Raw genomic sequence first — 57,671 nt, forward strand, 5'->3', positions numbered from 1 at the left:
CGAAAGAGCTCACCACTCGGTTGACTGATAACTTCCAGATTTTAAAACCCGCCTCTTCAAGTTAATTGCGTATAATAGTCCTTGTGTCGTTTCTTGTTCTATCTGGAAATGTTTTCATTTTTCTTTGACAAGAACATCTTAAACTCCTTATTTTTATGAAGGAGGAAAACACATAAATGTTCCCAAAATGTATTTATACAGAAAATGAAGTATTAGATAATATATTTTTAATCTATTACTTTTTTAATATAGGGAAATAGAATATCTATATTTTAGATGCACAATATTCAATGAATATTTCTTGGTGTGAAAAATAAGATAGGACTTTAGTCTTTAAATGAAAATATTTTTAATTATAATGAGCAGTCATGGCCATAAATATAATATTAAAATCATTAACATTCATACTAACATATTATTGTTATTCGTCGTCATATACTTTTTTTATTTATGTATCAAAAAACAATTAAATAAAAATATTTTTATTAATACCCTCAGATATAATCTATTACCCTTTTATTTTATGAAACATCATCTTATGTCATGGTAATAAAAAAAGAGCTTCATGTATCATGTAATAACACGAAGCTCTTGGTGATTAAGATGATGCTATTCGTTATAAGGCTCGAAGGATTGGGTCTACGCTATCTTGCTGAATAAAAATATAACCTGAACATAAAGGATTTAATAAGTGTAAAAACCCCGGCCGGATTTTCGTCCCAAATAACCCGCATCAACCATTGTCCGCATCAGCGGACAAACCCGATATTTTGAATCCTGAAACATCTGGTAGAGCACATCAAGGGAATTGACCACCGTGTCAATACCAATCAGATCCGCTGTTTCGAGCGGCCCCATTTTATGACCGAAGCATTGTTTAAAGATAGTGTCCACATCCGCAGGTTGGGCAATCCCGTCCTGTATGGTGAAAGCGGCTTCATTCATAAATAAATGAGAAATCCGATTAGAGACGAAGCCGGGGCCATCTTTCACTACCACGGCGTTTTTACCTAACACCCTCAAGATTTCCAGACATCGTTCTTTAGTTTGTTCGGAAGTATTCAGACCGACAATTACTTCGACAGTATGCTTCAGATAAACCGGATTCATAAAATGCACACCAATCACTTGAGAAGACGTTTTATGAAACGAACCCAGTTTCGTGATGGGAATGCAGGAAGTGTTCGCCGCCAGCACCGCGTGAGGGGCCACAAACTCAGACATACGGGCATATAACGCCTGTTTAAGCTCGATATTTTCCGTGATATTTTCCACTATAAACGCACAATCCGACACGGCTTGCAAATCCTGCGACCAGACGATGTTGAGCAGCATCTCCTCAGGGGTTTTTCCTTTGGCGAGCGGACTGAACAAAGGCGCGTAACCCGCCGTTTCCATGATGCGTTCCCTGCTCTGTTCGCAAGAAAGAGCGTCTTTTTCGATAACAACAACATCATGCCCCTGCAACGCACAATCGAAAGCAAGGCTAGAACCAATATTTCCGCCACCAACCACAGCTATTTTAAGTTTTGACATAGTGACTACTTTCTTGTTGGGTTTTAAAAGGTTGCTATTTCAGGTTCACTTCTTGGAGCACAGGCACTGTTCATTCAGTCGAATCAGGAGAAATCACTTCCCATTTACCAAACAGCGTCAATCCTGCCGCTTTAGCCAATGACGTAGACGCATAGTTATCGAGCTGGCAGCGATACTGGGGTTCATAGCCCTGATGACAGGCATATTTACTGATTGAACGCACCACTTTGCTGGCGTGGCCTTTTCCTCTAAAGGATGCCAGCGTTAATACGCCAAGATCCGCAATTTGCGCATTCTCCCACGGATACATACTGGCCGCGCTGACCAGACGATGCTGTTCAAAAGAGCCGAACACCGCCCAGTGATCTAATTCCACATAAGCGTCATCCAAATCTTGTTCTGAGGCGGAAGATTCGAATTCGGAGAAAACCGCCTTATCTTGCTCTGTTAACTGACGCAAAACACCTGCCAGATTCTCTTGCAGCAAGGCGTTCTTATCCGCTTCTGAAAAATAAAAGATATAATCTGCGCCATGCAGCGTGACGCCGGCTTCATTCAATTTCTGGCGGAAAACCGGCTCAGACAGATCTTGTTGCTGATAAAGACCGGCCTTATCAGCCAGCGCGGGTGTCAGAACCGCCATCACTCGACCGTCGGAGGTTTCCAGCACCATGACCCGGCGATCTTCGTTCAGATCAGGGTTGACGGTAACAGTAAAGACTGCATCGCTATAGAGAACGTCTCCGTTCAAAAATGGAGCCTGCCAAAAATCAGTTATTGTTTGTGAAAATAAAGGCATACTTCTTACTCGCTTTGGTTGGAATCAGCGAGCGCACGATGGCGCTCAGTCAAATAACCCTAGGAAAGACAAGCGGAAGTTTGAGCTACCCACTCCCTTGCTCGCTCTTCAATCTATGGTATCACTTCATCACGTGTAAATAGGCTTGGCAACTTAACACGGGCTTGGTCAATCTGGACAGAGCCGCCAGCAACAGTCAAAACTAAAGCCTTTGGTTACGTTGGTGAATAAGGGCGAATTCTGGAACAGCCGCAATCGGTGCATTCGCTATCCAGCCGTGGCCGCGCTCGCGTTTGAAATTGAAGTAATCACGATATTCCGAATTAGTGACAAAGTTATAAGTCAAAGAAATACTCGGCGATAAGGTATGCACTTCATGGGCTAACCCTTTGGGGATCAGCATAATCTCACCCGGTAGCAAATCGAATTGCCATATACGATCTTTGCTGTGTGGTGAATTTGCCTCACTTTTTCCATTAGCGGCGGGTGATGCGACGGATGATAAAGCAGCACGACCCTCAGCCGTATCTCTGACCACATCTTCAAGCGAAGCGGAAAAGATCCAGCCCGCTTTTCTGCCCGCGACCTGACACAACACCGCATTGGTGCGCATACCATCAACATGTAAACGGGTACAAGCGCCCGGCGCAGAAAAATAGAGTCCCCAATCCTGACACATCCGCTTGTTGGGATGCAGAGACCCTACCTGAACCCAAGGGATCTTATAACCGCCATCCGGCAGAAAATAAGGTCTGCGCCAATGCTCCTGAATGCGTTGAAACGCCAGAAAACTGAACGAGTTGGTTTTCACCCTGTGACCAAATCCCCAAGTGAACAGCAGGTGTTTAAAAAATGAATCGTAGGTGTATCGCAGATAGCTAAGGTTATCCCCCATTTCGCCCAGTTCAACGGCAGGCAATGACGCGATTTCCCGCAGGTAGGTGCGCAGCTCAACATGGTCTTTCGGCTTGAATCCCGCATCCTGCAATTGCACGGACATATCCCCGAACTCCTGACAAAAGTAATCAAAGTTCCATATTTGCTTCGCTCGCCAGCCTCTCAGACCATCAGCGATAATAACCGGCTCTTTTTTCATTAAGTAGCGTTCACTGAACTCAGCGATTGAAATGTCCGAAACTTTCTCCACCTTGCGATATTCAGCCGCCTCAAGGCGTGCCAGTGCATCGTTATCGTTATTGCCAACTTCTCGCTGCGTGCCCTGCCGGCACCGATAAATGCTCATTTCTTCGAACGCCCACATCGCGACATCCCCGAATGCATTCCATGTATTACTGAAAAGACTCATCTTTCGACCTCCCCTAAAAATTAAACTCTGAATCCACATTCTGGTCGCTCGTCTGAGCGAACGTTTCCGGCGTAGGCTCACCGCTAAGGTTCTTGAGTAATTCCTGTATTTCTACATCAGGATCGGTGAGCACTTCCTCTATCAAAGCGAAAAAGTACTCAAACAGCGCCATAATGGTGGCTTCGTTAAACATGCGTGCACGAAATTGTATCGTGCAGTCAAATGTCTCTTGGGTTTCGGATATTTCCATCACCAAATCAAATTTGGCCGTATCTGACGTCAGTTCCAGTCGGGAAAATCCGGGGCGCCACGCGGCTTCATCAGCACCGTTCAGACTCAGTGGCAGATACCCGAAAACCACGTCGAACAACGGATGTTTGCCTTGACGGCTTTGGAAGTCATGCTCAGTACTCAAATCGTCCAGCAGCGCGCTCATCGGATAAGTCTGATAAGGGACGCTTTCAGACCACTGTGCATTCAGCTCCAGAAGATAGTCCGTCATGGCAAAGTCCGCATCCGGCTCAATTTTCAGAGCCAGCATATTGACAAGATAGCCCACCAGCGCCAGTTCTTCCGGCTGTGTGCGTCCGGTGACGGGAACACCGAGAAGAAAGGATTCGGCGCGGGCGATTTTCGTCATCAGCACCCCGAACGCCCCAAGGAAAAAGGTAAATACAGGGAGCCCCAGATCACTGCAAAAACACCTGATTTCTTCACTGGTTTGCGCAGAAAAACTTTTAACTCGCGTTACCCCCCGATGGCTGTCGGCATCGATATGTCCGTCATAATCATCTACCACAGGTAATGCCAGCGGTGCCGGCAAAGGTAATAGATTGGCGAGCCAATAAGCTTTATTTTTCCGTATCTGATCTTCACTCTCAAACTCCAGCCTATAGCGCCGATAGGCAGCGAAACTGTACTCCGGCGCAGGTAACGGGCGCTCCTTAAGCCTATTCTGAAAATCATGGGCGAGTATGCCCAGAGAAACAGCATCGCATACGATGTGATGGACGACGATCAACACCTGATGAAACTGGCCGGCATCCGTACCTTTTATCATCATGGCGCGCATTGGCAGTTCGGTATGCAGGTCAAAAGGCGCCTTAGCAAACTGTTCGAGGCGAGCCAGATTTCCCTCCTGTGCGGGTTCAGCCTCAAATATGGCTAAGCTGACTTTAGCGTCAAGCTGAGGCAGCATCATCAAATTAGCCCCCTGCCTTTTAAACAGACATTTCAAGACCGGATGTCGGTCTGCAACCTGTTCTATCGCTGTAGCGATGGCGATCGCACTGATCGCCGCCGGGCATTGAAAAGCCATTGGCATGTTATAACTGGCGTCGGTAAACGTGGTTTGATGTATATACAACAATTCTTGATCGGCGCTGGCAACGATTGGCTCAGATGGGTCGATGGCCGGCAAGATCGGATGGAGCGCGTTCTGGTCGTTGAGCAACTGCCGTTCAATCTCCCGTAAGGTGGGTTGCGCAAAAAAGTCCTGAATGGAAACTCGCTTACCGAGTTTTTTATACACTTTTTCCGCCATCACAATAGTCTTCAGACTGTCGCCACCCAGTTCCATAAATCGGTCATCAATGCCGATACCGTCAATACCGAGAATACTGCTCCATATAGCGGCGATTTCCTTCTGCATCTCATTGGCAGGCGATTGATAAACGGAAGTCAGCGTTTTCGGTCTGGACTTCAATTTGACGTTCCCCTCGGCCTGCGGTCTGTGATCGCCATTGGCAGCACGTCTTCCTCCCCAGGCATACAACCTATCCATAAACTGGCCAGCAGAGAAAATTTTCTGGTTTTCGTGATCGTATTCACGCAAACTGCGTTCAAACAGAGCAGGAAACTCAGCGCCAGAGAGAGCAACTTCATTAGCACCCCAGACAAGTGCATCAGCCCGACGATCTTCGTCAAAATGTACCGTTTCCCAGTTCACGGCAACCCAACGCGTCCCTGTCAACCGTCTGTTTTGCATCTGCCCCCAACCATCCAGAAACAGATTGGCCGCAGCGTATGGCGCATGGGCAATGCCCCCGAAAAACGCCGACATAGAAGACATCACGAAGCAATACTCAACAGGAATGCTTTCGAATACGTTGGCGAGTACTGCCGCCACCTTAGCTTTTGGCGCGAGTTGCGCGCAATAATGATCAGCATTGAGTTGAACCAGAGGAGAAAAAGAATTGCCATCAGTAACGCCGGCCGCGTGAAGAACCACACTGATCTCTCCCAAACGATGGCGAATGGACTCAAACAACGCCAATGCGTCGGCTTCCGATTCCAGAGCATACGGAAAAATCTCCACCGTTTCAGCGCCCGCGTCCTTCAACTCTTCCTGTAAGCGCTTCATCGCGGGAGAGTCCGCAGGCTGGCGACTGATTAGTGCCAACCGCCCTTGAAAACGTCGTGCTATCACCCCTGCCATCGCCTTGGCCATCCTGCCGCCAGCGCCCGTGATGACGTAAGTTTTCCCGGTGAAATACGACGCATCCAACACATCATTTTCTTCCGCATCCGGACAACGAAAATCTTCAACAAACAGCCCCTCGTCATTAAGTTTCAGAGGCCCATGCAACGGAGTCTGCAGCAGTCTGGTCAGCGCGGCAGGCGTCCAATCTGCACTGGGATTCTGAATGCCCAGAAACGCACAATTGACACCGGGAATTTCCTGAGGCATCACTAACGCTAACGCTTTAAGAGCCGCAGCCGTCAATACAGATTCAGCCAGAGATCCGCTATCGCCGGTCATGGAGCAAGCGGGCGCGATCAAATAAATATGCACGGAAGTAAACGCGGAGAAATCAGTCTCCGCGAGCGACCGGCCTAATTCAGATAAGATTTGGAGCGACGCTGGCGCAAAAGAAAAACCCTCTGTCGGGAACGCCAGCGACAACACCAGAGAAGGATTCTTTTGCAAACCTGTTAATTGCGAACCAATAGACAGTTTTGCCAGAGCACTTCGCACCTGTACTGGACACAGCATATCCAGACTGACAACCTCAATCTGACTTTTGTCTGCCAACCCGCTCGCAAGAGACGCTAACGTCTGGTCAACCAGCAGCACGGCATCCGGCTTCACCTCCGACATCGGTTGTGCCGGCAAGCGTAGAGGTTTCCAGAATGGCAATAACAGCCCCGCCGCATTTTTAGACAGATTTTTGCCATCAGGTGCCGCGATAACACTGGCGATTTGCGACCAGATTTTATCTGTAATATGTTCTGTTCCGTGTTCCTCACGAATAAAAGCGTATCCGGGAACATCCATCAACAGTTGTCCGTCACAGGAGCGGAAAAGACATTTCTCAAGCTCTTTCGTCTTACCAGATACCCAGTCGGTGATAGCAGCAAAATGTTCTGAGAGGTTATCCGGCGATGTCGTTTCCAGAACTTGCCGAACCAGCGCCAGACTCTCCATCTGTTCATCAGGTGCCAGATAGCGTTCAATTTGCCGCATCAGAGCAAACTTCGAATCTGCTGCAAACACAGCTCGATACGGAAAACTGTGCCGCTTGCCCAAGGTACGGGACAGCGCAGATAAATTCGGATCAGTTTGCGATACCAACCACTGGGACACTGATTCTAATTGCAGCACCAGAGAAGCACTGTTTTTCGCTGAAAACGGAAAAAAACAGACTTCGGGTACTTTATCGACGCCGCTTGTCTTCATGGCCTGCGGAGGGAGCACATATTGCTGTAACACCATATGCGCATTGGTTCCGCCAATACCAAAACTGCTGACGCCACCGGTTCTCAATTTCCCTTGTTTTGACGGCCACGGTTCAGCACGGGTATTAACATAAAACGGGGAGTGTTCAAATTCCAATTGAGGATTCGGCCGTTGGAAATGCAGCGTAGGCGGGATCATGCCGTGTCTGAGAGCCAACACCATCTTAATGAAACCCGCGATACCGGCGGCGGAATCCAGATGACCGATGTTGGTTTTAACGGCACCCAGTGCACATTGATTGAGTGTCTCCTCTGCACTGGCAGAAGATCCTCTTTCGTTGAAAACTTCACGCAACGCCATAAATTCGATGCTGTCACCCAAAGAAGTTGCCGTGCCATGACACTCAATGAAATCCAGATCCGCCGCGTCGATCTCTGCCATCTGCAAAGCAGAGCGAATCACTTCCGTCTGCCCTTTAACGCTAGGCGCGGTGTAGCCGACCTTGCGGGCACCATCGTTATTAATGGCAGAGCCTTTGAGGATCGCCCAGATAGGATCGTTATCAGCAATAGCATCTCCCGCCCGCCGCAATACTACCGCACCGAGTCCGCTACCGAACACGCTACCGGTAGCCTCCGCATCAAACGCTCTGGTTTTGCCGTCTTTTGAAAATAACATTCCGTCTTGATAGGTATGCCCGTTTTGCTGCGGCAACAACAGACTGATTCCGCCGGCAACGGCGAAATCACACTCACCACTCAACAAGCTCTGCACAGCCTGATGCACACTGACCAAACTGGTTGAGCAGGCGGTCTGCAAGGTAAAACTGGGGCCTTCCAGTCCTAACTTCCAGGAGATTAGCGTACTCATCGCATCTTTATTGGACAATTGGGAGGCAAGAAAACCGCCTACATTCTCAACCTGTTCAGACAACATCGCCTGCATCGTCCACTGCACCGAACTGCGCGCCCCCAGAAACAGTCCGATATTGCGACTCCGTTTGTCAGGATCGACGCCAGCGTTCTCCAAGGCATGCCAAACGCACTCCATCATCAAACGGGTTTGCGGATCCAAAAGCGCCGCTTCTGCCTGACTGTAGCCGAAAAACTCCGCATCGAAATACTGTGCGCCTTCCAGTACTCCGTTAACCGGCACGAAATCTTTATTGCGTATCTTGCCGGCATCATGCCCTGCCTTAAGCAATTCTTCTGCCGTAAAGCAGGAAATCCCGTCCACGCCCATCAACAAATTTCGCCAAAACTCACTGCAATTCCCCGCTCCCGGAAATCGACCTGACAAACCGATGACAGCGATATCTAAATCTTCTCTTATTTCTGTACGCATAATGTCTTACCCTGTTCCAGATCGATAAAGTCATCGGAAGTTAATTGCTTAACGAATTCAACGTGATCACCGCTTTTACGCCGGACGGTGCAGCACCCTTTCATTTTTTGCGTAAGTCCATCAATACCTGCTTCGTCTGCGTCGTCGGAAAAGAACATCGTGACGGGGAGGTTTTCTGATGGCAGAGCCAAGATCCGCTCATGGAATGTCTTGTTTTCAAGGATCTGATGCTGTAATTGGTAATAGCGCCACTCCTGATGGAGCGAAGGAAATTGCCGCCGCAATGTTTCAACATCCATATCGGCATCAATACCTGCACAATCAAAAGCCAACCGATTAACGTCGCGAAAGAACGCAACGAACTCTGCATACAGCTCATCTCCCTCAAAAACGTTGGTACGCAGGTTAGGATCGAGAAACACTAGTTTGTCTATATATTGAGAAAAATGCGGCGATGACTCCGATTGTTGTGCCAGCAATGCCACCAGCATCTCAGCCCCAAGGGAATAGCCGCCCAGCCACAGTGATCGTGACGGGTGTATGTCCTGCGCTTTAATGTGCAATGTCAGAGCATTTAGCAACGCCTGTTTAAATTCCTGCACTGACAGGTTTTCAACCGCGCGGGGCTCCGTTGTTAAAACAGACACGGTGACGCGACCGGCTAATTTGTCCGCCAGCGTCTGCAATTCAATCAATCCTCCTAACGCCGGCGGCAGCAGTATCAGTTTGGCAATGTTAGGATCATCGGAGTTCAGGAAACGCTCTTGTAACAACTTCACTGGCATTGTGTCATGTGCTCCCTGCCGTGCGTTGATCAGCGACCATTGCTCACCAAGCGTGGCATTGCGAAACACATCAACGGGGCTGAATGTCACGCCGAACCGCGTTTCCAATTGGTTAGCCAAGCGCACGGCATTCAGGGACGAGCCGGATACCAGAAAGAAGTCAGAATCCTGTGTCAACGCCCCTTTATATCCCAGGCATTCCCTCCAGCAGGTGATTAGCTTTTGCAATCCTTCACCCATTGTCGCTGCCTGCTCCTCCTGTGTTTGATACGTGTATTCACGCCATTCCAGAAACAGCGCCACGATCCGCTGCCGATCCAGCTTGCCTGTTTCGGTTCGGGGCAAAGACGCTACCGGAAATATTGCCGACGGCAGGTGGGAGCGGGGATAATGTCGCGCCAAATGCTGTTGCAGATCCGACTGCATATTCTCTTTTCCTTCAACCGCCAGTACCAGACAGGCCTCCGGTGTGCCGGCGAACGCCACTGCCGCACCCGCCGCAATGACATCAGGATGCTGCCCGGCACGATTTTCTAATTCACCCAAACCGATGAAATTGCCCCGCACTTTACAGCTATCATCCATTCGCCCTTTGAGGTAAAACAGACCGTTTTTGCCCGCCATCGCTAAATCGCCAGTGCGGAAAAACGTTCCCTGAGCGTCCCGACCAAATTTACGCGCAGTCAGCGCCGGATCATTCAGATAACCGTGACGCTCAAAATCCCCATAAATGACCAGTTCTCCCCATTGGCCTACCCGGAGCCGGCCGCCATCCTGATTGATCACAGCAAAAGCGGCATGATCGAAGGGTTCTCCGATGGAAAGTGCCGCACCTGATGCCAACTGCGCGCAGTTCACCATAGATACAGCGATGCAGGTTTCCGTGGGGCCATAACTGTTCCAGATCTGTGTACGTTCGAGTAATTGGCTGATATCTCCGGCAGCGAGGAAGTCACCGCCACTAATACAGATCTTGGGCAAGGGTGCCAACGCCGGCATACGGTTCCAAGCGGAAAAAAGAGCCGGAGCCGCAGAAATGACATCAGGGCGATAGTGAAGTAAAAACGCTCTCGCTTTGCGTTCATCCAGTAAACTGTAACGGTCAACGACCACACTCGTTCCTTGCAATGCCCAAGAGAGCAGAACTTCTTCGAGATAACCGTCAAAACTGGGCGAGAATTGCTGCACGATCCGCAATCCCTGCTGCGTTGCCTGCAATTGTTGCTTTAATCCCAGTTTATTGACGAGTGAATCCACATACTGCGCCGCTGTATGCGCGGCAACGCAGATGCCTTTGGGTTTGCCGGTAGTCCCGGAGCTGTACAGTACCCATCCGATAGGATTATCGTCAGCGGATTTCATGCTGTGAAAGCCGCGCCAATTAATGGAAACAGGTTCAATCAAACTATCGTCCTGCAATTGTGCGCCAATTTCCGAACCGCACTTGATCACGAGATCCGGCTCTGCATGGCGGATCACCTCGTTAATACGCTCCTCCGGTGTCCCCGTTTCCAGTGCCAGATAGGTCGTGTGCGTCAGGAAACACGCCGCCAGAAATGCCTGTAGTTGACGCCCCTGACGTCCCAAAATGAGCGCCCGCCGAATCGTCCCCTTGTTTAGAACCTGCGTATACGCAGCGGTTAACGCGGCGAATTCTTCCCAAGTCACGACGTCTTCTTCATCAATCACCGCGGGACGATCGGTCAATGTCAGAAACCCATTAATCAGCATGGCATCAATTTGGCGATACGACGCACGTCGTTGAACTGGTCGAAAGGCCTTTTTAACTGCGTCGGCAGACACTATCAGTTCATCAATCGGTAAGGCGGAGGGAGCATGACTCAATATCTGCCGCAAAATTTCCTGATAGCCGGTTACGATGGCTTCTATCTGTGAATCTGTGAAAGCCGCGATCTGATATTCCAGCGTCAATCGGCAACTTTGTGTATTTTGTATACCTTGCGTACGATGGCTGACAGTAAGACTGAGCGGCCCATGCGCTTCCAGCAATAAATCCTCTGCATCCAGTGCCTCATTCTCCCCTGCGTCAAGATAGGAATAGGCGACATTAAGCAGTGGATTACGGCCAAACATCCTAGGGTCACGACTGAGCAATGCGAAGGCCTCTTCAACCGGGAAAAAGAGCTGATCAACCGCGCGCCACTGCTCATCCGCCAATTTCTTAATAAATCGGTCAAAGGTTTCTGCCGGCTGATCAAAACGAAACGCGCAAGGGGATAACGAGACGAACATGCCCACTGTCTCCAGCGCATTTTTTGGGCGAAATGCATTCGCCACTGAAATGGAAAAAGCATTGCTACTTCCTTCACGTGCCACGGTAAGCCCCCACACCGACAGGAAAAGCATGGCCGGAGTCACGTTTACTGCTCCGCAAAGACGTTTCACTGCTGCCATATCCGCAGCCGATAGATGCCAGGATAGGGTTTTTACCTTGCTGCCTGCATCCACCGCGCCATGCCCAAACGGATTGAACTCAAGCCCTTCAAGATAGTTTGCCCAGAATGTTTCAGCCTGTGTCCAGACCAGATGCTGACGGGCATCTGCCAATGCCAGCGCGTAGCACCTGTAACTCAGCGCAACGGGAGCCAACGATTCATGCGCCAGCAATTGTTGAAACTCACGCTGTAGGATCTCCAACGAAGGTTTGTCCACTAAAATATGGTGGATCTGCAACTGCAAGCAGGCGTGCTCCGTGTTTATTTCCTGTAGACAGCCTCTCAACAGAGGAGCCTCTCCTAACTCGAAAGCCTGCGCCCGCATCTGCAACCACTGATTTCGATCATCGATCAGTACCCTGTCAACCGGGAGCGACGGCAATATCTCAGCATAGGGAATGCCTTCGCTATCAATGCGATATCGGGTACGCAAAATATCGTGGCGGTCGATTAGAGCCTGTAGTGCTTGTTTCACTGCATCAGGGAACAGGTCATGGGATAACGGGATCTCCAGCGCCAAAATATAAGCCTGTGATTCTGGATGCAGACGATATTGTGCATAGAGCCGAACTTCTTGTGCCGATAACGGCCCACGCCCGCCAACCGCAAACTGAGGTGCGGTTTCCAGCAGACTTGAGAAACTCTCCGTCACCATGCTGTCACCGCCAGTCCGTCGGGCGTCGATTGTTTTCGCAAGCGCCTCAATCGTATCGTTTTGAAAGAATTCCAACAAAGAGACAACCTGCCCGAATTCATGTTGAATTTCCGCCAGAACTCTTGCCGCCCGTAACGAGTGACCGCCAAGGGAGAAAAAGCTTTTGTCCACCGACAACGCGTCAACCTCCAACTCCAAATAGCGAGCCCAACAGGCTGCCAGCCATTCTTGAGTTGCACTGTCAGGCCGGACAATTTTACCGCTCATCGCCTTGCCAAACGCCTGTTTTAGCCCTTGTCGATCCAGTTTGCCGTTGCGTGTCAGCGATAATTCCGCAACCAAAATAACCTGACTCGGCACCATATAAGCGGGCATCCGGCTTAATAACGCCTCTCTAATGTTTTGCTCCGTGACCCCACTGTCCGTCGTAACGATAAAGGTGCCCAGATGAGCGTGTCCCCGCTGGTCTTCTATGCCAATCACTGCCGCTTGAGCCACTGTTGGCAGATCCAGAATGTTTTTTTCAATGGCATCTAATTCGACGCGGAAACCGTTCACTTTCAGTTGGCGATCACGCCTTCCCTCAATTTCAATCTCACCCTGAACATTCCAGCAACAGAGATCGCCGCTGCGATAATATTTCCCCTTCAACCATTCCGTATCCAGGTCTACGAACACCTTTTCAGTGAGATCAGGGCGATTTATGTAGCCCATCCCAACGCCTATTCCTCCTATCAACAATTCACCCGCTACGCCGATAGGACAGGGTTCTAAGCTATCGGGAAATACCACGACACACTGGCAGCCGCCTAACGGCTTACCGATAGTGATTTTCTGGTCATTGCGTACTAAGGATAAATAGGTTGTGATAACGCCGGTTTCGCTGGGGCCGTATACATTAAACAGCTCGTAATTATTCTTTTGAAACGTTCTCAGGCTTTCGCCGCCAAAATACAGTTGCCGCAAGTTCGGAATATCCCCCTGCTCCATGATGTATTCCGCCAGCACAGTCGTGGTAAACAATAAATCGATGCAGCTTTCCCGCAGAAATCTGACGCACTTTTCAGCGTCTGTACGCGTCTCTTCCGGCGGCATGACCAACACGATGTCCTGAGTCAGACACTGCACACATTCCAGTACGAAATAGTCAAAAGTATGGTTCGCTACAGAGGCAACTCTGGAGCCTGCCGCCCGATGTAGGGTTTGTTTTTCAGCACTGAGATTAAGTAATGCTTGATGAGTATTGATACAACCTTTCGGTTTGCCCTCACTGCCGGAGGTCATCACCACACACAATGGGTCGTCGGGATTGACTGCCTCACCTTTGCGCAACAACGCCGCCAGAGCAGACATCTCCGTTCGATGCGTCAGCTTGGCCGGTACATAATAAGGCAGCATGACGACCTGACAGCCCTGAGTGCGGAAGAATCCGACCATCTCACCATAACTTTCCTGTAGCAGAACCACCTTGGTGCTATGTAATTCGATGATGTCCAATAACTGCCTTTCAGGCGCGCTATAGGATTGCAGGCAGAACGGCTTACCGATGCGTATACATGCCATCGCGGCGAGTGTGGTTTCTACTCCCTTGGCGCCGACAATAAGTACACAGTCGCCTAGCGATTCCCATTGTGGCAAATCAGGATCAGTCAACAAATTATCCGTGTACCGCTCCAACTGTTTAAAGTTAACGGTCTGATCACCGGCCTCCAGAAACCGGGTTTCAGCTCTGTCGCGCATGGAGGCGGTCATGGCCTGCGCCACATTTTTATACCTCAGCGGCTGCGCGGGTACGGGGGCAGAAAGTGCAGCAACACGCTCCCGCTCTTGATCCGGCATCCAGGGCATTGACGCGAGCGGGGAGTTTGGTTCGAATACCATGCTGTTCAACAACAAGGTCAAGCGATCTATCAGAAGTGATGTCAATTCTGCATCCACCCTCTGCGAATCGAACCGCATATGCAGACAGGTCTTTTCGGGACTGGCCTGGAGCCAGAGACTCAGTGAATAACACGCCGTCTCTGTCCCCTCAAAAGGTGGCTGAGTTTCAGAGTAACCCGCCAGAATTTGCGGCGATTGAGACATCACGGAAGATGCCGATTGCAGAGGTATGCCAGATGTCAACGCAGCAACTTGCTTCCATTGCGCAAGCTCCTCACCGAACAGCCGTTTTACGGGTTGTGTCAGTTCCGTTTCCGCCAGATGCCATTTAGCGGGGACAAGATAAACACCTGCGGAACGGTCATCGGATAAAACCGCCGGTGTTCCGTTCCCCGCTATATCTTGCGCCCCGATCGCCCAATTCAGGCTCCCTTCCGGCTCCCGGCAGTGCAAAAAAGCGAGATACTTGATGCAGGCGGAAAACAGCGATAGACGATGCAGCGGAGACGCCGCCATAGTGAAAATTCTGCTGTTCAGTGGTTCGGCAAACGTGAATGACGTCGTGACCACCTCCGTGTCTGTCCCCGATGTCGCCAGCCGTGTCACAAAAAAGGGACATCCCTGATAGTCGGTATCCAGTTGTTGGCGAACATAATCTTTGAATGCCTGTTTCCTTGCATTCATCACAATGGGATCATTAGTGTGCATTTCCGCAACTTCCTGTTTTATTTTCATATCACTCAACACTCAGCGCACTTTGCAAAATCGACTTAAACAGCGCTTCCCAATTCCCTACGTCGCTTCTCGTTCTGAACGAGAGCGCTTCCAGATGAACGTCAAAGCCCGTGGTATGCTCGGCAATTTCGCAGGTCAGATTCCAGTGCAATTGCCCACCTGCAACATTGGGCGTTTCCAATTGCCGACAGAGACTGCCTGCGATGCGGCCGTCAAAGCCCTCTTTCTGGAAGTAACCGAAAAAGGACGTGGGTGACAACGCCTGTTTAGCCAGCGCCGGATACCTTACTGTCAATTCTTCGACATCAAACAGGTAATGACGACAGGCCGCGCGCACGGCTGTGCTCACTTCATGGATCATCTCCGGTTCCATCGTCTCGCCCCGCAACCTTACCCGCACGGGCAGAACCGACATCAATGGCGCGATGACTGCCTGCTGATCCAACCTGTCCCGACCATGAAAGATCATGGACGTCAGTTGATCGTGCGGGTTGAATTGAGCGGGCTGATAATCCAGACGGGCTTTAAACAGCAAAAATGCGGCCATGAAGAATTCAGGAACACTGATTTTCAATCGTGACGTGAGCGTTTCAATCTGCCCTTTAAGCCCGTCGTCGAGCGTAATCAGGCAAGTGTGCGTGACTGACTCGGTGTCCTGCGCATGCACAAGGGGCGACCACTCCTGTAACTGCGTTCGCCAAAAGTCCGCATGTTCTTGTCGCAGAGCCGCAAATTCACGGCTGTAGAAAAGCTCAGAATAAGTCGCCAGACGGGTTCCCGAAGGAGCGGGGTCATTTTCAGCGGCTAACTCGCTGAGTATTTGCATCAGACCTGAACCATCAATACAGGCATGGGAAAAATCCAACAGCAAAAGCGGATGCCGCCCATCAACAACCCACCGACCACGAACATTCATGCCATCTTCCAGCGAAAACGGGCGGATAAAATCGCGCAGATCCTCTTCCAGAGAGCCAAGAGTTTGACGTTTCTCCAGCCGGAATAAAAAACGCCGGGCGGGACGCAAATAAAGTTCATCGCCTGCAAGAGTGAATTGCGCCCTGAGGCTTTCATGACGGGAAAATACCGACTGCAATAGATTACGCAGTTGTTTAAGATCCGGCTCCACATCGTCATCGAACGACAGAGCCATAAAGCTGTTGTTACTTAAATTTTGAGAATTAAGTTTTACTGCCTTGTAGATGGCTTTTTGCGTTGGCAACGCCCGAATCTGCTCGACAGGCGTCGGTTCGATCGGCTCTGTTAAGTTCGCTCGATCCCCGTTTTCCCTTGCTGCGTTTCCTTTTTCTATTTCAGTCTCGATAAGCTCAGCCTGCGAAGCCAAATCCAAGTGTTCCACTATCGCACTCAGCAGCAATGACACACTGAACGCTTGCTGTATCCGCGCCATGAGTGCAACAGCCAGTAATGAATGCCCTCCGGCTTCAAAAAAGTGAGATTGACGTCCGATCGCATTAGTATTGAGATTGAGTAACTCGGCCCACAATTGAGCCAATCGGGTTTCCGTTCCTTCCTGCGGAGGTTGTACCGTTATTGTTTGTCCCATCGGTGCATCAGCAGGAGATGGCAACGCTTTGCGATCCAATTTTCCATTCGCGGTGAGAGGAAACATATCCAGCCAAAGCAAGTTGGACGGCATCATAAATGGAGGCAGATTCGTCTGTAAGTGCGCTCTCAGCGTCTGATTCCGCTCCTCTGGAACCTGATCGGCGTAGCCGGAAGCAGGGGTGACATAAGCAACCAGACGAGCATCGCCCGGCATATCCTCACGCACTAGCACCACACACTCTTTCACGCTGTCGTGCGATAACAACGCCGCTTCCACTTCACCCAACTCAATACGGAAGCCACGTAACTTGACCTGAAAGTCATTACGTCCCAGATATTCAATGTCGCCGCCGGGTAAATACCGAGCCAGATCCCCCGTTCGGTACATCACGCCATTTAATGCCGGACTAAAGGGATTTTTGATGAATTTTTCCGCTGTCAGTTCGGGCTGATTCAGATAGCCGCGTGCCACGCCCACACCGGCGATGTGAAGTTCACCCGCCACACCGACCGGGCACGGCTGGCCGTAAGCATTGAGGATATAAAGCTGAATGTTATCAATCGGTTTACCTATCGGGATCACATTTTCCGGGATCAAGCCATCCGTTTCATCAAGGCAGCAATTCCAGGCGGTGACGTCAATGGCCGCTTCGGTCGGCCCATACAGGTTATGTAATTCGACCTTGGCAAAACGCTCCCGAAACCGATGCACACTGCGCGCCGGCAGTGCTTCACCGCTGCAAAACACGCGTTGCAGGCAATCGCCCACTTCTGACGGAGCCTGATCCAAAAAGGCGGATAACATTGACGGTACAAAATGCAGGGTAGTTATCCGGTGCGCTTGGATTAAGGCACTCAGATAAGCCGGATCTTTATGTCCTTCGGGTTTTGCCACCACCAGACGAGCACCGTACATCAGGGGCCAGAAAAACTCCCAAACGGATACATCGAAACTGAAGGGTGTTTTTTGCAGAACGACATCATTCGCATTCAGCCGGTACGCCTTTTGCATCCATACCAAACGATTGACGACGCCAACGTGCTGGTTCATCACGCCCTTTGGCCGCCCGGTTGAGCCAGAAGTATAGATAACATACGCCAGATGGGAAGAAGTCAGCCCGTTATCCGCCGGATGCAAATCATCACTGTTTTGCCCGGACCACTGCGAGACATCGGCCTCCAAATCGATCACGCTGACATTTGTGCTCATCACGTATTGATCCAGCAGCGCGCGAACGACAACCGGCACCGCACCGTGAGACAACAAAGCACGGGGGGCAGAGTCATGCAGCATGTAGTCGAGCCTTTCAGCAGGATAGTGAGGGTCAAGAGGTATGTAGGCTCCTCCGGCTTTCAGTACCGCCAGCAGCGCAACCACCATTTCTATGCTGCGCTCTACGCACACGCCTACCAAAGTATCCGGGCCAACGTGCAAATCGTCTCTGAGGAATCGGGCCAGTTGGTTCGCTTTCTGGTTCAATTGCGCATAACTCAGCACTTGGTCTTCGAATACCACCGCAATGGCATCCGGCGTCCGACGCGCCTGCTCCTCAATCAGGGTATGCAGGCAAACCTGTCGGGGAAAATCAGATTCGGTCTGATTCCATTGCCACAGCAATTTATCTTTTTCCTGCACCGGCAAGACATGAATCCGACCCATTCTTCTCTCTGGTGCACTTTCCAGCGCGGTGACAATTTCCTGTAACGCTGTCTGCAAGTAGTCACAGATAAGTTCAGGATTAAGCCCCTGTTCGACCTGTGCATTAATAACAAAATCGTTGGTGAAATCATCAATATTGACGGAAACCGGATAATGGGTTCTCTCCATACTGCCGGAATAACTGACTCCATTGACGGAGGAAGGATTCATTGCCTGAAAAGGATCTGCCGAAGGAATGTTGCGCACTTCACTGTGACGATAATTCAGCAATGAAGTGAACAGAGGCGCTGTTCCCGATGTCTGTACTGATTTCTGTGCCAGCGCCAATGACGCCTGTTCATGCCTGACCAGCTGCGTCAGAGTATCCTGAGCATTCCAGAGACACTCAAAAACAGCAAGATTATCCAGACGTACCCGGATCGGCAGCGTATTGATAAACGGCCCCATGATGTTTTCAGCGTTTTCACCTGCAAACATGCGCCCCAGTAAGACAGTACCGAAGACGACATCGTTGCATCCGGTCAGGCAGGCGATCACTTTCGCCCAAGCCAGATGAAAAACTGCGGCAGCACTGACACCGTGTGCTTTGGCTTGTTGGCGTATCTGGCTGCACAACCGTTCTTGCAGCGGTCGCCAAGCTTCTACCACCACCGCGTTGCCCCCTAAGTATTCACCGGCACCAAACGGTGCTGGAGTCGGTTCATAATCCCGTAACATAGCGTCAAAAAATGCTTTTTGCTCTTCCGCGCCAGTTGCGCAGAAAAGACCTGCGTTCACCTGCCTAAACGATATGGGCGCAATCAGAGCAGGCGGTTCTGAACGCAGTTGCGCTTCTATTTCCTGCTGCATCTTTTCTACCGTCGTGTGATCCACCGTCATATGATGGATCAAATGCAGCAATACCCATTCGTCCCGTTTCGGGTCATAGCAATAAAGACAACGCTGCAAAGGTGCTTTAGTGATATCAAAACGCAGCATGGCGGGATCGCAATGCTGTTTCAAGATGACCAACGGATCATCGCAATCCATCGTAGGTTTCAGCTCTTCCACCGTCAATTCAGCGTCCCGCCAAACCACCTGCACCGGCTGGCTAAGTCCTTCATGATGGACGCTGACCCGAAACGCATCGTGACGGGCAATTGTGCCGCGTAGGGCGTCAACATAAGCGTGCAGCAAGTCTGCATTACGGAAACGGACGACCTGCCAAAGCACATAGGGATCTCCCGCCAAATTCGTCAGATAGTGATAGATCATCCCCTGCTGCAACGCCCCCAAAGGATAAATATCTTGGATATTGGCGAGACCTCCGGGGATAGCGGTAATCAGAGCGTCGATTTCTTTTTGGCTGAGTTGCGCCCAGGCGGACGCTTCCACCATAGAGCGTTCCGCCATGTCAGAGCGGGTTTCCTGTGGATCGGACACCTGCAACTGTGTCGCCAGTTCGGACAATACGGGATACTGATACAGCGTGTAGCCATCTACAAAGAGTCCACGACAACGCAGCGCCAGCACCATTTTCAGGGTCAGCAGCGAATGGCCGCCCAGGTTAAAAAAGTGTGAGTTTCTGCCGATGTTTTTAACGCCGAGCAACTCACTCCACACCTCAACCAAGGTTTGCTCCAACGCATTTTTCGGCGGTTCAACGTCTTGTGCCGTGAGTTCATCAAAAGTGACCACCGGGAAGGACTTGCGGTCAATTTTACCGCTGGCGGATAAAGGAAAACCGCTGACGATGACGATAGCGGCAAGCCTCATGTAATCGGGCACCGCATCGTTGATAAGCCGTTGAATACTCTCTTTCACGCTCTCCCTGGACTGGCGCTGTAAGGCGCGTTCCGCGACAATGACAAAGCCAACTAGGCGTTTATCTTCCGCACTCTCGCCCTGCGCCAACACAACGGCATCGCGTACGGCCGGATGCTTCATCAGACGTGCTTCAATTTCACCCAGCTCAATACGGAAGCCACGTAACTTGACCTGAAAGTCATTACGTCCCAGATATTCAATGTCGCCGCCGGGTAAATACCGAGCCAGATCCCCCGTTCGGTACATCACGCCATTTAATGCCGGACTAAAGGGATTTTTGATGAATTTTTCCGCTGTCAGTTCGGGCTGATTCAGATAGCCGCGTGCCACGCCCACACCGGCGATGTGAAGTTCACCCGCCACACCGACCGGGCACGGCTGGCCGTAAGCATTGAGGATATAAAGCTGAATGTTATCAATCGGTTTACCTATCGGGATCACATTTTCCGGGATCAAGCCATCCGTTTCATCAAGGCAGCAATTCCAGGCGGTGACGTCAATGGCCGCTTCGGTCGGCCCATACAGGTTATGTAATTCGACCTTGGCAAAACGCTCCCGAAACCGATGCACACTGCGCGCCGGCAGTGCTTCACCGCTGCAAAACACGCGTTGCAGGCAATCGCCCACTTCTGACGGAGCCTGATCCAAAAAGGCGGATAACATTGACGGTACAAAATGCAGGGTAGTTATCCGGTGCGCTTGGATTAAGGCACTCAGATAAGCCGGATCTTTATGTCCTTCGGGTTTTGCCACCACCAGACGAGCACCGTACATCAGGGGCCAGAAAAACTCCCAAACGGATACATCGAAACTGAAGGGTGTTTTTTGCAGAACGACATCATTCGCATTCAGCCGGTACGCCTTTTGCATCCATACCAAACGATTGACGACGCCAACGTGCTGGTTCATCACGCCCTTTGGCCGCCCGGTTGAGCCAGAAGTATAGATAACATACGCCAGATGGGAAGAAGTCAGCCCGTTATCCGCCGGATGCAAATCATCACTGTTTTGCCCGGACCACTGCGAGACATCGGCCTCCAAATCGATCACGCTGACATTTGTGCTCATCGCGTATTGATCCAGCAGCGCGCGAACGACAGCCGGCACCGCACCGTGAGACAACAAAGCACGGGGGGCAGCGTCATGCAGCATGTAGTCGAGCCTTTCAGCAGGATAGTGAGGGTCAAGAGGTACGTAGGCTCCTCCGGCTTTCAGTACCGCCATCAGCGCAACCACCATTTCCATGCTGCGCTCTACGCACACGCCTACCAAAGTATCCGGGCCAACGTGCAAATCGTCTCTGAGGAATCGGGCCAGCCTGTTCGCCCTGCGGTTTAATTCTGCATAAGAGAGTGACTGCTCCCCGAATCGAACGGCAACCGCATCCGGTGTTTTTTCTACCTGCCGCTCAAACAGTTCATGAATGCAACAATTCAGGATAGTGTCCTCTGGCGCCCGGCTCTGGTTGGAATGATCAGAATGATTTTCTGACAGTAACTGATTAAGCATAACTCTCTTCCTTTAACTCAATGAGCTGACCGTTTTTCATTGTGATCAGGACATCTGCTTCCGAAAAATATTCGTCATCATGGGTCACGACAAACACGATACGATTCTGGGCTTTCAACATAGGAAGCCATTCCTTGTAAAATCGGGCCTTAGAACGAGGGTCCTGATCCGCCGCCCATTCGTCCAGAACGACCAGAGGGCTGGGGTCAGCCAACAGCATGGCCAAAGAAAGACGCTTGCGTTGACCCGTTGATAATTTGATGTTGTCGAAATCACCATCACTCAGAAGCGTGGCTTTTTGCGTCAATCCCAACAGCGCGATGTTCTGGTTGACAGCCTCCCGCAACGGCAATAGTGCGGGGTCATAAACCCGTTTAAATAACCAGTTATCGCTGAAGATTGCCCGCGTGTGTTCCAACAGTTGACGCTGGGAAGCCTCTTCACCATTTATCCTTATCATGCCTTGGGCAGGGACGTACAAGCCTGCCAGAATCATAGCCAGCGTACTTTTACCGGAACCATTGCCACCGGTCAGAAAATAGCTTTTTCCACTTTCCGCTTTCAATGAAATTGGCCCTACACCGAAACATTCTCCTCCCGTGGCCGGATAGTGAAAATGCACCGCAGACAGTTCAAGCGTCTTCACGTCCTGAATTTTCGGCTTCGTCTCGGCAGGAGAGTCGGCCTGAATTGACTGACTGAACATCACCATATTATTCATCAGGCTTTTCAGTCTGATAAGTTCAGGCATGGCCGACATCACCGCGTTAAGCGGCCCGATGAGGTACAGCAGAATGATCAGATATTCTTTCGACACATTACCGTCAAAATGAGGGATCAGGAGCGGAAACATCAACGCCACCGCAACCAGTAAAATGGTGAGCAATGACTCGCCGATAAAGAATGCATTTAAAAAACCGATATCGTACTGAATTCTCAACGCTTTAAAACGATCCGACACAGCCAGCGCATGACGATAGAAGCTATGTTTTACCGCTTCACGCCGCAGTCCTTTATAACCTTTCTGCAAATCTTCCACGGTATCCATAAACTCGCTACGGATGCTTAATGCTTGAGGCATAATGCGATTGGCTCGTTCAGAAATGCAGTAATAGAGCACGATCATGGGCAAAGCGCAGGCCAACAGGACAGAAGTGGCTACAGGCGACTTGAACACCATCAAGTAGGTGAATAAAAAGATAATCGTCAACAAATTGGCGAAGAAAGGCACGAAAGCCAGAACGCTTTTCGCTAATTCTTGCGAATTCTCCCCAACGACGGACTGTATTTTCCCCGAAGATAGCTGTTCGATGTTTTTGTAATCCGACGCCAGCAGTTTCCGGATGATCTCCATCCGCCAGCCCTGCACAAAAGAATGCCCAAAGCGCATGATCTGTTGTTCAGCCGCTTTACGGGTGGAAATGTAGAAGTAGATGCAGCTAAACAGCAGCACAGCGCTGTACAGCAAATACGTAGATGGGCTATCGATAGCCTGAATGATGAATAAAACCAATGCGGAATTGAGCAGTCCGGAAATGACCGTCAGACCGACGATTTTAGCAATCATCAAAGAGGAAAAAGTCTTACTGGTATATCTGTCGCTGCGCTGGGTCACCAGAAAAAAGAACAGACTGATAGCGTTGACGAAGAACAACAACCCTACGACAGCAATGGGCAGGCTTAACGGCCCCCAAACCAGTAGATTTGCCCAGCTTAAGCCCGACAATAGCGGCGGTGTAATCGCCAGCACGGACACAAGAACGACATTCTGCACGAGGAGCCGACTGAGAAAAGAGCGCCAGACCGGTTTTCCCGCAGTGCTTTCTGCGGATCGGACAAAACTTTCTTGTATTATCGCCGTCTCCACCCGGCTCGCCAAAGCACTTGCTCTATCGGGAACCGGCTCATCGCGACCGCCTTTATCCTTGTTCCCCCTTTTATACATGACCGCCACTAAAAGCAGCGCCCCACCGAGCCAGAAAATCACAGCCACTACCGTGGAGAGCCAGTCCTGATCATCAGTGGGGAAATTTTCCGGCAAACCTGCCGGAGAAGCACCACGCAGGTGTTCGAATATCGCCTGCCCCAATTGAATCACCTGAGGGCTGTTGCTGTTACCTAACAGGGAAACACCCACGCCAGCCTTCGGATCAAACGCAACATAGGCTGTGGCATTGGGATTCTGACCCGGATGGCTCCAGCTTGTGGTTACGTCAGTTTTCACATCCCAACCATAAGCGTACCCCGCATCGCCATTGCCACCGTGAGGACGTTTTGCCTGCTCCAGCGCCGCATATAATGCAGACAGCTTTTCATCGCCATTACCCTTGTCGCTAGCCAAGGGTTGCTGATGCAGTAAGAACTTCAACCAAATAGCCATATCCTGCGGAGTACTGAGCACATAACCTGCGGGTGTATTTTGCAGATAACGGGGCGCATCATACGGCTGTGCGGTGGTAAAACTGATTTTATATCCCGGAATGCGCGCAGATTCAGCGGTACTCCCCTCCGCCGGCAAATCGCCCTCCACAGTTGTATTTTTCATTCCCAAAGGCAAAAAGATTTTTTCCCGCATCAGGGTCGCAAACGATTTTCCCGTCGCCCGTTCAGCCGCCAAACCCAACAGGCTGTAATTCAGCGTGGCATACTCCTCTTTGGCGCCGACGGGATAGGCCAGCGGGATCTCCTTCAGCAATACCGGCAGTTTAGCTAAAGCATCAGACTCATCATAGGGTCGCAGCAAGTCTATCGTATCGCCTGAAATACCGCTGGTATGGAACAACAGGTTTTTAAGTAGCACGGCGGAGTAGCCCATTTCCGGACGCTCCGCCAGCTCGGGTATCCATTGCGTAATCGCATCCTGCCGATTGAGTACACCTTCCTGCTCCAGCAACGCAATCAGCAACCCAGTAAAGGCTTTGGAGCTGGAGGCGAGTTCGAATGTACCTGCCTCCTCCTTGCCCAGTCGCCATGTACGGACTTTATCGCCGACGATGACACTCAGTCCGCCAGTGGGAACTTGCGCAACATCCCAACGACGACTCAGCTCACCGACTATCTGCTCCAGATCAGGATCTTGCTTCTGGCTGATAACCTGTTTCTGATCGATCGTGTCAGCGAACACGCTGCCCACCAGCGCGAGATAGATAGCGACTAAAAAAATGCCTATCCGGATCAATCCAGAGTTACTCATTGTCTTCACTCCCCTGACCGGGCATATCCTCACCGGACACAACGCCGCGTAATTTGCGACGAGCCTGCAACGTGCGCCGTTTATCTCCCAGCCCTTGTTGCGGCATCTGCGGTTCTTCTGCAACGGATTGCTCCGGTGCCAGCTCTTTGCTCAATTCCCGCAAAGAGGCGGCCTTAAACAGCAGCGCTACCGGTATATCCCGCTCCAGCCGTTGCTCCAGTCTTTTGGCGAATTGAATAAGATCCAGCGAAGTTGCCCCCAAGGAGAAGAAACTGGCGTCCACGTCCAGACCGTCAACACCGAGAAATCCTTCCAGAATAGTGCGCATAGCCTGCAATAAATCGTCCGCATTTGCGCCCTTAAGCGATCCGTCTGCGTCTCCATCGACGGCGGCTGGCGCATTCCGCGTTGAGCCAGAACTGAATAACATCTGCTGAGTATGCCGTTGCTTTTCTAAAACTGAGCCGATGGGAAGTTTAGAAACAGCGACATAAGGCAATTTGGTTTGACCGACAAGCGCCGCCATCGCCACGGCTATCTGCGTTCCTTCTAAATTGGATAATCCCTCTGCTTTCAGCTTTTCTACGAAGCTAAGTGCTTTGCCGCGTTCTTCCATCGCGATGACAATCTTGCCGATATGTCGCCCCTGAGCCATGAACTGAAATGCCTCAGTGATCTCTTTGGCGGGATAAACTTTTGTCGGCAAAGGCTTAAGTACCTCGTCCTCCAACAGTGCGGCAACCTCAGCCCAAGCCTCCTGATAAGCGGGATGTTCGGCACCCGCCTGCACGGCGTGGAAGCTGCCGCCTTCCGCAAAAATAGACAGTCCCAGTTGCCAGTTTTGCAGGATATCCCGTAAGCCAAGCTCCAGAAATCGGCCTTGCGGCGCCAATAAAGAGAGACTTTCTTCCAGCAATTCTCCTGCCAGCGCATTGAGGATCACATCAAAAGGCCGATCTCCCAGCTCACGGCGGAAAATATCACCGAACTCTCGCGTTCTGGAATTTGCTGCGCCTTGTGCACCCATTTCTCTGAGCAATCGGCGTTTTTCTTCGCTGCCCACTGTCACCCAAACTTCCGCGCCTAAATACAGGGCAATCTGCATCGCCGCCATGCCGACACCCCCCGCCGCGGAATGGATCAGGATACGTTCACCCTTTTTCAGATTGGCCGCGTGCTTCAAGGCAATCCAAGCGGTGGTGAAAGCTACCGGAACCCCCGCGGCCTGTTGAAAGCCAAGTGTCCGTGGAATAGGTGCGACAACGCGCTGCGGCATAATAACGTGTTCAGCCAGGCAGCTATGTCCCGCACACATCACGCGATCACCAACGCGAATACCGTTAACCTGCCGCCCAACGCGGGTGACAATACCTGCCGCCTCCTGGCCAAAAGTCATGGTCGGGTCGGCAGGGGCCGGCAATACGCCGAGCGCAATCAACACGTCCTTAAAATTCAGTCCCGCCGCCTTAACCTGAATTTCCACATCCAGCGGGCCAGGCTCTTTGCGTGTTTCAGATTGTGAGCTAAAAGAAAAATCGACGCTTCCTGCGTCTCTGGCATTCAAGCGCATGACGGTGTGTTGCAAAGCAGCGGATGCATCAACCAGCAACAAATCACTGATTGCCACTAACAGATTGTCTTCCTCAGAATAAATATTCACCTGCAATAACTTGTTGGCACCCAGATCCTGAATTTGGACGTGGCTTTTCACTCTGTCGCACATGGGCGCGAATTGAGTGAAAGCCCCTATTGAGATGGGGGCAAACTGTCCATCTTCATGCTCCGGAGAGGCAATGAGGGTCGCCGTGTCCAACAACGCGACGTGAAGACCGGAGGCTTCTGCTTCACCCCGATAGGTAATGGGAAGCTGTAACAGATTCAACACTTCATTGATTCCGGTCTGATCAACCGCGATCACATTTTGCCAGCGGGGACCGAATGTCAGCGCCCCTTTCGGGCTGACGCCGATGTTATCTTTGGCGCTAAACAGGTTCAGGAGCGGCGGCTGGGAAGGAAGGGTTTTTAAGGAAACGGTTTCGCCAGAAAGTGCAGTATGACCGTCACGGTATTTAATTTTACCGCTGGCATGTTTAAGCCAGGTTTCAGGGGAAAACTTGCCATTGCCGGAAAATAACTCAAAGGCGTTCAAGTCGTCCGCAAAGATCACTGCGACATCAAGCTCCGCGTCGTTAGCCACCACCAACGGCCTCTCAATGGCGATCTCCTGTAATGAGAATGCCTCTGCCGCCACCGCTTGCCACTCAATCAACGCGCGATGTACCAGAACTACCATTCCCATGGCGGGCATCACAGCAGTCGCTGCATCGATACGGTGCTCATCAAGCCACCAATCATTCTTGGCGCACAACCGATGCCGCCAGATTGGGGCGTCGGATATCGTGTCCTGTACCGGATTTTTAAGCGCACGATCTAATTGCTGCGCGGAGCGGGTTGCCATGCCTGATTCAGCCCAATCATCCCAGGCAATAGCCAGCGCTTTGCCGCCTTTGTTGCGGATCTGATCCGCGTAGGCTTCCAGACAGGCATTGGCGGCAACATAAGCGATTTGACCGATCTTTTCCTTGGGCAGCAAATTACCCAGACTGGAAAACAACAACAGCGCCGGATTGCCAAATCTACTCAGGTTATCGCTGAGGAAGCGGGTTCCCGCCACCTTGGGCGCCAGCGTTGCAATCGATTCTGCCTCAGAACGCATTTGCAACATGGCGCCCTCTCCGCGCCCAGCGGTATGGAATACGTAATCGATCCCCTCTCCCCGCGCAGCCAATTGGAATACGGGGGCAAAAGCTTGCGCCAGAGATTCGTCATCGCCCAAATCCGCCTGCAACAACTCTACCCGGCTTCCCTTGGCTTCAAGGTTCAGCACCCAGCGCAAAAATTTCGCGTGGGAACCGTTGCTTTCAATCTCCATCGGCCAATCCCGCTTTTTCGGCAGGGATTTCCGCACCAACAATAAGAGATTACAATGATAAACCTGCGCTAAATGTTCGGCGATAGCCGCGCCCATGCCGCCATTGGCGCCAGTAACAAGCACCCAACTATTTCGGCTGATGTCCGGCAGTGGGTGCGTCAAAGCTTGTTTTTGCACTTGCGACGTTACCCGCCGTTGCCAAAAATCGTTCTGGCGGAAACAATAGAATTGACCGCCATGCCAGTCCTGATTTATCCAAGGTTGTAATCCACGGGCAACGTTCTCTACTTCCGAATTCTCCAGATCCACACAGAGGGCAGTAATGTTGGGGTATTCTTCCGGCAGGATCAGCAACGGCCCCAGAAGCTGGTTTTTTTCTGCATTCAGCGTCTCCGAACCACTCCATGCCGCCATTTCGGTTGTGGGGAAGAACAGCCGTATTTTCGGTGCAAAACGTTGAGTTGCGCTCCATCTCGCCAGAACAGTTGGCAGCCAGAACGCCCAGAACTGCGCCTGCCGTGCATCCAGATCATCCAGCAATCCGGTAACAATAATATCCATCGCGGCGGACACTGCCAGCCCTTGCTGCAACAGCCAGCCTTCCAGCTCAGCATAAAGGTTGGCGTCGCTGCCCCGCCAGTTCGCACTCTCAATAAACGTCAGTTGACGGTTATTCAGTTCCAGCGCCTCAGCCAGACGACGTTCTCTTTCCTGAACCTGTGGGCAAATTATCCAGGTTGTCGGCGTGTCCCCTGATTGGGCGGCGTTCTCCGGCGTGGATGAGTTGATTTTTTCCCACTCCAGCCCGTAATAATGCGAACCGAAAAACAGAGATGAAATTGTCTGAGCCGCTTTTGTACTCGCTTGTGGCAGACAAACCCGACGTTCAAAAGCGTGACCGGGCAGGTGCGTTTTCGTTATGGTACGTTCGATGGATGTCTGCGGATGAATTCTGCTCCAATCAATGCCACCGCCCTGTATCCAGACCTTGGCAATGAATTGCAACGTTGAATTTATCTCGTGATCCGCGCCGCCCGTGCCTAAAGTCGGAACCCATCTCTCCCCATTCAGATGCAGCCATTTACGCGTGTGCTGCAACAAATCCATGCCAACCCCTATTTGCGCGAAGAGTGACTCGGGATGCTCCTGAGCCACCTGCTTTAAAGCAGCACCCAATTGCACAGGGGACAGCATTTGATTGATCCAATATTGCGGGTCGCACATCTCATCCGCTTCAATTTTCCGCCCCAAAGCGGTTGAATAGATAGCACACTGCGCGGGTTGCAGATCATAACTTTTCAGCAGGTCACCAAACGCTTTCGCCGCTGGCTCAATCATCGGTGTATGGAAGGCGTGAGAAACCGCCACCCGCTTGAAAGCAAAGCCGTGCTGCGTCAGCCAGGTCTCTGCGTCTGCGACCAATCCCTCCCCTGTCGCCAGTGTCCACGTTCCCGGGCTGAGTTCGGATATACGCCAAAGCATCGCCGGAAAATCACCGTCAAAGTCTTCCTTGCTATGCTTGCGGCTGGCTGCAAAGACCGCGCCTTTTGGCATGGAATCCATCAGCCCTGCCCGTGCAACAACCAGCTCCATTCCTTCTTCGATGCTGAACACACCGGCGATAGCTGCCGCAGCGAATTCTCCCAGACTAAACCCTAACAAGGCCGTAGGTTTACAGCCTAGTTTCTGTAGCCAAACACCCAACGCTGCCTGAACCGCATATAAAATGGGCTGGAGATAAAGGGTTGACAGTTGTTCAGGTCGCCTAATACTGTCAATTAATGTCTGTTGATCAATCAATGCCGCTTTTTGAACGGATAACAGTGCCGCGGCTTTATCCAGCAGCCCCAGATAAATGTCACCGAACTCCGGATATTCAGCCGCCAAACGCAGGCCCATTTCCGGCGATTGCGAACCTTGCCCCGGAAACAACCAGACTAACTCTGCCATCGGTGCATAAGCGCCCTCCATCAGCGTCCAGTTATCAAGCTGCTGTTGCCAGTTATCGCGATGGTTGGCAACAAAAGCGGCGCGACAAGGATATTCGGTTCGGTTTTCCTGTAACTGCCGGGCGATCACTTCAAGGTTTGATGCTTCTTCTTCGACTAATCCCTGATTAATCAGGCTGAGATGGATGGAATAAGACTCTGCCAATCGCGCCAACGCACTGGGAGATTTGGCCGAGAGCGGCAGTATTTGCGCGGGTACCCTGTGAGAGGCTTCTTCACTGACGGTTTCCGGCGGCTGTTCAAGCAAGACATGAACATTGGTTCCACCGATACCGAATGAGCTGACGCCAGCGCGTCGAATCGCCTGCTTTGCCGGCCAGTCGGTGGCTTGAGTCGGCACCCAGAAGGGCGTATTGTCCAGATCCAGATGTGGATTGGGTTTATTGAAATGTAACGAAGGCGGAATCTTACCAAAACGGACGCTCAAAGCGGCTTTTATCAGCCCGGCAATACCGGCGGCGGCATCCAGATGCCCCATGTTGGATTTGACGCTCCCCACGGCGCAGCGGAATTGTTGCAGTTCGTCCGGAGAGAGCAGTTCCCGCGCAACATTATTCAGCGCCTGAATTTCTATCGGATCGCCAAGGACAGTAGCGGTGCCGTGTGCCTCGATCATGCCCAGACTCGAAAACGGAATATCCGCCAGCCGATAGACTTGTGAGATAACTTCTGCCTGCCCCTGCACACTGGGAGCCTCAAAGCTCACTTTTCTATCGCCGTCATTGTTCATGCCAGATTCGACGATAACGGCATGAATGGGGTCACCGTCCGCGAGCGCGTCTTCCAGCAATTTTAACAACACGACTGCCACGCCGTTACCGTTCACCGTCCCTTTCCCGTCATCAGAGAACGTTTTGCAGTGCCCGTCCGGCGACAGGATCATCCCATCCTGATGTAAATAACCGCCTGCCACCGGATCAGTGATACATGCGCCACCCGCCAGCGCCATTTCGCACTCACCCGCTAAAAGAGCCTTGCAAGCCAGATGGACAGCGGATAATGACGTCGAACAGGCGGATTGTACGTGCACCGCAGGGCCATTCAATTTCATACGATAAGCGATTTGCGCTGCGAACGAAGCCGGATCGTTATAGTTGCCGACATCGAACATTTCTGAGATATCCTGACTGGCTCCCGCAAATTGCTCCAGTCGTGCCAGATTCAATGTGGAACCGATAAACACACCCGCCTTTAACATCGACTCACCAACAGGCAAACCCGCGTCCAGAAAGGCGTTGAAACTGACTTCATGCAACACCCGCAGTTGCGGGTCCATTTTCCGCGCTTCCCGCTGTGAGTAGCCGAAAAACTCATAATCAAAACACTCCGCATTCTCAAGGGAGGCTTTGGCAGGGACGTAGTTGGGGAGATCGATAATCTCAGACGGCGCACCGGCAGCTAAGAGTTCTTCCCGCGAGAAAAATGACACAAGTTCGTGTCCCGCCAATAGATTGCGCCAAAAACTTTGCCAGTCGGGACTTTGGGGAAATCGGCAAGAAATGCCAATAATAGCGACTTCACTACCCGTATATTCACGCTTCATGATACTGAACTTCCTTTCACTTTACGCCGCCTGTCCGCCAGTCTGTTTTTACCTGAGCGAGCCGACGACAGAGTATTTTCTTGGGATAGTTGCTTGCCAGAATCAGGTAGCATCACCTCGGCTTCCGCATTTTCGGAAGACAAGTTGCTCTGTTTGATCCAGTTTGCGAAGGTAGTGATGGTTGGGTGTTCGAATAAGACGGCGACGCCGATTTTCTGGTTGAACGCCTGCTGCATTTGGGATTGCAGCGCGATTATTTTTATTGAATCACCACCTGCATCAAAGAAATTCACGTTTGCATCAACCACCGGGTGTTCCAGAACCGCGCTCCAGATAGCCTGTACTTTCGCTTCGACAGAATCGGTCAACGGCACATGATCCGTAGCAGTTTGCGTTTGCCGTCGCTGAGTCTCGCACTCCAGCAGTCGCTGACGATCGATCTTACCGGTGATGGTGCGTTCAAAACCGTCTACCACCACAATAAGGGCAGGGAGCCACGACGCTGGAAAATGCTGACGGATATGTTCCCGCACACGGAGCTCCAGAATGGCAGGCGGTTCGCGGCTATCGACGAAAAGACGCCATTGCCGCTTTCCTTCCCGCCCCGTCGCGGATAACAGACAACAAGCCTTAACTCCCTCCAATACCTCAACAGCACGTTCCAGTTCACGCGGTTCAATGCGAACACCGTTCACTTTCACTTGATCGTCAATTCGTCCCAGATACTTAAAACCTGCCCCATGAGAAAAAGTGACCGCGTCACCTGTGCGATAAAAAATCTGCTTACTGTATTTGACAAAGTATTTATCGGATTCAACCGGATTGGTGCCGTAACCGTGAGCCACCGCCCGTCCCCCAACCCAAAGCTCGCCCCGTATCCCCGCAGGCAAAGGTTTACCGAAGATGTCCGCGCAGTAGGCGACGACGTTTTGAATCGGCCAGCCGATGGAAATTTCCGCAGCGAGAGATTGTCTGGCAGTCAGGCAGTCCACCGTCGTCTCACTGGGGCCATAATGATTGCTGACAGCGTAGCCCTGCCGCAGCAAATCATCCCTGAGCCATTGAGGTAATTCTTCCCCGCCGAATATCCACAACCGCATAGCCGGGAAAAAAGGAGCACCCTGAATGAGCTGGGCAATAGCGCCCGGAATAAAGTTAATCAGCGTGATGGATTCATCCCGCAGCAGATCGATAAACGTCTGTCGCTCCAGCAATACATTGGGTGACGGATAAATCAACGTGGCTCCGGCCACAAGGCTACCAAACAGATCTTCGACGCTGGGATCGAAATTCAGGTCAGTCAGCCCTAGTACCCGATCCGCAGGCGTAAGGTGGGTTTCCCGGATAAACCAATCCAGCAGGTTTGCCACTGATTCATTACGGATAGAGATGCCTTTAGGCGCTCCGGTCGTTCCTGAGGTAAAGATGAAGTAAAACTCATCTTCAGGCCGCCGATTGCGCCATAACGTCGGTTCGCCAGTAGACTCCAGCCATGTTGTCTCTGTTTCGATATTCAGCAGCAAGTGATGCCCGATGTCAGCATCAAGTTCCCCGTACAAAGAAGCATCACATAAGACAATGCTGCAATTCGCCAACGCCAGCAGACTTTTTTTGCGTTGCGGTGGATCTTTCGGGTTTACATAAAAGTAACTGCCGCCACTGAACAATATCGCCAGTATCGCTTGGGTGGATAACCGCCCCTTTTCGAGATGGACAGCCACTCTATCGCCGGGAACGAATCCCGATCCCCGTAACCGTTCCTGCAAGACAAAAACGCCCCGTAGCAGCTCGCGATTACTGATCTGATGCCGATCTTCGATCAGGCTTATTGCTTGGGGTGACTGATTAAGGCGCTGATAAATGCGCAGCAGCAAAGCATTGATATCCGGCGTTTGCGCATTGTGTTCTCCCATGACCAAAGCGGCTTCTTCAGCGCCGTCTGGGTTGAGTTTTAACACCAGATCTTCAACCCGTACATCCGCAGACCTTTTAACCAAATCTGCCACCAAAGATTCAAACGCGTAAAACACCCTATTCACCGCATCAGGATCACCCTCAAAAGTTTCCCCCGCACTTAACTCAACTTTCCATTGATCCACACCGGAAACCGTCAGAGTCAAACCAAAATGCGTCGTCTCTTCACTGTGCAGATCCGTCAGAAACGCACCACAACCGGCGTCCTGTAACTTGGCATCGATCGGGTAGTTATCGAAAACGACAATAGAGTCATAGAGTTCGTCACGTATCCCCGTCTCTTCTCTTATCAACAGGGGGGGCGTTTTTTCATGTTGATGAGTCTGTTGCAGCGCTTGAAAAATGGCGCGTAATGCCACCTCCAGACGCCATTTTCCGTCGAGCGTCAGGATCAGCGGCACCGTATTCGTAAACAGTCCCAAAGGTTGGCGGTCGACGTTTTGTGTCAACGCCGCTCCCCTGCCGGAAAATGTACAACCGAACGTGACGGTTTTTTGGAAGGTAAACTTAGCCAGCACCAGCGCCCAGCACAGATAGACAAAACTGGCCGGAGTCACACCCGCACGGCGACAAAGCAATTCTATCGCCGCTTTACGTTCTTTATCCCATATACGGTGCGCTATGGCTTTTGCATCTGCTATTTCTTCACCGGCTATTTTTTCTCCCGGCTTTCGCTTGATTGCACTATGTCCGGCAGAACGGAACAACGGTTCGGCCAGCAGTTTTGTCACCGTCGAGGTTTCTCCGTCAGGCAGGTGCTGGAAAATACGCTGCCAGTATTCACGACTGAGTTGCAGTTCTTCTTGGCTTAACCCTTTCCAGAGTTGTTGCGAGTAAAGCCGTGCAGCCAGAGGAACGATTTTTTGCTGACGCAATCCCTGTAGCCAGAGAGAAATCAGCAGCGAGCTACTCCAACCATCCATCAGAATATGGTGAAAAGAGAAAGCAATTCTTAAGATCCCCGCGTTAATATCGTGGAAACAAATGATCCGAAACACCTCCGTATCCAACTCAAACGGCGTCGCTTTCGATTGTGCCAGCCAATCGAGCGACGGTTGCGGGGTAGTTGAGTCAACGCGGATATATTCAAGCGGTATCCGTGGTAATGCGTATACCGCCTGATGGGGAACACGAATGCCTTCCCAGGTAAAAACCGCCCTCAGAGCGGGTTGTGACTGCTGTATCTGATACCAGATATCAAGAATCACTTCTTCACTGACGTCCGCTTTCAGACTGAATGCCACGCCAATATGATAAGCACTGTTTCCATCTTTCAACGCATGAAACAGCAGGCCGTTCGCCTGCGGCGTCACCTGTAGTAATTCTTCAATATAATTGGGCTGCATCATATTCAACGCCCCATTGCATTAAAAAGGCTTTGCAACTTCATCTTTTCTACCAATAAAGAGGTGCCCCCTTTTTCTTCGATAATTTTCAGCCATTGCTGTGTGTGCTGATGGAGGAAGCCGCATTCCTCACGGGTCAGATGTGAGCCTTTTATCTTTTGTGTTACTGCATCCCTGATTTGACGCAATTGTACAATTGCGGCCGCATCATTTATGTCAGGCAATCTGGAGCTATAAAGATGGAAATGACAGTAACTGAAAAACCGTTCCAGCCGGCTCTCTGCAGTACTTAATGCCACAGTGAAAGTGAAAATTTCAGCGGGTTCGCACAAGGGCAGCATGGGCAATCCGGCGCGCTGATTCAGGTAACTCAATACAGTTTTTGGTGAAATCTCTAAATAACGGGTGACGCCATTCTGTACGACATACTGTAAACTCCGCAGCCACTGCACGGGAGAAGTCAGATGCTGTAAAATTGATGACTTAAGATCCTCAGCCGGTAATTCCGCGCCACTGACGTTGCAGACCAGTCTGGAGATCAGCGTCCCCTGCTTGTCTGCGTCAGGCAGGAAATCAAGCAATGCCGCCAATTTTTCTTGCGCTTCCATCATTAAAGGCGAATGAAACGGGCCGCCGATTTTCAATGGATAAAGCAACCCGCCCAGCGCTTCCATACGCGGCGCGAAGCGTCGAATGTCAGCCATGACGCCAGAAACCGTCACCTGATCAAACGCATCAATGGCAGATACGTACAATTCTATGCCATCGTCTTTTCTGGCTTTATCCACTTCCTGCACCACAACGTCGGCAGGAAGGTGCAACACCCAACACATGTCGCCCTGCTCGTAATGACGGGCGCAGGCTTCCACCACTTCCGAGCGGAGGTTCACCACTTTGGTCAACGTCGCCAAATCAAGGTAACCCGCAGAGCACAGAGCCGGATACTGCCCCAGACTGTGTCCCATCATGAACTCAGGAACAAGTCCACAGTGCTTACGTAATATGCCCGCGATGGCGACCGTGGTCGCCGTGAGCGCCAATTGGGCAATGCGCACTTGTTTTAAAGTGTCGCGCCGTTCGCCATGGATAGCATCGTATAAATCAACCTGAGACAGATCCGATACTTCTTCCAAACAGGCTCGGTATTCGGGATAGGCTCTGAATTCGGCAAACATATCGGGTTGCTGTGCGCCCACACCGGGGAATAAAAATACCGTCTTCGCTGAGTCGATAGCAGTTCTCATGCTGAGGCTCCATTAATAATGAGATCGAGCTCCGATTGTGAGAGCTGACAAAGGGGGAAATCCGCCGGGATCAACATAGGTTCCACTTGCGCGCGATGTAACGCATCGTTCCAGACTGATAGTCTTTCGTTTAATTGCATCAGGTAGCGTTTGGCATCATCGGCGCCAGCTCCGGGAATGCCCAACCTCAACTCAACGAAAACAGAACTGGATTCGCGATCGTCGTGAATGAGCACATCAAAATCAGCCACACTCTTTTCGTCGGGATACCGGAAACCACCCGACAGGGAATCAACCAGATTAAAATGGCGCCATGTTCCGCGTTCGCTCAGCCCGAAGCCAATATCGTTGATGCAGATAACCGGCCGTGTCCGCACGCCATTCAATCCCAGTTGTTCTTTCCAGTCTGAGCTATTTTCATACTGGCGTGATTTCAATGTCCGTAAAAAGAAACCGGGTAAAAAACCACTTTGATGGTCTAGGGGAACGTGGAGATTCTGTTGATTGAAGCCAGTAAACCAACCGACGGAATCTGCCATCGCTGCATGCCAGACAGCAGGTGTTTCTGCTTCGGAGAATAAACGCCCGTGGTTTTCAAACAGCACCGCAAGCTGCTCCGGTAACATGCCGTTATCCTGCACTATCTCCAGCAAAGCAGCGGCGATCAACTGCGTGCGTCCAGCTTTGTAGCGTTGTTCCATAAACCGGAAGCCCTCGCCGGAAACTGACAGCGCCAGCGTGACGGGAACGGCTGCCGGCTGATAAAAGGTGTCGTCATGGGGTGCAGGTTCAGCATAAGAGACGTGATCCCGCAGCCATTTCCCCCAAAGGAATGCACCCTGCTCAACAGCAGCACTGGCTTTATCAACATTAGCTTTATCAACGTTAAGCTGAGCCGCCGATTCGTTCAGCACCTGATCCAATTCATCCAGTAAGAAAATCCATGAATGGACATCGCAGATAAGGTGATGACAAACCCAGATCAGATATTTTTTGTTCGCAACCGGAGCCAATACCACTTCATGCACACTGGGCTGGTTTTCCAGACAAACTTCTCCCTGCAATCTGTGCAGTCTGTCCTCAAGGCTTTCGTCTGGCGCCAATACGTGATCTTGCAACAACATATCGCCGTTATGTTGTTCCGGTTCCAAGGACGAAAAATAAAACTCACTCAAACTCCGGTTCGATCTCAACGTGAAGATTTTATGTCTTGCTTTTACCGCTGCCACCGCAGTGTTTATACGCCCGGCGCAAATGGAGGGCGGTAACTCAAGTACCACGCCCTGTTGCAGTCGTTCACCGTATTTAAAGTGATGTTCCCGAAACCAGCGAACACTGGGTAAATAGTTCACCCAGTTTGCTTCTGGTTCTTCCGATACAGCCGGGTCGGTCACAGCAACTTCCGGTTTTTCCGCACAGACTCTTTCAAGCACGGTTCCTAAGGCGGTTGAAGTTAACAGTTCACTTACACCGATTCGAATACCTTGTCTGGCGAGCAAGGCGACAAGGCGGATCGCTTTGATCGAGTCACCCCCCTGTGCCAAAAATGAGGCGGCCAGATCCACGGTTTTCGGCCAAATCGGCCTTAAAAATTCGGCATCCAGCCATGCCGGGAGTGAGTAGGCTTCCGGTTCTGTCTGACCTTGCCTGTCGGTTGCACGAAACTGAGCAGGATCGGCTGCCGCCAGCGTTGCTTTAGCGGCAGCGGTGAGCGCCGCTATATCGACCTTGCCATTGGCATTAATCGGCCAAGGCTGCACGGTACAGTAAAGACCCGGCAGCCAAGCGTCAGAGATTTTGTTTTTCAGGTTTTTCTGGAATGCAGAGTTGTCGTATGGCACAGATTGGCTGCTGCATAAAGCGACCGTTTCATATCCATCAATGGCCAGTTTTAACGCTTTCAACTCCCGACGGTCATCGCCGTCGCGTCCAAGATCCGCCAGTATTTCTGCCACGGCTTTCTCAATTTCCGCAGGATGAATCCGATGACCACGCACTTTGAATTCATCGTCAATGCGCCCAAGGCAATAAAATATTCCCTGTTCATCCTGCAAGCCCAGATCACCAGTGCGATACCAACGATGCTGCCCATCGGCGCTGCACACAAACTGCGCCTCCGTCTGCGCGCTGTTGTTGATATATCCATCCGCCAGCACTGAACCGCCGATCCCTATTTCTCCTTTAAATCCACGGGGCATATTTTGCCCCCAAGCATCTCTTATCGACATCTCCGCTTGCCCCAGCGCTTTACCGATAGGCGCAATCACGGCACTCGTTCTGTCGTTCTCATCAGATTCGCTTATCGAACTTTCGTTCATCAAATAAATACAGCACCCTACCGTTGCCTCCGTCGGCCCATATTCATTGATCACTCTGCTGCCCGCAGGAAAAAAACCAAGCGCTCTGTTTACCAAAGCGACGGACAAGTTTTCGCCGCCAACAATAAAGGTCAGCGGATTCCGTCTCTGGGCGCTATGTTCAATCAATAATGAGAGATGGGATGGTGTACATTTAACTCCCGTCAATGCCTCATCGGAGAGAAGGGTTCGCAGTAGTTCTGGGTTATCGCGAATATCCTGTTCGTGGGCTTGTATAAACCCCCCCGACAAAACCGGGATCAGAATCGCTGTCTGCGTCAAATCGAACCCAAAGGAAGTAAACAAAGGTGCATTAAACGACGCCTCAGAAGCGTATTCCCCTTTGGCTGCCAGCGCATAGTTCGCCAGTGCAACAGGAGAAATGACAACGCCTTTGGGTTCTCCGGTTGACCCTGATGTATACAGAATATAAGCAGGATTGCTGTCTGTTTGTTGTGACCGGGCTTGTTCGGGATGTATGAATTCTGGCTGGATTTCCGGATGCAAGCCCGCGTCACATAAATCTTTATCCAGCGAAGCGCGTAATAGAGGCAAATTCAGCGCCTCCGCAAGGTCTTGATCCGTTCCCGTATAAATGCAGAGAGACGCGCCCGAATTACGGACGATAGTCGATAATCTCGCCAACGGCGTGGTAGGACAAACAGGAACCACGGTCACATTTTCAATAAGACAGGTCAAATAGGCGAGCGTCATTTCAGGCGAGCGCCTTCCCAGAATCACCACCGGACGGTGTTCGAAACGTCGATCCCGCCTGTCACGCAATTGCGTACCAAACTTGCGAATCCACTGCCATCCTTGACGGTAGGTCAGATCACCAACTCCCTCACCGGCTTTTTGTTTGAACAGCCAGTTATCGGCGTGACGCTGAAAAGAGTCACATAAATGAATGCCGATCGGCTCTGCGAGGCAATCAGTCCGTACGTTGATTTCTTTTGTTTGCCCCGTGGTTTCTGGTTGCCCCATCACTTCAGCGGCAGCTTCCAGTGCATAATTAATGACGGTTTGCAGGAATGTATGACATTGGTCGAAAGACCAGATTTTGCGAAAATCGGCTTCAATCTTGAAGTCACCGCCCTCAAAGCGATCGTGGATATGTACGGTGGCAAACAACGCCTCCACAGCCTGAATATGGTCAATCTCCACTTCAGTACCTGAGACGGTTTTCTGAAACACGCCTGTTTGATAGGAAACGCCGAAAGCCGGCACAATCTGTCTCCATTCCTGCGATGCGAAATCCCCCCAACGGGCGCCTGGAGCATAGCGTGAGTGCACAATGGCTTTTTGCAGACTTTTTTTGAGGGTGCGGTAGCAATCCGCGACGGTTTCCCCTGCCTCACGAAATACCGGGATCAGGACGGGAGCCACTGACATGGCTATTGACTGTTTTTCGTCTTCGCTCCAACGATTCAGCATAGGTGCCTGCAATAAAGCGCCATTGCCGTCTTCAATCACCATTTGTGTATAAGCAACTGCGGCGAAAAACAGCCGAAAGACTGAACCGCCGCGATTACTGAATTGATGCAGCATGTCGTTTTGCGCTTCTCGCAAAGCGATCCGTACACGCATCGCGTGCGGCTTCAATCCACGATAATCCCCTATTGGGTAGCGGCAGGAGATTTTGGGGGCACTGGCTGACGCCGTGTCGCCATACGCATTCTGTTCACCAAAAACCGTCCGCCAATACGCCGCATCCCTTACCATACGCCGGGAATTTTCGTAATCCCGCTCTCTCTCGGCGTGAATAGAGTACAAAGGGGAATTCACCTTCCCCGATTCCTGCGCCAACGCATCGGCCAGACGTTCTAGTAATATCGCCAACGCCGCACCATCCACCGCAGCATGATGCGCTTTCACAAACCATCCCGATTGTTCCTGTCGGAAACGCACCGCAAAAATCCGTATCGGCGTGAGTGATAAGTCCTCTTCCACCAGCAGTTGACGCTCCACCCAACTTTCAAAGGCCTGTCTGGGGTCTGGATGCCTGCTGAAGTCCACTCGCTCCACATCGGCCTGAGGCGTGTTGTGCCGAATTCCCCGCCATAATATTTCCCAATCAACAACTTCTGGATGAACCGTTTCTAAAGGATCGTTGACGAATCCGATATGGCACACATCCTGCTTATTCCTGACAGTTTCGGCCGCCCATACCAGTTGATCCAGCGACACATTTCCACTCAAGCGCGCCACACCGCCCAAATAAAATGAGTAACCGGACAGATGAAACGCTTCCATTTTGAAAACGGCCTGTTGTGACCGCGATAGCTCAAAAGTCGGTTTACTCATGGATAAGGTTTCCAACTCCGTGATGATCGGTGAAAAACAGATCCCGCATATTTTGGGCTATCGTTTTTCTGTCAAGTTTTCCTGAGCCAGACCTCGGCAGATTTCGGGCTTGCCAATAACGAGTGGGTAACATGTAAGCCGGCACCTGCACAGCGAGAAATTGGCGAATATCCTGCTCATTAAGCCCCCTTTTGCCTGCAACAATCGCCGCGACCAGCCACTGTTCCTGATCTTCATCCTCAACCACGCAAGCAACGGCCTCGGTAATAGAAGGGTAATTGAGCAGATGGTGCTCTATTTCTCCCAACTCAATCCGCAATCCGCGTAATTTGACTTGCGTATCCTTCCGTCCCTGACAGAAAAAGCCCCGTCTTTTCTCATGCCAACCAAGATCACCGGTCAGGTATAGTCGCTGCTGAAGTTCTGGATGGAAGATGAATACCTTATCCGTCAGATCTTTTCGGTTGTAGTAGCCCTCTGCCAAACATATCCCACCGATGGCGATTTCGCCTTCTTTCGAATCCGCTTTTAACGTCAGACTGTCGGGTTCCAAGATATATAACTGGCATCCAGTGAGAGGCTGCCCAATGGGAATGGCGTCCGACACGGTTTCCACGCAGTCATAAAAGCTGACATCAATGGCAGCTTCCGTGGGGCCGTATAAATTGGTCAACAGGCAGCGCGAAGCAAATATTTTCTGAAATTGAGTCACCAGACTGGCTGGCAACGACTCTCCACTCACATACACCCTGCGCAGCGCCGATAACGATGGCGTTTCAGCACTATCATCCTGAAGCTCTTGTAGTTCTTGCAGTACGGGCTTCAGCAAACTGGGAACGAAGTGGACAACCGTAATATTTTCGCTTATCAATGCAGCGACTATACCTCTGGGGAATGCTTCCAATCCCGGTTGCAGCAGATAATTACTCGCGCCATTCAGGGCAGGTAAAAAGAGTTCCCATAAAGACACATCAAACGTCAACGCCGTTCTTTGTAAGATAATGTCCGCATCCGTCATCTCACTATGAGCCTGATGCCACTGTAATCGGTTAATGAAGGCGCCATGATTGACCAGCACTCCCTTGGGGGTGCCAGTCGTGCCGGAAGTGAAGATTAAGTAGGCCGGATCGGTAGCCCGTCGTTGACGCGCTTTTTTGCCCGCGCTTTCTGAATGATGAAAACTCAGCCGATGGTCATCCAGACAATGAGAGGTGAATATTTCTGTCAGAAATTCACGCCCGATCAGTTCCAATCCGGGTTTGGCCTGAGTAAACAGACTCTCCTGTGCTGCATTGCAAAAAGCGAGACGGCATTGAGCCGTCGCAAACATAGACGTCAACCGAGCGGCAGGCGTTTTCGCCTCCACAGGAAAATAAACGCCACCAGCAAGCAGTACCGCATATGCCGCCACCAGAAATTCCGGGCTGCGCTCAAGGCCAATAGCAACACAATCGCCCTGACATACACCGCGCTCATTAACCAGATAATGAGCCAGTCGTTGCGCCCTTTCGTATAGTTCTGCCCAGGATAAAACGTTCCCTTTTCCCCACCGTATCGCCGGATTCTGGTTATTTCTCGCCGTACTTTCGAAATAATCAGTAATAAATCGACCAGTTGCCATGATGCCGACATCCTCTGAGTGCTGGATTTGCTCAAATCTCATTGTGACCTGACGTTACAGACGAACGTCAGGCGATAGAAACCCGTCAGCCGGACGCAACACGTCAAGCTTTTCAGGGGGAATAATGTTGAGACGATTTATGGAATAGTCTGTGCGACGTTATGGCTGTACCGATTGCATACTGCTTTGCCGATTAGCATTTTTTGAAGTTCATTGCTGCCTTCAACAACTTGCAATATTTTCGCATCCCGATAGAGCCGACTGATGCCGTTGCTTTCATCGCAACCGTGACCACCGTGAATCTGTACCGCTTTCGCTGCTGCGGTGCCAGCTTCATGCGATGAGAAAAGTTTGGCTTGAAGGATCTGCTCAAGAGCGTCTTCATCCCTTGTTTCTTTGGCTTTTGTCGCTGATAAGCAAATGAGTTGAGAGGCCAGCAGGCTACTGGACATTTCCGCCAGATAGCCGCGAATGATACCTTGATCCGCAAGCAACGTATCAAAGGTGGCGCGGGAGTTAGCCCTGCGAGCGGATGCCGCCAATGCGGCCTGCTGTATTCCAAGCGCCGCCCAGGCCACGCTGATGCGGCCATAGTCCAAGGCATTGTTAGAGATTAGGTTTTGTCCGAATCCGGGCTTTCCGACGATATTGGTCTTAGGAACCCGACAATCAGTGAAATCCAACACCGCCAAATATGCGCTCTTGAAGCCCAGCATATTTTTTTTGGCGGTCACTTTTAGCCCCGGAGTATCTTTAGGAACCAGCACTGCGGTATCCAGTCCCTGATATTTACCGAATACCAGAAATAAATCCGCAATCTGGGCGAAAGTAATCCAAGCCTTTTGCCCATTAACACTGAGATAATCCCCGTCTTCTTCAAACTGAGTTGACAGATTTTTGGAATCTCCGCCAGCGGAAACTTCCGTTTGCGCGAATGCTCCAATTATTTCACCCTTTACCAGCGGTGCCAAAAAGCGTTGTTTTTGATCTTGAGAACCCCAATCTTCAATGGTTTTCAACATCATAGAATGCACATTCAGCAAACCCGTGAGCGAACCGCTCCCTGCGCCGATGGCCATGTTCAGCAATCCGAAAGTCGTGACGTCAAACCCCAGGCCACCACTCTCGGGTTTTGCCAGTCCCCCCAGCCAACCGTTATGTGCAAGTTTTTGCACAACCGTTGCAGGAATCGCTTCTGCTAAATCCCATTCGTCAGCATAAGGCGCGATTTCAGTCGCTGAAAATTGCTCAAATGTCTGTAACCACTCGTTTTGCAAAGGTGACAAAAAACGATTAAGCATTTACCGCCACCTTTCTGTCCAAAAAGTGGCAGACAGCCTGAATACTGGAAAAATTGGCATTATCAAGGTCATCAATTTCGACTTTGATTTTGAAGTTTTTTTCGAGAAAGGAGATTAGCTGGATAGCGGCCAAAGAGTTAACCAAGCCTGTTTCGAAGATGTTGACCGAATCGTCTAAATCCTGTTTGCCAGCAAGTTTGCACAGGTATTCAGACACTAATTTTTTACGCGCAGATACGTCCATCACTAATTTCCTTATGCGAACTTAATTTCGTGGATCTTTCTATTGTAAAAACGGCTGGAACTATTATAGCTACCGCATGAGAGTGTAATTTCCCGAAGAGAATACAAAATCAGAACAGGTCACTGTGACCGACATTAGTTGAATGCAGATTAATGACTGTAGAACTCTTTTTATATAACATAAAATATTATTTAAATAAAAATTATTAAATTACGATATATTATCATTCAAGTGAACATATCATTAAGAAACTATATATCTTCAAAGAAAAATATTCTTCTCATTTTTTGTGGGGGTATAAATAGAATTAAATTAGGCTGTAGCACAGGTTACGTCGGTATATCAAGAAATTAAGACAATATATTATCCTGAAGAGCGAAAGCCGCATAAAAACGGTATAATAGCTATTTGCTATGAGCCAGAATTAAACGTAATAACGAAACATTTAATTCTGCCGTAATACATAGAAAACTTAGAAGAAGCCCCTTATGCACCTTATGCACCTTATGCACCTTAAAATACATATCGATTCCGTAGATATGCCAATGCCATAATAATACCATAGCTTGACAATAAATTAACATGGCTCCCTACAAAGAAAAGCGATAAGGGAGAATTATCAGGTTATGATCAAGAAAATAATAACCCTGAATATAATAATATCCGTTATTTCAATTCAATTAGTTCTGAACTAAAAAACACAAAACTACTGCAAGATACATTAATAGACGATTTTAATAAGACATTTTTTTCTGAAAGAACATAATCTACCTATATACGCAGGTGTCCATATAGTGAAAATTATCTGTTCAGACAACAGTAAACCAGGATTTAGTTCCCCTGATTGCTTTCATCAAGATGGAGAACCTTTTACATTTGCGCATTTAGTAAAAAGAAGTCCTAATGCTTTAGGAGGTGATAATTATATTGCTAATGTAGCATCTAGGAATAAAAAGTTGGAAGAGGTAAATTCATCTGATATAATTTCAAAATTCAAACTGCAAAATTTTCTAGAAAGCTTTGCAGTTTGTGATGAAAAAGTGAGCCATTATGTTTCTCATTTAACTCTAGAAGAGAAGACTGGCGAATCCTATAGGCGCATGATATTGATTGACTTTTATTTTACAAAACAGAGCATAGAATGAAAGATTCCTTATCGGTAATCGTAATTATCGTCTCATTGCTAATAATTGGATTTTTCCTTGGAAAAGGAATAAAAACTAATATTAGAGATTATCTAGTAAGTTTAATATCAAAAATAGTTATTATCCTTTTATTATGTATGGGCATTGAACTTGGAGAGGTTTTTAATAATACAAATGCTGGTGTGTCAATAGTTAAAGAATCTATAATTTTGGCTTCATTAATCTCTTTATCTACTTTTTTTCTATTCATAAAATATAGAGAAAAGAATAAATCTGGTTATAATAAACCAAACTTCAAGAAGCCTATTATTAGCTGTGCAGTTGCCATGCTTTCTTTCATTTTAGGTGTTTTATTTTATTCATATACTAAAATATCACTGCATAGCATAAGCTTATCTAGTAACTATGTACTCTATTTACTTATAGTTCTTGTTGGAATGGATTTAGTAAACTTTAAACTTAGCGGAATAAAATTTGACGCAATAAAAATACCATTTATAACAATTTTAGGAACTGTTATTGCTGCAGCAATATTTTCTAAAATATATAACTACTCTTTAATAGAGTCCATGTTAGTATCCAGTGGTTTTGGCTGGTTCTCTCTTTCAGGGCCGATGATAAATACTCTGGCAACCCCTGAGCTAGGAGCTCTAGCTTTCATGACTGACTTTTTCAGAGAAATAATAAGTATTACTTTTCTTTATTTTATGGGAAGGTCACAACCACAAGGTGGAATAGGTATTTCTGGAGCTGCTGCTTTAGATTCCGCTCTTCCATTTATCAAAGAAAACTGTAAACCAGATAATATAAAATATGCAATAGTTAGTGGTTTTATATTAACTTTACTAGCACCTTTACTAATCTCTTTATTAGCAAGCTTATTATAGTAATTACTCTAATAACAAATAGCTAAATCTAAAAAGCCTCGTTTTTAATAGCGAGGTTTTTTCATGATATATCACAATATACCAATAAAATTTCTCTATTCAGAGAGAAGGAATCGATACCATTTTGAATTATATTTAAGGAATAGAATGCTTCAAGAAGAAATTGTAACTCCAAAGTCCCAAAAGACACAAACGACACAAACGACACAAACTTTACGTCGTGAGCTAAAATCACGACATCTCACTATGATTTGTTTTTCAACCATCAGTAACGGCTTGTAATGGGCTAAAAACGCAATTCCACTCACCTGGAGGATTTGGTCAAATTTGGAAGTCCCTAATAAAAAGGTCAGGAGTCAGGCATAGAAAAGCATACCAAACACGACATACATATGCTTGCTGGATGCTATCTGCTGGCGCTAATCCGTCATTTATTGCAACACAGATGGGGCATGTTTCATCACAAATGGTTCATAACGTTTATGGCGCATGGATGAATGAAAATAGTGATGACCAAATTAAGCTGTTAAATAAAAAGCTCACGATTGCCCCATGTATGTCCCAAGTAATTAATGAAAATTAATTACTTGATATAAATCAATTAATTAACCCATCACACCTGCATACTCATGATCTCATGATATGCACTGACCAGCTTATTCCTGACCTGAATCCCCATCTGCAATGAAATGCTCGATTTCTGCATATTAACCATCACGTCATTCAATTCCACACCCGGCACACCCAACGTAAAATCCTGAGACAACTTAGTCGCCGACAGACGGGTTTGATTTATTTTTTCTACTGCGGCGGTAAGGTGGCTGGCAAAACCTCCCTGTACTGGCATGGGTTTGGCAATGTTCGTTGCCTGTAATGCCTGTGCCTTCATCTGTTGCAGTACACCTTCAATTGCCTGAATTGACATAAAAACCTCGCGTTAAATCACCCTATTGATTATGTGATTAAGTGCCATATTAGCCTTGGGCTGACATGGCAATTTTTCCACGCTGCCACCGTAACATAGCCCTTTCAAACTAAAGCGCGTAATTGAAGTAAAAATTCAAAGCTTATTGTGCCATTAAAAGAGGTGTGAACAGCGAATAATGATGGGATTAATAGTAGGAAGAATCTTTTCGCTTGCGTATGGGGAGTCTGTTTTGTTACGCCACGCTTTTAGTATTCATGTTGACCAGCAAGGCAAGGATCGTCTATGAGTGCAGCAACAACCGACGTTGAGAACCAAAATAAAGGTTTCAGCGCTATCATCAGCAAGATAAAAGCTGATCCAAAAGTTCCATTATTAGTTGCTGGCTCTGCTGCCATCGCTATCGTAGTCGCCCTTTTCCTCTGGATGCGCAGCCCCGATTACCGGGTGCTTTACAGCAATCTGAGTGATAAAGATGGCGGCGAGATCGTCACGCAATTAACCCAAATGAGTATCCCTTACCGTTTTGCTGAAAACAGCTCTGCGCTCATGATACCCACCGATAAGGTACATGAAGCCCGGTTGAAACTGGCACAGCAAGGGCTGCCCAAAGGGGGAGCGGTGGGCTATGAGTTATTGGATAAAGAAAAATTCGGCATCAGCCAGTTCAGCGAGCAGGTAAATTACAATCGCGCAAAGGAAGGTGAGTTAAGCCGTACTATTGAGTCCCTTGACCCCGTCGAGAGTGCTCGTGTCATTCTGTCCATACCCAAGCCTTCTCTATTCGTTCGTGAACAAAAATCCCCTACAGCTTCTGTAACGGTAAGATTACTGCAAGGCCGTACTCTGGATGAGGGACAAGTCAACGCCATTGCGCACCTTGTTTCAAGCGGTGTTGCCGGTTTACCGCCAAGCAATGTCAAGATTGTGGATCAGTCGGGGCGTCTGCTGACTCAAGCCGATGCTAATGGACTCGACTTAAACACCACTCAGTTGAAATACATCCAGGAAGTAGAAAAACGTTTCCAGCATCGCATTGAAACCATTCTGACGCCGGTGGTCGGCCGTGGTAATGTTCATGCTCAGGTCACAGCCCAGCTTGATTTCTCTCGCCGCGAACAAACGGCAGAAGAGTATAAACCTAATCAGCCACCTAATGAGGCCGCTATTCTCTCTAAACAGAGCAGTTCCAGCGAACAAAGTGGGGGATCACTGGTTGGTGGTGTTCCGGGTGCCTTATCGAATCAACCGAGTGCAGCACCAAGCGCACCGATTGAGAAACCAAATCCAGACACGAAAGGCAAAGGTGACGAAAAATCCGACCAGAATCGCAGCAGTACTTATAACAATTATGAGCGTCTGGTGAACAACAGCCGCAATAACCGTCATGACGAACTGATTAACTATCAAGTCGGTAAAACCATTAGCCATACCCAATTACAGGTGGGCGCAGTAGAACGTCTTTCCGTTGCCGTTGTGATCAACTATGCCACTGCTCAGGGAGAAAATGGCCCTGAAACAAAAGCACTGACACCAGAACAGTTATCCCAGATCGAAGCACTAACTCGTGAAGCAATGGGCTTCTCAACTAAACGTGGCGATAGCCTGAATGTCGTCAACACACCGTTCAACAATACGGCTGAAGTGATAGAACCCCTGCCGTTCTGGCAACACCCGGTTCTGCTGGAAAAAACGTTAGAGTTGGGCCGTTGGTTACTGTTGGCACTGGTTGCATGGCTATTGTGGCGCAAAATGATCGTGCCGCAAATCGCCAAGAAACGTGCGGCGGAAAAAGCAGCACTTAACGCGCAGAAAAATCAACAGAAACAGCAAGCGCCAGAATCCAACGCAGAACTGGATGAAAAAGTGCGCCGTAAGCTGGCTCGCCAACGAGTCAATGCCGAGATTCAAAGCCAGCGTATCCGTGAACTTGCAGAAAAAGATCCTCGCGTTGTCGCGCTGGTGATCCGCCAATGGATGAGTAACGAACAATGAGCCTGACCGGAACAGAAAGAAGTGCCGTCATGTTAATGACCCTGGGAGAAGATCAGGCGGCCGAGGTGTTCAAGCACCTGAACTCCAGGGAAGTACAGCAACTGAGTATCGCGATGGCGGGGATGAGGCAAGTCTCCAACCAGCAGCTGGCTGAAGTGCTGGCAGAGTTTGAAGAAGATGCAGGACAGTACGCGGCCCTCAGCATCAACGCCAACGACTACCTGCGTAGCGTCTTGGTGAAAGCGTTGGGCGAAGAGCGTGCTTCCAGCCTGCTTGAAGATATCCTTGAATCCCGCGATACCACAACGGGCATTGAGACCCTCAACTTTATGGAGCCACAAATGGCGGCTGATATGATCCGCGATGAACATCCGCAGATCATTGCCACCATTCTGGTTCACCTGAACCGGGGTCAGGCCGCCGATATCCTTGCGTTGTTTGATGATCGCCTGCGCAATGATGTCATGCTGCGTATTGCAACCTTTGGTGGCGTACAGCCGTCCGCGCTGGCTGAATTGACCGAAGTGCTGAATAACCTGCTGGATGGCCAGAACCTTAAACGCAGCAAAATGGGCGGTGTCCGTACTGCGGCTGAAATCATCAACCTGATGAAAAACCAGCAGGAAGAGAGCGTCATTGAGGCAGTGCGTACCTATGATGGTGAACTGGCGCAGAGAATCATTGATGAAATGTTCCTGTTCGAAAACCTCATTGGTGTGGATACTCGCAGTATCCAGCGCTTGTTGCAGGAAATTACCACCGACTCCCTGCTTGTCGCATTGAAAGGCTGCGATCAGGCATTGCGCGATCACTTCCTCAACAATATGTCGCAGCGTGCTGCTGAAATCATGCGTGATGACTTGGCGACCCGCGGCCCGGTTCGCATGTCTCAAGTGGAAGCCGAACAGAAATCCATCCTGCTTGTGGTTCGTCGTTTAGCAGAAAACGGCGAAATGATCCTGAATGGTGGTGATGATACCTATGTCTGATAAGTCGAATAAGGCAATTTGGCAGCCGTGGCAGCCAAATGAATTGACTCAGTGGGAAACACTACGGGCGAAACTGGAGCCTATGGGCAACGAGCCGGAGCCTAGCGAGCAGGATCGTCTGCTGGTGCAGGCCAGAATGCTGGACGCGCTGAAAGAGCAAGCGCGTCAGACCGGCCATGAACAAGGCTTTACGGCAGGCCAAGCGCAAGGTTATGAACAAGGGATACAAGAAGGCCGACAGGCGGGTCTGGAGCAAGGGTTGCAGGAAGCCAGACAACAGCAGCAGATTGTTGTTGAACAGTGGAAAGCGTTGCTGGAAGATTTTAGCCATTCACTGGATGGGCTGGATACGGTTATCGCTTCACGCCTGATGCAGCTTTCCCTCACAGCGGCTCACCATATTCTGGGGCAGCCCGCAGTGTGTGATGGCACTGCCCTACTGAACCAGATCCGTGAATTTATCCAGCAGGAGCCGATGTTCAGCGGAAAACCACAACTGCGAGTCCACCCGCAGAATATCCCACTGGTTGAACAGCAACTGGGGGAAGTTCTGGCATTGCATGGCTGGCGTCTGATTGCAGATAACAAGCTGCATCCGGGCGGCTGTAAAGCCAGTGCGGATGAAGGCGATCTGGATGCCAGTCTGGCAACACGCTGGCATGAAATGTGTCGTCTGGCGGCGTCAGGAGAATTGTGATGACTGCACGACTTGGGCGCTGGCTGGCAACGTTAGATTCACTGGAAAAACGTCTGGAAAAAACCCCGAAAGTCCGCCGTTACGGACGTCTGACCCGCGCGACCGGTTTAGTACTGGAAGCCACTGGCATACAGATGCCTTTGGGCGCGACCTGTCTGATCGAACGGCAGAATGGCAGCACGATTGAAGAAGTCGAAAGCGAAGTTGTTGGTTTCAATGGCGAAAAACTGTTATTGATGCCATTGGAAGAGCTGGAAGGCATAGTACCGGGTGCCCGCGTCTATGCCCGTTCTTACGGCGAAGATTCGGCTGGCGGACGTCGGTTGCCACTGGGGCCTGAATTGCTTGGCAGAGTGCTGGATGGCTCTGGTCGCCCCCTCGACGGCTTTCCTGCCCCCGATACAGGTTATCGGGCGCTGTTGACCACGCCCCCTATCAATCCACTGCAACGGACACCCATCAGCGATGTTCTGGACGTTGGTGTGCGGGCCATCAATTCCCTGCTGACCGTTGGACGTGGGCAACGCATGGGGCTATTTGCCGGATCAGGCGTCGGTAAGAGTGTGCTCCTCGGCATGATGGCTCGCTATACCCAAGCAGACGTGATTGTCGTTGGACTGATTGGTGAGCGTGGCCGCGAAGTCAAAGATTTCATCGAAAACATTTTAGGTGTGGAAGGGCTGGCACGTTCAGTTGTCGTGGCCGCGCCTGCCGACGTTTCGCCACTGCTGCGGATGCAAGGTGCTTCTTATGCCACCCGCATTGCCGAAGATTTCCGCGATCGCGGCAAACATGTCCTGCTGATCATGGATTCCCTCACCCGCTACAGCATGGCTCAACGCGAAATAGCCCTGGCTATCGGCGAGCCACCGGCAACCAAAGGCTACCCGCCTTCCGTGTTTGCCAAGTTACCGGCACTGGTAGAGCGAGCGGGCAATGGCGTCAGTGATGGCGGTTCGATTACTGCGTTTTATACCGTTCTGACGGAAGGTGATGATCAGCAAGATCCGATTGCCGATTCCGCCCGTGCTATTCTGGATGGTCATATCGTGCTATCGCGCTCACTGGCAGAATCTGGCCACTACCCTGCCATTGACATTGAAGCTTCCATCAGCCGCGCCATGACCGCACTGATTGATAACGACCATTATCGACGGGTACAGCAGTTCAAACAGTTGCTTTCCAGCTACCAGCGCAATCGGGATTTGATTAATGTCGGCGCTTACGCCGCGGGCAGCGATCCTTTACTGGACAGAGCGATTCAGCTTTACCCTCATATGGCTCAGTTCCTGCAACAGGGCATGAATGAACGTAGTGAGTACGATGCGGCATGTATTCAGCTTCAACAATTATTGCCGATATAGCTTATTGCCAATATAGCTTATTGCTAATACAACTTTGCTATTAATGTAATTCAGTAACGCTTATGTCTGTTTTGTCATTAAAACGAGGAAATACATGCAACAGCACTCCCCTCTCGTGACTTTACGTGAACTTGCTCAAGATGCGGCGGAAAAAGCGGCAAGGCAACTTGCACAGATCCGGCAGAGTCACCAGCAAATGGAGCAACAGCTCACGGCGTTGACGAATTATCAGGATGAATATCGTACACGTTTAAATGACACACTCAGTTGCGGCATGTCCAGCTCAACCTGGCAAAACTATCAGCAGTTCATGAAAACGCTGGAAATGGCGATTGAACAACACAGGTTACAGCTTACCCAATGGAAAAATCGGCTTGAGCAGGCCATGTCACAATGGCAGGAAAAACAGCAGCGTCTGAACGCCTTCGACACACTGCAACAGCGGGCAGAGCACAATTTGAAGTTACACCAGAATCGCATGGAGCAAAAACAAATGGATGAGTACGCACAACGTGGTGCACAACGGAGAATGAAACAATGAACCTCACTCTTTTGCCTACTGATATAAAACTCACGGAAAAAAGTCAGCCGACGTTGAATGATCCCTTGGCCCGTAACAATTCTTCTGAATTTGGGCAGCATCTCGATGCAGAAATAGCCTCTGTGCGGAAGACGGCGGCCCGGGCTGATAAAAATGGTCTGAACAATGAGAAGCACCCCAGCGATAACCCAATCGAAGGTGAATTGGCACCCTTACTGGCTGTAGCAGACAACACTGTAATTAGCGTTGGTGGTAAAACGCTGGCTGGGGGCAAACCATTGACAGAAATCTCCACACCGGAAAGCGATATTGATTTCGCTGTGTTGAAGGATGAAGATCTCTTGTCTGCTGAAGCTCTGGTTGCTGCAATGCCAATCCAACTCGCAGGATTGATCAACGCTCAGTCGATTCCTGCGGAGGGTGCTGAAAACACAGACGAACTGCTACGTGGTGAAAATACCGGTGCGGAGACTTTACTGGGTCAGAATGTAAAACCTGGCAAGAATGCAAAAGTCGATGCTGCACTGATCACTACAGATCGTACTGACCACCCCAAAGATGGCGAACAAGATAAAAGTATCCGGTCTTTCGCCACGCAAGAGACGACCCTGAGCAACAACGCGGAACAATCAACCAAAACACGTCCAACTTTGGCTCCCGTTGCCGGGCAAGTGAAACTCGCCATCAATAATAAAGCAGAACAAAACTCCGCTTCCCAAAATAACGGAAAAGAGTTGAATCAGTTCCAGACAGCGATTCAGGGGATACCCGCACGGGTGGCGGCCACGGCTGAAACTTCCCAGCCAGAATTACCTGCGATACTGGCTGCCTCTCCCCTGCTTTCAGCGGGACAGCAAACAACCGGTCAATTTCAGTTAAACGGCACTCCTACTCCGCTACTGAGTGCCCATCTTGGCAGTGAAGAGTGGCAACAGCAGCTCAACCAACATGTCCTGTTCTTTAATCGCAACGGGCTGCAACAGGCCGAATTGCGCTTACACCCTCAAGAATTAGGCGCACTGCATATCCGCATGAATGTTGAAGACAATCAGGCTCAACTGCATTTTGTCTCTGCACACCAGCATGTCCGTACAGCACTGGAAGCGGCGTTACCCGGGCTTCGCCATGCATTGGCGGAAAATGGCATCCAATTAGCACAAAGCAGTGTAGGCGGTGACACTCAGGGAAACTGGCAGCAGGAACAGGCGGGCGATTCACCGAGTCATTCCCATCACTCTGCCAAGGCTCAGGGACAGGATTCAGCCGCCGTGACACAGATGCCAACGACTCATGAATCAGCCATCAAAATAACACCGCAGCAGCTCGCTTCAATTCGCGGAGGTGTTGATATTTTCGCCTGATTTCAGGATGCACGGTAATAAACGGCAAGAAAAAGAAAGAAGGCCGATAACAAACGTATGAGTTAATGGTTTTTTCCGCGTTTGTTCTCGCTATTGGCGGAACAAAGACGCGGGATAATTGATATCGATTTTGATGGATAAGAAGACCCGCCACGGAATGCGCGGGAACTTATCCGCAACGGAAAACAGGAATTTGTCTGTCCATGTCTGATTATAGCTACGAGCGTAAACGCACAAATCCAATTTGGATAATACTGTTAATACTGATTGCTGTTCTTAGTGCCGCCATCGGAGGGTATAGCTGGTGGACAATGAAGCAGCCAACCAAGAACAGCACCGAAAAAGCCAAAGTCATCAGTACCCCGGTATTTATGACGCTGGAGAATTTTACCGTCAATTTGATCGACAACGAAGACCATATTGACCGTGTTTTACATGTTGGAGTGACACTGCGCCTGCCTGATGAAAAAACCCGTCAGCGCTTCCATGATTATCTGCCAGAAGTTCGTAGCCGTATGCTGCTATTGTTATCCCGTCAGAAAGCGATAGATCTGGCGAACGATGACGGCAAGATGCGTTTGGTGGCAGATATCAAGCAGACACTGCGCCCAACGATGATACCCGGTGAGCCAGATCAAGTGGTCACCGATGTGTTGTTTACCACGTTTATTTTGCGATAATCACGATGAGTGACAATATTCTTTCACAGGCAGAGATTGATGCTCTGCTCAATGGTGACAGTGCCACTGCCGATGACGTAGAACCCACTGCGTCAGGGGAGAGTGAGATTCGACCTTACGATCCCAATACACAGCGTCGTGTTGTACGCGAACGTTTGCAGTCACTGGAAATCATCAATGAACGTTTTGCCCGTCAATTCAGGATGGGGCTGTTTAATATGCTGCGCCGCAGCCCGGATATTACGGTCGGCGCGATTAAAATCCAGCCTTATCACGAATTCGCCCGCAATCTGGCCGTGCCAACCAACCTCAATCTGGTTCATCTGAAACCTTTGAGGGGAACCGCACTATTCGCTTTTGAACCCAGTCTGGTTTATATCGCCGTTGATAACCTGTTTGGCGGTGATGGCCGTTTTCCGACCAAAGTCGAAGGCCGTGAATTCACCTATACCGAACAGAGAGTCATCAACCGGATGCTGAAACTGGCACTGGATGCCTACCGTGACGCATGGGATTCCATCTTCAAAATTGAAGTGGAATACGTCCGTTCCGAAATGCAGGTAAAGTTCACCAATATCACCACCTCACCGAACGATATCGTGGTCACGACACCGTTTCAGGTGGAAATTGGTGCACTGTGCGGAGAATTCAACATTTGTATTCCTTTCGCCATGATTGAACCTCTGCGCGAACGTCTGACCAATCCTCCTGTAGAAAATGCACGTCAGGAAGACGGCCAGTGGCGTGAAAGTCTGGTGAAACAGGTTCAGCATTCAGAATTGGAACTCGTTGCTAACTTTGTTGATATTCCCCTGCGACTGTCAAAAATTCTCCAACTGAAACGCGGCGATGTTTTACCGATTGAGAGACCGGAACGCCTTATCGCTCACGTTGATGGTGTGCCCGTGCTCACCAGCCAATATGGAACACTGAACGGGCAGTATGCCCTGCGTGTTGAACACCTGATTAACCCTGTTTTAAATGCTCTGGATGAGGAAAAGCCCAATGAGTGATGCTAAACAACCCGCAGAAGCCAGACTGACTGAAGATATGTGGGCAGAAGCACTGGAACAACAGGCCGCACAGCAAACCTCTGACAGCGGCGCGTCAATATTTGAGAACCTGGAGCCGCAGGACGCGCTCGCCCAGCTTTCTGATATTGACCTGATCATGGATATTCCCGTTAAGCTCTCTGTTGAGCTGGGACGCACTAAAATGACCATCAAACAACTCCTGAGACTGTCCCAAGGCTCAGTGGTTCCTCTTGATGGTCTTGCCGGTGAACCACTGGATATTCTGATCAACGGCTATCTGATTGCACAAGGGGAAGTGGTTGTCGTATCCGATAAATACGGTATCCGTATCACGGATATCATCACGCCTTCTGAACGCATGCGTCGTTTGAGTCGTTGACCATGATGGCGAACCAGCCTTCCCTTTATGCTTCTTTTCAACATGGTGCAGCATCTGATGCTGCACCTGTTAACGCAAAAGCTAATACCCTATCTGCGAACACGGTGAAACAAACAGCCAGTCCCGAACCCCTCCCCGCCAGTCAGACACTAATGCAGGTCAGCAGTGCACTAGGCGGCATCCTGCTGCTGATTTTCGTCATGACATGGCTGATTCGTCGTCTGGGTCTTGCTCCTGCCAAGAACAAAAATCACCGGTTGCTCAATGTGAAAGCGAGTTGCTCTCTTGGGCCAAAAGAACGGGTCGTTGTGCTGGAGATCGAAGACAGTTGGCTCGTATTAGGCGTTACACCCCAACAGATTAATGTCTTGCATCAGATGCCTGTGCCACCTGATAACGCGGAAAAGGAAACTGCACTCAAGACGTTACCCTTCAGCCAAATGTTAAAAAATACGCTCCAGCGAAAAAGCAAGAACGACAAGGATGACGATGAAAAATAGCGTTTTCTTTATGACAGGCACTCCAATGACTGGCAAGAAATTTGTTTCTCTCCTCCGGCCTGTGCATTTAGCAACCCTGCTGATGGCGCTTTTGTTGCCGCTATTTCCCATGAATGCCGCGGCCGCATTGCCTGGCATTATCAGCCAGCCGATGGCAAATGGTGGGCAAAGCTGGTCACTGCCGGTTCAAACCCTAGTTTTCATCACGGCACTGGGTTTTATCCCTGCCGCTTTGCTGATGATGACCAGCTTTACCCGCATCATCATCGTGCTTGGTTTACTGCGTAACGCACTGGGAACACCTTCTGCCCCACCCAATCAAATCATGATTGGCTTGGCACTGTTCATGACTTTTTTCATTATGTCGCCCGTATTCGATAAGGTTTATCAAGATGCTTACTTGCCTTTCAGTGAAGACAAGATAAGTCTGGAAGCTGCACTGGACAAAGGTGCCCAGCCTCTGCGTCAGTTCATGTTGCGCCAGACACGACAAACCGATCTGGCACTGTTTGCCCGTCTTGCGGATCAGGATGCTTTTGAAACAGCGGATTCCGTCCCCATCCGTGTTCTGGTTCCGGCATTTATTACCAGTGAATTGAAAACCGCATTCCAGATTGGTTTTACGCTCTTCATTCCTTTCCTGATCATCGATCTGGTCGTTGCCAGTGTCTTGATGGCCTTGGGGATGATGATGGTTCCCCCTGCCACCATATCGCTGCCCTTCAAACTCATGTTGTTTGTTTTGGTGGATGGCTGGCAATTGCTGCTTGGTTCACTGGCACAAAGCTTTTATGTCTAGCGAACAGTTTTTATGTCTAGCGCGAAATTTGCGTGAAATCCTATTGGAACAAGATCGAAAAAGCGGTTTAAAAAAATTATGACTCCAGAATCGGTAATGGCTCTCGGCATTGAGGCAATGAAAGTGGCGCTGGCGCTGGCCGCCCCGCTGCTTCTGTCTGCCCTGATATGTGGTTTGGTGATCAGCCTGTTGCAGGCAGCAACTCAGATAAACGAAATGACCTTATCGTTTATCCCTAAAATTCTGGCTGTTTTTGTCACTATCGTTATCGCTGGCCCGTGGATGCTGAACTTACTGCTAGATTATATGCGCGTGCTATTTAGCAGTATTCCAACCATTATCGGCTAATCATGATCCCGTTTGATAGCGAAATGCTCTCTCGTCTTGTCAGTGATTTTTTCTGGCCACTAGTACGCCTTTTGGCGCTGTTCAGCACAGCCCCCATTTTCAGTGAAAAGCAGACACCGATAAAAGTCAGAATTAGTTTGGCGCTGGCGATCACCTTTTTGTTGGTTCCTAACATACCCTCTCCGCAAATTCCGATATTTTCCGTTGCGGGGGTTTGGGTCATGATACAGCAAATATTGATT

The 57,671-nt window shown here is 50.0% G+C and carries 31 protein-coding genes (1 of these 31 running past the window's edge); 16 read left to right on the forward strand and 15 right to left on the reverse strand.

Going from position 1 to position 57,671, the window contains the following annotated elements; genetic code table 11:
• Positions 1-684: 684 nt before the first annotated feature.
• The 14 genes from NXS07_RS04285 to NXS07_RS04350 form a co-directional block, all read right to left on the reverse strand.
• Positions 685-1,536 (reverse strand): 3-hydroxyacyl-CoA dehydrogenase family protein, encoded by an 852-nt coding sequence (locus tag NXS07_RS04285; protein ID WP_038222034.1) that lies wholly within the window; start codon positions 1,534-1,536, stop codon positions 685-687.
• Between the two features lie 70 nt (positions 1,537-1,606).
• A complete protein-coding gene (locus NXS07_RS04290) occupies positions 1,607-2,287 on the reverse strand; it encodes a GNAT family N-acetyltransferase (RefSeq protein WP_242425188.1) in 681 nt (226 codons plus the stop codon).
• A gap of 250 nt (positions 2,288-2,537) precedes the next feature.
• Positions 2,538-3,641 (reverse strand): cupin-like domain-containing protein, encoded by a 1,104-nt coding sequence (locus NXS07_RS04295; protein WP_258086218.1) that lies wholly within the window; start codon positions 3,639-3,641, stop codon positions 2,538-2,540.
• 13 nt (positions 3,642-3,654) lie between these two features.
• Positions 3,655-8,664 (reverse strand): beta-ketoacyl synthase N-terminal-like domain-containing protein, encoded by a 5,010-nt coding sequence (locus NXS07_RS04300; RefSeq protein WP_258086219.1) that lies wholly within the window; start codon positions 8,662-8,664, stop codon positions 3,655-3,657.
• Positions 8,649-15,176 (reverse strand): AMP-binding protein, encoded by a 6,528-nt coding sequence (locus NXS07_RS04305; RefSeq protein WP_258086220.1) that lies wholly within the window; start codon positions 15,174-15,176, stop codon positions 8,649-8,651. The genes NXS07_RS04300 and NXS07_RS04305 overlap by 16 nt, the downstream gene beginning before the upstream one ends.
• Position 15,177: 1 nt before the next feature.
• Positions 15,178-21,717 (reverse strand): non-ribosomal peptide synthetase, encoded by a 6,540-nt coding sequence (locus tag NXS07_RS04310; protein WP_258086221.1) that lies wholly within the window; start codon positions 21,715-21,717, stop codon positions 15,178-15,180.
• Positions 21,710-24,910: a serine hydrolase gene (locus NXS07_RS04315; protein WP_258086222.1), complete on the reverse strand. Its 3,201-nt coding sequence runs from the start codon at positions 24,908-24,910 to the stop codon at positions 21,710-21,712. Before NXS07_RS04315 ends, NXS07_RS04310 begins: the two co-directional genes overlap by 8 nt.
• Complete coding sequence (locus NXS07_RS04320; protein WP_258086223.1) at positions 24,903-31,394, reverse strand: type I polyketide synthase; 6,492 nt, start codon at positions 31,392-31,394, stop codon at positions 24,903-24,905. Before NXS07_RS04320 ends, NXS07_RS04315 begins: the two co-directional genes overlap by 8 nt.
• Positions 31,391-34,717, reverse strand: coding sequence for an AMP-binding protein (locus tag NXS07_RS04325; protein WP_258086224.1), 3,327 nt, complete (start codon positions 34,715-34,717; stop codon positions 31,391-31,393). The genes NXS07_RS04320 and NXS07_RS04325 overlap by 4 nt, the downstream gene beginning before the upstream one ends.
• A gap of 2 nt (positions 34,718-34,719) precedes the next feature.
• Entirely contained in the window at positions 34,720-35,958 is a 1,239-nt protein-coding gene (locus NXS07_RS04330; protein ID WP_258086225.1) for an ACP S-malonyltransferase, read from the reverse strand.
• On the reverse strand, positions 35,955-40,619 hold the full coding sequence (locus NXS07_RS04335; protein ID WP_258086226.1) for an AMP-binding protein: 4,665 nt from the start codon (positions 40,617-40,619) through the stop codon (positions 35,955-35,957). Before NXS07_RS04335 ends, NXS07_RS04330 begins: the two co-directional genes overlap by 4 nt.
• Positions 40,612-42,282, reverse strand: coding sequence for an amino acid adenylation domain-containing protein (locus NXS07_RS04340; protein WP_258086227.1), 1,671 nt, complete (start codon positions 42,280-42,282; stop codon positions 40,612-40,614). The genes NXS07_RS04335 and NXS07_RS04340 overlap by 8 nt, the downstream gene beginning before the upstream one ends.
• 95 nt (positions 42,283-42,377) lie before the next feature.
• Positions 42,378-43,541 (reverse strand): acyl-CoA dehydrogenase family protein, encoded by a 1,164-nt coding sequence (locus NXS07_RS04345; RefSeq protein WP_051869175.1) that lies wholly within the window; start codon positions 43,539-43,541, stop codon positions 42,378-42,380.
• Positions 43,534-43,785, reverse strand: a complete 252-nt coding sequence (locus tag NXS07_RS04350) for an acyl carrier protein (RefSeq protein WP_038208724.1) — start codon at positions 43,783-43,785, stop codon at positions 43,534-43,536. The genes NXS07_RS04345 and NXS07_RS04350 overlap by 8 nt, the downstream gene beginning before the upstream one ends.
• A 794-nt stretch (positions 43,786-44,579) precedes the next feature.
• Between NXS07_RS04350 and NXS07_RS04355 the strand changes: the two genes are divergently transcribed.
• The 3 genes from NXS07_RS04355 (at position 44,580) to NXS07_RS04365 (ending at position 46,400) form a co-directional block, all read left to right on the forward strand.
• Entirely contained in the window at positions 44,580-44,930 is a 351-nt protein-coding gene (locus tag NXS07_RS04355; RefSeq protein WP_230581020.1) for a 2OG-Fe dioxygenase family protein, read from the forward strand.
• The gene (locus NXS07_RS04360; protein WP_258086228.1) at positions 44,927-45,817 is read left to right on the forward strand and encodes a LysO family transporter; all 891 of its coding nucleotides are present in this window, start codon (positions 44,927-44,929) and stop codon (positions 45,815-45,817) included. Before NXS07_RS04355 ends, NXS07_RS04360 begins: the two co-directional genes overlap by 4 nt.
• A gap of 325 nt (positions 45,818-46,142) precedes the next feature.
• On the forward strand, positions 46,143-46,400 hold the full coding sequence (locus tag NXS07_RS04365; protein WP_155271795.1) for a tyrosine-type recombinase/integrase: 258 nt from the start codon (positions 46,143-46,145) through the stop codon (positions 46,398-46,400).
• Between the two features lie 30 nt (positions 46,401-46,430).
• Here NXS07_RS04365 and fliE read toward each other — a convergent pair whose 3' ends face one another.
• Positions 46,431-46,742 carry a flagellar hook-basal body complex protein FliE gene (gene fliE / locus NXS07_RS04370; protein ID WP_038222055.1) on the reverse strand — a complete coding sequence of 104 codons (312 nt, stop codon included), beginning with the start codon at positions 46,740-46,742 and terminating at the stop codon, positions 46,431-46,433.
• 285 nt (positions 46,743-47,027) lie between these two features.
• On the opposite strand from fliE, the gene fliF reads away from it, so the two are divergent.
• From fliF to fliR, 13 genes are all read left to right on the forward strand, one after another.
• On the forward strand, positions 47,028-48,737 hold the full coding sequence (gene fliF, locus NXS07_RS04375; RefSeq protein ID WP_258086229.1) for a flagellar basal-body MS-ring/collar protein FliF: 1,710 nt from the start codon (positions 47,028-47,030) through the stop codon (positions 48,735-48,737).
• Complete coding sequence (gene fliG / locus NXS07_RS04380; protein WP_038222057.1) at positions 48,734-49,726, forward strand: flagellar motor switch protein FliG; 993 nt, start codon at positions 48,734-48,736, stop codon at positions 49,724-49,726. Before fliF ends, fliG begins: the two co-directional genes overlap by 4 nt.
• Complete coding sequence (gene fliH / locus NXS07_RS04385; RefSeq protein ID WP_038222058.1) at positions 49,719-50,423, forward strand: flagellar assembly protein FliH; 705 nt, start codon at positions 49,719-49,721, stop codon at positions 50,421-50,423. Before fliG ends, fliH begins: the two co-directional genes overlap by 8 nt.
• Positions 50,423-51,787, forward strand: a complete 1,365-nt coding sequence (gene fliI, locus NXS07_RS04390; RefSeq protein WP_038222060.1) for a flagellar protein export ATPase FliI — start codon at positions 50,423-50,425, stop codon at positions 51,785-51,787. The genes fliH and fliI overlap by 1 nt, the downstream gene beginning before the upstream one ends.
• 94 nt (positions 51,788-51,881) lie before the next feature.
• Positions 51,882-52,328 (forward strand): flagellar export protein FliJ, encoded by a 447-nt coding sequence (gene fliJ, locus NXS07_RS04395; RefSeq protein ID WP_258086230.1) that lies wholly within the window; start codon positions 51,882-51,884, stop codon positions 52,326-52,328.
• Positions 52,325-53,689 carry a flagellar hook-length control protein FliK gene (locus NXS07_RS04400; RefSeq protein WP_258086231.1) on the forward strand — a complete coding sequence of 455 codons (1,365 nt, stop codon included), beginning with the start codon at positions 52,325-52,327 and terminating at the stop codon, positions 53,687-53,689. The genes fliJ and NXS07_RS04400 overlap by 4 nt, the downstream gene beginning before the upstream one ends.
• Before the next feature lie 203 nt (positions 53,690-53,892).
• On the forward strand, positions 53,893-54,369 hold the full coding sequence (gene fliL, locus NXS07_RS04405) for a flagellar basal body-associated protein FliL (RefSeq protein WP_038208742.1): 477 nt from the start codon (positions 53,893-53,895) through the stop codon (positions 54,367-54,369).
• 5 nt (positions 54,370-54,374) lie between these two features.
• Positions 54,375-55,382 carry a flagellar motor switch protein FliM gene (fliM, locus tag NXS07_RS04410; RefSeq protein WP_038208745.1) on the forward strand — a complete coding sequence of 336 codons (1,008 nt, stop codon included), beginning with the start codon at positions 54,375-54,377 and terminating at the stop codon, positions 55,380-55,382.
• Positions 55,375-55,782, forward strand: coding sequence for a flagellar motor switch protein FliN (gene fliN, locus NXS07_RS04415; protein ID WP_012989125.1), 408 nt, complete (start codon positions 55,375-55,377; stop codon positions 55,780-55,782). The genes fliM and fliN overlap by 8 nt, the downstream gene beginning before the upstream one ends.
• 2 nt (positions 55,783-55,784) lie before the next feature.
• On the forward strand, positions 55,785-56,282 hold the full coding sequence (gene fliO / locus NXS07_RS04420) for a flagellar biosynthetic protein FliO (protein ID WP_038222063.1): 498 nt from the start codon (positions 55,785-55,787) through the stop codon (positions 56,280-56,282).
• A gap of 82 nt (positions 56,283-56,364) precedes the next feature.
• Positions 56,365-57,081 (forward strand): flagellar type III secretion system pore protein FliP, encoded by a 717-nt coding sequence (gene fliP / locus NXS07_RS04425; protein WP_143827733.1) that lies wholly within the window; start codon positions 56,365-56,367, stop codon positions 57,079-57,081.
• A gap of 78 nt (positions 57,082-57,159) precedes the next feature.
• Complete coding sequence (gene fliQ, locus NXS07_RS04430; RefSeq protein WP_012989128.1) at positions 57,160-57,429, forward strand: flagellar biosynthesis protein FliQ; 270 nt, start codon at positions 57,160-57,162, stop codon at positions 57,427-57,429.
• Between the two features lie 2 nt (positions 57,430-57,431).
• On the forward strand, positions 57,432-57,671 hold the 5' portion of the coding sequence (fliR, locus tag NXS07_RS04435; protein ID WP_258086232.1) for a flagellar biosynthetic protein FliR. Its footprint extends 543 nt past the window's final position; 240 of the gene's 783 nt are visible here — the first part of the coding sequence; its start codon is at positions 57,432-57,434; its stop codon lies off the right edge, out of view.

Origin of the sequence: Xenorhabdus bovienii (assembly GCF_024721015.1) — a bacterium.
Classification (GTDB): Bacteria; Pseudomonadota; Gammaproteobacteria; order Enterobacterales; family Enterobacteriaceae; genus Xenorhabdus; species Xenorhabdus bovienii.

Bases quoted from the DNA above. Each gene is read 5' to 3' on its own strand.
- NXS07_RS04345 (WP_051869175.1), bottom strand. From the start codon at position 43,541: ATGCTTAATCGTTTTTTGTCACCTTTGCAAAACGAGTGGTTACAGACA.
- fliJ (WP_258086230.1), top strand. From the start codon at position 51,882: ATGCAACAGCACTCCCCTCTCGTGACTTTACGTGAACTTGCTCAAGAT.
- NXS07_RS04310 (WP_258086221.1), bottom strand. From the start codon at position 21,717: ATGCTTAATCAGTTACTGTCAGAAAATCATTCTGATCATTCCAACCAG.
- NXS07_RS04320 (WP_258086223.1), bottom strand. From the start codon at position 31,394: ATGAAGCGTGAATATACGGGTAGTGAAGTCGCTATTATTGGCATTTCT.
- fliI (WP_038222060.1), top strand. From the start codon at position 50,423: ATGACTGCACGACTTGGGCGCTGGCTGGCAACGTTAGATTCACTGGAA.
- NXS07_RS04360 (WP_258086228.1), top strand. From the start codon at position 44,927: ATGAAAGATTCCTTATCGGTAATCGTAATTATCGTCTCATTGCTAATA.
- NXS07_RS04350 (WP_038208724.1), bottom strand. From the start codon at position 43,785: ATGGACGTATCTGCGCGTAAAAAATTAGTGTCTGAATACCTGTGCAAA.
- fliN (WP_012989125.1), top strand. From the start codon at position 55,375: ATGAGTGATGCTAAACAACCCGCAGAAGCCAGACTGACTGAAGATATG.
- NXS07_RS04295 (WP_258086218.1), bottom strand. From the start codon at position 3,641: ATGAGTCTTTTCAGTAATACATGGAATGCATTCGGGGATGTCGCGATG.
- fliE (WP_038222055.1), bottom strand. From the start codon at position 46,742: ATGTCAATTCAGGCAATTGAAGGTGTACTGCAACAGATGAAGGCACAG.
- NXS07_RS04330 (WP_258086225.1), bottom strand. From the start codon at position 35,958: ATGAGAACTGCTATCGACTCAGCGAAGACGGTATTTTTATTCCCCGGT.
- fliF (WP_258086229.1), top strand. From the start codon at position 47,028: ATGAGTGCAGCAACAACCGACGTTGAGAACCAAAATAAAGGTTTCAGC.
- NXS07_RS04315 (WP_258086222.1), bottom strand. From the start codon at position 24,910: ATGAGTAACTCTGGATTGATCCGGATAGGCATTTTTTTAGTCGCTATC.
- NXS07_RS04400 (WP_258086231.1), top strand. From the start codon at position 52,325: ATGAACCTCACTCTTTTGCCTACTGATATAAAACTCACGGAAAAAAGT.
- NXS07_RS04300 (WP_258086219.1), bottom strand. From the start codon at position 8,664: ATGCGTACAGAAATAAGAGAAGATTTAGATATCGCTGTCATCGGTTTG.
- NXS07_RS04335 (WP_258086226.1), bottom strand. From the start codon at position 40,619: ATGAGTAAACCGACTTTTGAGCTATCGCGGTCACAACAGGCCGTTTTC.
- fliG (WP_038222057.1), top strand. From the start codon at position 48,734: ATGAGCCTGACCGGAACAGAAAGAAGTGCCGTCATGTTAATGACCCTG.
- fliQ (WP_012989128.1), top strand. From the start codon at position 57,160: ATGACTCCAGAATCGGTAATGGCTCTCGGCATTGAGGCAATGAAAGTG.
- NXS07_RS04285 (WP_038222034.1), bottom strand. From the start codon at position 1,536: ATGTCAAAACTTAAAATAGCTGTGGTTGGTGGCGGAAATATTGGTTCT.
- fliO (WP_038222063.1), top strand. From the start codon at position 55,785: ATGATGGCGAACCAGCCTTCCCTTTATGCTTCTTTTCAACATGGTGCA.
- NXS07_RS04305 (WP_258086220.1), bottom strand. From the start codon at position 15,176: ATGAAAATAAAACAGGAAGTTGCGGAAATGCACACTAATGATCCCATT.
- fliM (WP_038208745.1), top strand. From the start codon at position 54,375: ATGAGTGACAATATTCTTTCACAGGCAGAGATTGATGCTCTGCTCAAT.
- fliH (WP_038222058.1), top strand. From the start codon at position 49,719: ATGTCTGATAAGTCGAATAAGGCAATTTGGCAGCCGTGGCAGCCAAAT.
- NXS07_RS04325 (WP_258086224.1), bottom strand. From the start codon at position 34,717: ATGATGCAGCCCAATTATATTGAAGAATTACTACAGGTGACGCCGCAG.
- NXS07_RS04340 (WP_258086227.1), bottom strand. From the start codon at position 42,282: ATGAGATTTGAGCAAATCCAGCACTCAGAGGATGTCGGCATCATGGCA.
- fliL (WP_038208742.1), top strand. From the start codon at position 53,893: ATGTCTGATTATAGCTACGAGCGTAAACGCACAAATCCAATTTGGATA.
- fliP (WP_143827733.1), top strand. From the start codon at position 56,365: ATGGCGCTTTTGTTGCCGCTATTTCCCATGAATGCCGCGGCCGCATTG.